The organism is Umezawaea beigongshangensis (assembly GCF_016464305.1).
Lineage (GTDB): Bacteria > Actinomycetota > Actinomycetes > Mycobacteriales > Pseudonocardiaceae > Umezawaea_A > Umezawaea_A beigongshangensis.
In genome coordinates, this window is record NZ_JAEIOJ010000013.1 from 86,452 (window position 1) to 137,237 (window position 50,786).

Annotated in this window: 44 protein-coding genes and 2 pseudogenes (1 of these 46 running past the window's edge); 21 read left to right on the plus strand and 25 right to left on the minus strand. The window is 73.2% G+C overall.

Annotated features, from left to right (window positions below; translation table 11 throughout):
* Nucleotides 1–184, minus strand: a pseudogene (locus IMZ35_RS32330) (mannitol dehydrogenase family protein); its annotated part reaches 515 nt to the left of the window's first position; the annotation flags it as partial.
* A 591-nt stretch (nt 185–775) separates the two neighbouring features.
* Between IMZ35_RS32330 and IMZ35_RS25765 the strand changes: the two are divergent.
* Entirely contained in the window at nt 776–1,066 is a 291-nt protein-coding gene (locus IMZ35_RS25765; RefSeq protein WP_229373227.1) for a hypothetical protein, read from the plus strand.
* 109 nt (nt 1,067–1,175) lie between these two features.
* Here IMZ35_RS25765 and IMZ35_RS25770 read toward each other — a convergent pair whose 3' ends face one another.
* Nucleotides 1,176–2,198, minus strand: coding sequence for an LLM class flavin-dependent oxidoreductase (locus IMZ35_RS25770; RefSeq protein ID WP_199443827.1), 1,023 nt, complete (start codon nt 2,196–2,198; stop codon nt 1,176–1,178).
* A gap of 451 nt (nt 2,199–2,649) precedes the next feature.
* On the opposite strand from IMZ35_RS25770, the gene IMZ35_RS25775 reads away from it, so the two are divergent.
* A complete protein-coding gene (locus tag IMZ35_RS25775) occupies nt 2,650–3,915 on the plus strand; it encodes a PP2C family protein-serine/threonine phosphatase (RefSeq protein ID WP_229373228.1) in 1,266 nt (421 codons plus the stop codon).
* A gap of 371 nt (nt 3,916–4,286) precedes the next feature.
* Nucleotides 4,287–5,939, plus strand: a complete 1,653-nt coding sequence (locus IMZ35_RS32155; protein WP_368857028.1) for an ice-binding family protein — start codon at nt 4,287–4,289, stop codon at nt 5,937–5,939.
* An 805-nt stretch (nt 5,940–6,744) separates the two neighbouring features.
* Here IMZ35_RS32155 and IMZ35_RS25785 read toward each other — a convergent pair.
* A complete protein-coding gene (locus IMZ35_RS25785; RefSeq protein WP_199443781.1) occupies nt 6,745–7,467 on the minus strand; it encodes an AfsR/SARP family transcriptional regulator in 723 nt (240 codons plus the stop codon).
* Nucleotides 7,468–7,999: 532 nt separating this feature from the next.
* Between IMZ35_RS25785 and IMZ35_RS31080 the strand changes: the two are divergent.
* Nucleotides 8,000–8,146, plus strand: a pseudogene (locus IMZ35_RS31080) (helix-turn-helix domain-containing protein); the annotation flags it as partial.
* 90 nt (nt 8,147–8,236) lie between these two features.
* Here IMZ35_RS31080 and IMZ35_RS25795 read toward each other — a convergent pair.
* Together IMZ35_RS25795 and IMZ35_RS25800 are read right to left on the minus strand one after the other, a co-directional pair.
* Nucleotides 8,237–9,217 carry an aldo/keto reductase gene (locus IMZ35_RS25795; protein ID WP_307868783.1) on the minus strand — a complete coding sequence of 327 codons (981 nt, stop codon included), beginning with the start codon at nt 9,215–9,217 and terminating at the stop codon, nt 8,237–8,239.
* Nucleotides 9,214–9,414, minus strand: a complete 201-nt coding sequence (locus tag IMZ35_RS25800; RefSeq protein WP_199443782.1) for a hypothetical protein — start codon at nt 9,412–9,414, stop codon at nt 9,214–9,216. The genes IMZ35_RS25795 and IMZ35_RS25800 overlap by 4 nt, the downstream gene beginning before the upstream one ends.
* 41 nt (nt 9,415–9,455) lie before the next feature.
* Between IMZ35_RS25800 and IMZ35_RS25805 the strand changes: the two genes are divergently transcribed.
* Nucleotides 9,456–9,806, plus strand: a complete 351-nt coding sequence (locus IMZ35_RS25805) for an ArsR/SmtB family transcription factor (RefSeq protein WP_199443783.1) — start codon at nt 9,456–9,458, stop codon at nt 9,804–9,806.
* Nucleotides 9,807–9,810: 4 nt separating this feature from the next.
* Here IMZ35_RS25805 and IMZ35_RS25810 read toward each other — a convergent pair whose 3' ends face one another.
* Nucleotides 9,811–10,161 (minus strand): UBP-type zinc finger domain-containing protein, encoded by a 351-nt coding sequence (locus tag IMZ35_RS25810; RefSeq protein WP_199443784.1) that lies wholly within the window; start codon nt 10,159–10,161, stop codon nt 9,811–9,813.
* A gap of 105 nt (nt 10,162–10,266) precedes the next feature.
* Here IMZ35_RS25810 and IMZ35_RS25815 point away from each other — a divergent pair, with 105 nt between their 5' ends.
* Nucleotides 10,267–10,560, plus strand: coding sequence for a P-loop NTPase family protein (locus IMZ35_RS25815; protein WP_199443785.1), 294 nt, complete (start codon nt 10,267–10,269; stop codon nt 10,558–10,560).
* 66 nt (nt 10,561–10,626) lie between these two features.
* Here the strand turns inward: IMZ35_RS25815 and IMZ35_RS31085 are convergent, their stop codons facing one another.
* Together IMZ35_RS31085 and IMZ35_RS25825 are read right to left on the minus strand one after the other, a co-directional pair.
* Nucleotides 10,627–10,860, minus strand: coding sequence for a zinc-ribbon domain-containing protein (locus tag IMZ35_RS31085; protein ID WP_199443786.1), 234 nt, complete (start codon nt 10,858–10,860; stop codon nt 10,627–10,629).
* A 263-nt stretch (nt 10,861–11,123) separates the two neighbouring features.
* Nucleotides 11,124–12,167 (minus strand): serine hydrolase domain-containing protein, encoded by a 1,044-nt coding sequence (locus IMZ35_RS25825; RefSeq protein WP_199443787.1) that lies wholly within the window; start codon nt 12,165–12,167, stop codon nt 11,124–11,126.
* A gap of 57 nt (nt 12,168–12,224) precedes the next feature.
* Between IMZ35_RS25825 and IMZ35_RS31090 the strand changes: the two genes are divergently transcribed.
* On the plus strand, nt 12,225–12,683 hold the full coding sequence (locus IMZ35_RS31090; protein WP_199443788.1) for a MarR family winged helix-turn-helix transcriptional regulator: 459 nt from the start codon (nt 12,225–12,227) through the stop codon (nt 12,681–12,683).
* Between the two features lie 125 nt (nt 12,684–12,808).
* On the opposite strand, the gene IMZ35_RS25835 is transcribed toward IMZ35_RS31090, so the two are convergent.
* The 4 genes from IMZ35_RS25835 to IMZ35_RS25850 form a co-directional block, all read right to left on the minus strand.
* Entirely contained in the window at nt 12,809–13,750 is a 942-nt protein-coding gene (locus IMZ35_RS25835) for a Leg1-related protein (RefSeq protein ID WP_199443789.1), read from the minus strand.
* 189 nt (nt 13,751–13,939) lie between these two features.
* On the minus strand, nt 13,940–14,683 hold the full coding sequence (locus IMZ35_RS25840) for a hypothetical protein (RefSeq protein WP_199443790.1): 744 nt from the start codon (nt 14,681–14,683) through the stop codon (nt 13,940–13,942).
* A gap of 13 nt (nt 14,684–14,696) precedes the next feature.
* Nucleotides 14,697–16,385, minus strand: a complete 1,689-nt coding sequence (locus IMZ35_RS25845; RefSeq protein WP_229373230.1) for a PLP-dependent aminotransferase family protein — start codon at nt 16,383–16,385, stop codon at nt 14,697–14,699.
* Between the two features lie 83 nt (nt 16,386–16,468).
* Entirely contained in the window at nt 16,469–17,881 is a 1,413-nt protein-coding gene (locus tag IMZ35_RS25850) for a M20/M25/M40 family metallo-hydrolase (protein WP_199443791.1), read from the minus strand.
* Between the two features lie 326 nt (nt 17,882–18,207).
* Here IMZ35_RS25850 and IMZ35_RS25855 point away from each other — a divergent pair, with 326 nt between their 5' ends.
* Nucleotides 18,208–18,774 (plus strand): PadR family transcriptional regulator, encoded by a 567-nt coding sequence (locus IMZ35_RS25855; RefSeq protein WP_199443792.1) that lies wholly within the window; start codon nt 18,208–18,210, stop codon nt 18,772–18,774.
* The gene (locus tag IMZ35_RS25860) at nt 18,771–19,187 is read left to right on the plus strand and encodes a hypothetical protein (protein ID WP_199443793.1); all 417 of its coding nucleotides are present in this window, start codon (nt 18,771–18,773) and stop codon (nt 19,185–19,187) included. The genes IMZ35_RS25855 and IMZ35_RS25860 overlap by 4 nt, the downstream gene beginning before the upstream one ends.
* 487 nt (nt 19,188–19,674) lie before the next feature.
* On the opposite strand, the gene IMZ35_RS25865 is transcribed toward IMZ35_RS25860, so the two are convergent.
* The 6 genes from IMZ35_RS25865 to IMZ35_RS25890 form a co-directional block, all read right to left on the minus strand.
* Complete coding sequence (locus tag IMZ35_RS25865) at nt 19,675–20,661, minus strand: alpha/beta hydrolase family protein (protein ID WP_199443794.1); 987 nt, start codon at nt 20,659–20,661, stop codon at nt 19,675–19,677.
* 82 nt (nt 20,662–20,743) lie between these two features.
* On the minus strand, nt 20,744–21,343 hold the full coding sequence (locus IMZ35_RS25870; RefSeq protein WP_199443795.1) for an NADPH-dependent F420 reductase: 600 nt from the start codon (nt 21,341–21,343) through the stop codon (nt 20,744–20,746).
* 260 nt (nt 21,344–21,603) lie between these two features.
* Entirely contained in the window at nt 21,604–22,728 is a 1,125-nt protein-coding gene (locus IMZ35_RS25875) for a sensor histidine kinase (RefSeq protein ID WP_199443796.1), read from the minus strand.
* A complete protein-coding gene (locus IMZ35_RS25880; RefSeq protein ID WP_199443797.1) occupies nt 22,721–23,395 on the minus strand; it encodes a response regulator transcription factor in 675 nt (224 codons plus the stop codon). Before IMZ35_RS25880 ends, IMZ35_RS25875 begins: the two co-directional genes overlap by 8 nt.
* 107 nt (nt 23,396–23,502) lie before the next feature.
* Nucleotides 23,503–24,759: a serine hydrolase domain-containing protein gene (locus IMZ35_RS25885; protein ID WP_199443798.1), complete on the minus strand. Its 1,257-nt coding sequence runs from the start codon at nt 24,757–24,759 to the stop codon at nt 23,503–23,505.
* A gap of 254 nt (nt 24,760–25,013) precedes the next feature.
* Nucleotides 25,014–25,919, minus strand: coding sequence for an AraC family transcriptional regulator (locus IMZ35_RS25890; protein ID WP_199443799.1), 906 nt, complete (start codon nt 25,917–25,919; stop codon nt 25,014–25,016).
* 141 nt (nt 25,920–26,060) lie between these two features.
* On the opposite strand from IMZ35_RS25890, the gene IMZ35_RS25895 reads away from it, so the two are divergent.
* Together IMZ35_RS25895 and IMZ35_RS25900 are read left to right on the plus strand one after the other, a co-directional pair.
* On the plus strand, nt 26,061–26,387 hold the full coding sequence (locus IMZ35_RS25895; RefSeq protein ID WP_199443800.1) for a putative quinol monooxygenase: 327 nt from the start codon (nt 26,061–26,063) through the stop codon (nt 26,385–26,387).
* A gap of 86 nt (nt 26,388–26,473) precedes the next feature.
* A complete protein-coding gene (locus IMZ35_RS25900) occupies nt 26,474–27,457 on the plus strand; it encodes an alpha/beta hydrolase (RefSeq protein WP_199443801.1) in 984 nt (327 codons plus the stop codon).
* Nucleotides 27,458–27,784: 327 nt separating this feature from the next.
* On the opposite strand, the gene IMZ35_RS25905 is transcribed toward IMZ35_RS25900, so the two are convergent.
* From IMZ35_RS25905 to IMZ35_RS31560, 3 genes are all read right to left on the minus strand, one after another.
* Nucleotides 27,785–28,264 (minus strand): DinB family protein, encoded by a 480-nt coding sequence (locus IMZ35_RS25905; RefSeq protein WP_199443802.1) that lies wholly within the window; start codon nt 28,262–28,264, stop codon nt 27,785–27,787.
* A 350-nt stretch (nt 28,265–28,614) separates the two neighbouring features.
* Entirely contained in the window at nt 28,615–29,277 is a 663-nt protein-coding gene (locus IMZ35_RS25910; RefSeq protein ID WP_199443803.1) for a response regulator, read from the minus strand.
* Nucleotides 29,274–30,551, minus strand: a complete 1,278-nt coding sequence (locus tag IMZ35_RS31560) for a sensor histidine kinase (RefSeq protein ID WP_199443804.1) — start codon at nt 30,549–30,551, stop codon at nt 29,274–29,276. The genes IMZ35_RS25910 and IMZ35_RS31560 overlap by 4 nt, the downstream gene beginning before the upstream one ends.
* 359 nt (nt 30,552–30,910) lie before the next feature.
* Between IMZ35_RS31560 and IMZ35_RS25920 the strand changes: the two genes are divergently transcribed.
* Nucleotides 30,911–32,365: an alpha/beta hydrolase family protein gene (locus tag IMZ35_RS25920; protein ID WP_307868788.1), complete on the plus strand. Its 1,455-nt coding sequence runs from the start codon at nt 30,911–30,913 to the stop codon at nt 32,363–32,365.
* Nucleotides 32,366–32,826: 461 nt separating this feature from the next.
* Here IMZ35_RS25920 and IMZ35_RS25925 read toward each other — a convergent pair whose 3' ends face one another.
* The 3 genes from IMZ35_RS25925 to IMZ35_RS25935 are packed head-to-tail and all read right to left on the minus strand — an operon-like array spanning nt 32,827 to nt 36,327.
* Nucleotides 32,827–33,456, minus strand: a complete 630-nt coding sequence (locus IMZ35_RS25925; RefSeq protein WP_199443806.1) for a class I SAM-dependent methyltransferase — start codon at nt 33,454–33,456, stop codon at nt 32,827–32,829.
* Between the two features lie 19 nt (nt 33,457–33,475).
* Nucleotides 33,476–34,840 carry a metallopeptidase TldD-related protein gene (locus IMZ35_RS31960; RefSeq protein ID WP_199443807.1) on the minus strand — a complete coding sequence of 455 codons (1,365 nt, stop codon included), beginning with the start codon at nt 34,838–34,840 and terminating at the stop codon, nt 33,476–33,478.
* On the minus strand, nt 34,837–36,327 hold the full coding sequence (locus IMZ35_RS25935; protein WP_199443808.1) for a TldD/PmbA family protein: 1,491 nt from the start codon (nt 36,325–36,327) through the stop codon (nt 34,837–34,839). Before IMZ35_RS25935 ends, IMZ35_RS31960 begins: the two co-directional genes overlap by 4 nt.
* 76 nt (nt 36,328–36,403) lie before the next feature.
* Here IMZ35_RS25935 and IMZ35_RS25940 point away from each other — a divergent pair, with 76 nt between their 5' ends.
* On the plus strand, nt 36,404–37,099 hold the full coding sequence (locus tag IMZ35_RS25940) for a DUF6239 family natural product biosynthesis protein (protein WP_199443809.1): 696 nt from the start codon (nt 36,404–36,406) through the stop codon (nt 37,097–37,099).
* On the opposite strand, the gene IMZ35_RS25945 is transcribed toward IMZ35_RS25940, so the two are convergent.
* The gene (locus IMZ35_RS25945; protein WP_199443810.1) at nt 37,072–38,286 is read right to left on the minus strand and encodes a class I SAM-dependent methyltransferase; all 1,215 of its coding nucleotides are present in this window, start codon (nt 38,284–38,286) and stop codon (nt 37,072–37,074) included. The two genes, IMZ35_RS25940 and IMZ35_RS25945, sit on opposite strands and share 28 nt — an antisense overlap.
* 197 nt (nt 38,287–38,483) lie before the next feature.
* Between IMZ35_RS25945 and add the strand changes: the two genes are divergently transcribed.
* From add to IMZ35_RS25985, 8 genes are all read left to right on the plus strand, one after another.
* On the plus strand, nt 38,484–39,491 hold the full coding sequence (gene add / locus IMZ35_RS25950; RefSeq protein WP_199443811.1) for an adenosine deaminase: 1,008 nt from the start codon (nt 38,484–38,486) through the stop codon (nt 39,489–39,491).
* A gap of 542 nt (nt 39,492–40,033) precedes the next feature.
* Nucleotides 40,034–40,915 (plus strand): DUF1702 family protein, encoded by an 882-nt coding sequence (locus IMZ35_RS25955; RefSeq protein ID WP_229373268.1) that lies wholly within the window; start codon nt 40,034–40,036, stop codon nt 40,913–40,915.
* A gap of 26 nt (nt 40,916–40,941) precedes the next feature.
* Nucleotides 40,942–42,843: an ASPIC/UnbV domain-containing protein gene (locus tag IMZ35_RS25960; protein ID WP_199443813.1), complete on the plus strand. Its 1,902-nt coding sequence runs from the start codon at nt 40,942–40,944 to the stop codon at nt 42,841–42,843.
* Entirely contained in the window at nt 42,840–43,805 is a 966-nt protein-coding gene (locus IMZ35_RS25965) for an enediyne biosynthesis protein UnbU (RefSeq protein ID WP_199443814.1), read from the plus strand. Before IMZ35_RS25960 ends, IMZ35_RS25965 begins: the two co-directional genes overlap by 4 nt.
* Entirely contained in the window at nt 43,802–49,339 is a 5,538-nt protein-coding gene (locus tag IMZ35_RS25970) for a type I polyketide synthase (protein WP_199443815.1), read from the plus strand. The genes IMZ35_RS25965 and IMZ35_RS25970 overlap by 4 nt, the downstream gene beginning before the upstream one ends.
* 1 nt (nt 49,340) lies before the next feature.
* Entirely contained in the window at nt 49,341–49,772 is a 432-nt protein-coding gene (locus IMZ35_RS25975; protein WP_199443816.1) for an acyl-CoA thioesterase, read from the plus strand.
* The gene (locus tag IMZ35_RS25980) at nt 49,769–50,317 is read left to right on the plus strand and encodes a hypothetical protein (protein WP_199443817.1); all 549 of its coding nucleotides are present in this window, start codon (nt 49,769–49,771) and stop codon (nt 50,315–50,317) included. Before IMZ35_RS25975 ends, IMZ35_RS25980 begins: the two co-directional genes overlap by 4 nt.
* 6 nt (nt 50,318–50,323) lie before the next feature.
* On the plus strand, nt 50,324–50,638 hold the full coding sequence (locus IMZ35_RS25985; RefSeq protein WP_199443818.1) for a winged helix-turn-helix transcriptional regulator: 315 nt from the start codon (nt 50,324–50,326) through the stop codon (nt 50,636–50,638).
* Nucleotides 50,639–50,786: the final 148 nt, after the last annotated feature.

The following is a 50,786-nucleotide window of genomic DNA, read 5'->3' on the forward strand; positions in this document are numbered from 1 at the left end:
CCAGCACCTCCTTCCTCCTCCGGCCACCGGACAGCACGCCGACGCCGCAGATCCCGAAGTCCGTCGCCAGTCCGCGGCGCATCAGCTCGTCGAGGTGCACCGCCTGGTGGGCGCGGTGGAAGCCGCCGACGCCGGCGAGCAGCAGCGGCACGAACAGGTCGTCGTCGACGTGGTCGGCGGTCATCACGGGCTGGAGGTCGGGAGGGCCGCGCCAGGCGGGTCGCGAGCGGTGTGCCGGCGGCGTCGAGCGGAACGACGAGCAGGGGCGCCCCGCTGTCGGGCACGACGTGCGTCCCCTCGGAGCCGTGGGCCGCGTTCCGCTCGTGCGGCACGTCGGGCACGTCGTGGTGGTGCGGTGCGGGTGCTCCGGGGAGAGGCCCTCGGTCGTCCCGCCCCCGCCCGGCGCGCGCAGTTCGTCCGCTCGCGGGTCTTGCCCGCGCCGTCGACCGGCCGCGGGCGCTCGCCCGCTCCCGGACCGGTCGTCGACCTCTCGCCCGTCCTCGTGTTCCGGCCGGAGGAGACGCTGGGACGGGTTCTCCGGACGGAGTGGAGGAGGTGACCGGCGCGCTGTGCGACCGGCCCGCGCAGTCCGGTACCCCTCGGGCCGGACTTCGTGCTCCACCCCGTCTACCCCCGTCGCGGCGCGACAAACGCCGCACGAGTGCCCGGTGGACGAACGTCCCGACGGGGACGAACGCCGCCGGTCGGCGCTCCGGCGGACCGGTCGGCGTGCCGGCGGTAGCCTCGGGGCAGTGCGACGAACGGAGTTGGGGCGATGAACGCGGATCGGGAACCGGTGATCGACGCCGAGATCGTGGAGGACGAGGCGGCTCGGCCCGTCGTACCGCCCGCCGACCGCACCCCGGACTACACCCCGGACGGCGTGCCCACGTTCGACCACGTCCGCGACCGCGTCGAGCAGCGGGTCGCCACCGGCGTCGGAGCCGGGGAACTGGCCGACGCCACCGCGGAGGCGAAGGCGGTCGAGGACCAGTTCGAGGCCCGTCAGCGGGCGGGGCTCGACAGGCTGGAGGAGATCCGCCGCTCGATGCGCGGCGACGCCTGAGGGCCGCTGCTCCGCCCGCCGTCCTCCGGCGGCTCGTCGTCGTGCCGGGCTGCGGTGGCGCGGGCGCGCCGGCCAGCACGGCTGGGGCGCCGTGCTGGCGGGTGCGGGGTCAGCGCCAGCCGAGGGCCGGGGCGACGTGGGTGAGGACGTTGTCGAGCACGTGCGCGTTGTAGTCGACGCCGAGCTGGTTGGGCACGGTCAGCAGCAGCGTGTCGGCCTCGGCGACGGCCTCGTCCCCGGCCAGCTGCTCGACCAGGACGTCGGGTTCGGCGGCGTAGGTGCGGCCGAAGATCGCCCTCGTGCTGGCGCCGATGTAGCCGACGTGGTCGGCGCTGCCGGTGTCGTCGCCGAAGTACGCGCGGTCCAGGTCCGAGGTGAGCGCGAAGATGCTGCGCGAGACCGAGACGCGCGGCTCGCGCTGCCAGCCGGCGTCCGCCCACGCCTTGCGGAACGCCCGGATCTGCTCGGCCTGCTGCACGTGGAACGGTGCCCCGCCCTCGTCGTTCTTCAGCGTCGAACTCATCAGGTGCATGCCCTGCTCCGCCGCCCAGACCGCGGTGGCGTTGGAGCTCGCGCCCCACCAGATCCGCTCCCGCAGCCCCGGCGAGTGCGGCTCGACGCGCAGCAGTCCCGGAGGGTTGGGGAACATCGGGCGCGGGTTGGGCCGGGCGAAGCCCTCGCCCCGCAGCACGGTCAGCAGCACCTCGGCGTTCTTGCGGGCCATGTCGGCCTCCGTGTCGCCCTCGCTCGGCTGGTAGCCGAAGTACCGCCACCCGTCGATCACCTGCTCGGGCGACCCCCTGGAGAGGCCGAGCTGGAGCCTGCCACCGGAGACGAGGTCCGCCGCACCGGCGTCCTCGGCCGTGTACAACGGGTTCTCGTACCGCATGTCGATCACGCCGGTGCCGATCTCGATGCGTTCGGTCCTGGCGCCGATCGCGGCCAGCAGCGGGAACGGCGAGGCCAGCTGCCGCGCGAAGTGGTGCACCCGGAAGTAGGCGCCGTCCGCGCCGAGTTCTTCCGCGGCCACCGCGAGGTCGACGGCTTGCAGGAGCGCGTCCGACGCGGTCCTCGTCTGCGAGTGCGGGCTGTCGGACCAGTGCCCGAAGGACAGGAAGCCGATTTTCTTCACCCCCGTGGAACGCGTCACCACGCTGATCGATTCCGCGGCCTCGTCCGTCGCGGCCCGAACCGCGGGCTGCACGGCCCCGTGCCGGGGAAGGAGGTCGACGACCGCTTCCCCGTGGTCCGACGCGGACGAGTTCCGGGTCGACCCGGACGCGGGCACCCGCACGCCGCCGGGTTCTGGACCGCGCTGACCGACACCGACGAGGTCACCGTCATCGGGACGAACTTCACCCGATCGTGGTGGCACTCCTGGTGGAGCGACCTCGCTCGACCTGCCGAGCGGGTGTTCCGGGCCAGCAACACCCGCCCAGTGCACCTGTTCCGCGTGCTCGCGGACGCGGCGGGAGGTGGACCACGTCGCGTCGAGCGCCTTCCTCACCGGCCGTGCCGGAGGGCCTGCGGGGTGTGGTTAAGCTGACCCCGAGTGGTCGGAGGACACCGTGGAGAGTGGTGCGTTGCGACCGGGTGACGTGTTGGCCGCGGCGGAGAGCGCACCGCCGGTCGAGTCCGTCGAGGTCGTCGCGCGCGACCTGGCGAAGCGGTTCGCGGCCTTCGACGTGTCGTTCCTGCTGGTCGACCTGGTCGAGGAACAGCTGGTGCGCCTGACCTCGACCGCGCAGAGCCGGGGCGGGGGCGGCGGGGAGCGCGTCGACCTGCGCGACAGCGCCTACGAGGAGGTGCTGCGCACCCAGCGGCCCTGGCAGGAGCAGGACGGCGACGGCGTGCGGGTGGTGCTGCCGGTGACCAACCGGGGCGACTGCGTCGGCGTGCTGGAGGTGACCGTGCCCTCGCTCGACGAGGAGGTGCTGGCGCAGCTGGGAGAGGCCGCGCACGCACTGGCCTACGTCATCGTCACCGACCGCCGCTTCACCGACCTCTACCACTCCGGCCGCCGCACCACGACGATGAGCCTGGCCGCGGAGATCCAGCACCAGCTGCTGCCCTCGGCGTCCTGCTGCGAGGCGGCCCAGTTCACCGTCGCCGGGGCACTGGTGCCCGCCCACGACATCGGCGGCGACACCTACGACTACTCCCTGGACCGCGACACCCTGCACCTGTCGATCACCGATGCCGTCGGTCACGACGTCGCCTCGGCCCTGACCGCCACTCTGCTGGTCGGTGCGCTGCGCGGGGCCCGCCGGGCCGGCGGCGATCTGGCGGAGCAGGCTCGGCGGGCCAACCAGGCGCTGCTGGAGCACGGCCGGCACTCGCTGGCCACCGGCCTGCTGCTGCGCGTGGACCTGCGCGAGGGAGGGGTCGAGCTGGTCAACGCCGGCCACCCCGCGCCGCTGCTGCTGCGCGACGGTCTGGTGGAGCCGGTCGAACCGGAGATCGACCTGCTCTTCGGCGTCATCCCGTACGAGTACCGGGTGCAACGGCTGGACCTGCGTCCCGGTGACCGGCTGGTGCTGCTCACCGACGGCATGTTCGAACGCGAGGCCGCCGGTGCCGACCTGTCCGCGCTGGTCCGCGACACCGCCCGGCTGCACGCCAGGGAGGTCGTGCGGACGGTGACCAGGGCGGTGCGGCAGGCGTGCACCGATCGCCTGCGGGACGACGCCACCGTGCTGTGCCTGGACTGGCACGGGATCGGCCACACCGAACGCCACGCCGACAACGGCGCCGACACGGACACCGCCTCACCTCTCCGGGGTGCGACGCCGGACGTCGCACCACCCGACCGGCGCGACGGTGACACCGCCGGTCCGCGGGGACGATAGTTCCCTCCACAGTGGACTCCGCTGTGGAGGGGGTAACTCTTCCGAGTGGACATTTTCATCACACGGTGCCGTTCTCCGCATCCGCGCGGCGAGTTGCATCCAGCGCCCCTAGCGTCTGAGCGGTGGCCGGGGCCGCAAAACCGGTCGGTGGTCGGTACACAGTGGACGTACCGCGACCATCTGATCCGTGCGCACAAACCTCGATCACGTGAACTGGCCGGATTCTGCCGGCCCGGTCGATCGGTCGACGGAAGGTTGCACGGATGAACGACACGGCTACGGCGACATCGACGGGGGAGCCCCGGCGCCTCCGCTGGGCGGCCCTCGTGGCAGTCGGTGCTCTGGCGGGCACCCTGGCCCTCCTCGGCACGATGTCGAGCCACCCGGAGGCTCACGCGGTCGAAGCACCGGTGGACCTGGGTGTCGCGGCGAGCTTCTCGGTGCTGGGCGGTCAGTCCGTCACCAACACCGGTGAGAGCACCCTGAGCGGAGACCTCGGGGTGAGTCCGGGAACGAGCATCACAGGTTTTCCGCCGGGCGTGGTCGGCGGCACCATCCACATCGACGACGCGGTGGCCGATCAAGCGCAGGCCGACCTGACGGTCGCCTACAACGACGCCGCGGGCCGTGCGCCCACCGGGAACGTTCCCGCGGACCTCGTCGGGCTGACCCTGGTCGGAGGCGTGTACCGGGCACCCGGTGCGCTCGGGCTGTCCGGGACGCTGACCCTCGACGCCGAGGGCGACCCGAACACCGTCTGGATCTTCCAGGTGGCCTCGGAGTTGATCACCGCCTCGAACAGCTCGATCAACCTGATCAACGGAGCCAGGGCGTGCAACGTCTTCTGGCAGGTCGGCAGCTCCGCCACGCTCGGCACGAACTCCGACTTCGTCGGCACGATCATGGCGCTGACGTCGATCACGGCGAACACGGGGGCGGACGTCCGGGGCCGCGCGCTCGCGCGCAACGGCTCGGTCACCCTGGACGACAACACGTTCGTCACCGAGCAGTGCGAGGCCGTTCCGACGACCACAACCACGACCACCACGACCACCACCACGGACGCCACGACGACGACGGTGCCGACGATCACCACGACGACGACCGTGCCGACGGTCACCACGACCGACGCCACGACCACGTCCGTGCCGACCGGCACGGACGTCACCACGACGACCGTGCCGACGATCACCACGACGACCGGTACGGCGACCGGCACGACCACCGGTACGGCGACCGGTACGAACACGACCTCGCCGAGCACCACCACGTCGCCGACGACCACGACCACGGGCGTCACGACGACGACCACCGGTGTCACCACGACGACGACCGGCTCGAAGACCACGACCGCGCCGACCACCACGTCCCGTACCACCGCGGTGCCGACGGCCACGTGCGCCACCACGACCACGTGCCCCACGGCGACGTGCCCCACGTCGACCACGTGCCCGAAGCCGACGACCACCACGACGACGACGGCGACGTGCGCTCCGACGGCCACGTGCCCGTCCACGACGTCCGTGCCGACGACGACGGCGACGTGCGCTCCGACGACCACGTGCCCGTCCACGACGTCCGTGCCGACGACGACGGCCACGTGCGCTCCGACGACCACGTGCCCGTCCACGACGACCGCCACGGCGACGACGGCCACGACGACGACGGCGACGTGCGCTCCGACGACCACGTGCCCGACGCCGACGACGGCCACCTGCGCCCTCACGTGCGCCACCAGCACGACGACCGGTCGGACGACGACCGCGCCGACGAGCACGCCGGGCACCGGGTCGTCCACCTCGGCCACGACCACCGCGGCGTGGGGTGGCGCGGGTCAACTCGAATCGCCCACTCGTCCCCGTGGCGCGGTGCGACCGGTGCACGTCCAGTCGCGGTCCGCGGAACTCCCCGACACCGGGGCCAGCACCCCGTTCGGTCTGCTGGTGAGCCTCGGTGCGCTGCTCCTGGCGCTGGGCGGTGCGCTCATCTGCGTCCGACGTCGGTGGACGCGGTCGAACGGGTAGCGCTGTGAGCCGGTGGTGTCCGGTCGGTGCCGAGCACGTGGGCGCTGGCCGGACACCACCGGCCGGGCGCGGGTCGCCGCGCCCGGCCACGCTCCCCGCGGAACGGGCGAACCGTTCGGCGGGGAGCGCCCGAGGAGTCGTCTCGCGCGGTCGGAGACGCTTCCTCGGTGCGGTGTGGACGTAGCGGGGGGCACATCGAGCGCCGACGTCCGAGTCGGCGCCGCCTCGGGCGCAGCACGAAGCCCGGCCGGTCCGGCCGGAGGCAGGAGCGCTGAGATGATCTCGAACCGGTCCAGTTCCGCCGCCGACGTCGAGAACGGGACCGCGTCATGACGGGCACCGCTCCGCCGGACCCACCGGACCCGCCGGACCCACCCCCGTCCGAAACCGAATCCGTTCCACCGGACGCGGAGGTGGTCCGCGGCAGGCTGTGGCGCAGGCGTGTCCGGATCAACGTGAGCCGTCGTCGACGACCGCGTTCCACCGATCGCTGATCACCTCCTCGGCACGTCCACGGCGCACCTGGTCGGGCGGACGACCGCACTGCGAACGTACCGGGGGGCGGTGGCGAGGTGGACGCCTCGCTGCCACGTTCGTCGAGCTGGCGGACACCCCGGTCAACCCCCTGTTCCGGAACCGCTCCGGGAGCGGGACGCGACCGCGGTGCTGGGGCCGCTGCGGTGGGGGCAGACATCGCCACCACCGGCCTGCGGCAACGACGTTCGATCCGCGACCAGGTGCTGACCGGGCGGTTGCCCGCCGCACGAGGTCGGCGGGCGCCCCGGGGGCACGCGGGCCGGCCCGATCACCGGAGCGGCGACCCCGCGCGACTCGTGACCAGGTCTCGCAGTTCCCTGGTCGGCGCGAGACCCAGGTCGGTGTGGAGGAGGCGGCTGAACCGGTCGAACGCGTGCACCGCCTCGGACTGGTTGCCCTCGGCCAGGTGCACCCGGATGAGAGCGCTGTGCGCGCTCTCCCGCAGCGGATCGGCCCGGACGACCACTCCCGCCGCGGCCGTGGCGTCACCGAAGCGCCTCGCCTCGACCAGGCCGTCCACCACCGCCTCCAGCGCGTGGAGCCGGAGCTGGCGCCAGTCCTCGGCTTCGAGGAGGACCCAGTCGTCGTACCAGAGCGGCAGCAACTCCGACGACAGGGTGGCGACCGCCCGCGCGCTCAGGTCCACCGCCGCGTGCGGACCGGTTTCGAGCAGGCGGTGGGCGAGCGCCCTGGCGTCGTGCAGGTCGACCGAGACTCCCGGCGCGAGTTCCAGGCTGGACGGGGTGATCAGCAGCGTTTCCCGGCAGGTGCTACTCATGCGGATCAACGTCGACCTGAGGGCCGCGTAGGCGTGCCCCTCGGTCGAGGAGCTCCACAGGGAACCCGCCACGAGCAGCCGCCCCGCCACCCGGTGGCGCATCGCCATGAACGCCAGCAGGCGTTCTGCACCTCTGGAGACGGTGATGGCGTCGGTTCCCCCGGTGAGCTGGAACCCGTCGAGGAGCGCGACGCGCAGACCGCTTCGGGGCACCAGGCGCACGTCCGGTGCCGCCAGCGGAGTCATGAGTTCCGGTGCCCGTGTCGTTCGGGCAGATCCGATGGGGTGATCACGGAGGGCCTCCCGACCTCGTGCCGCGCGAGCCGCGCGTCCGCTGCGGACGGGGACCGAACCGTCGGCCGAGAGTTCCTGTCCGCCGGACGACGGCACGGGCACGGTCTCCGCTCGCGCAGGCTTTCCACGGCCGAAGCCGCCATGCGCGGTCCTCGGTGTGCCGCCGTTCAAACCACCCGTTCGAGGGTCGGCTCCGCCGGTGCTACGACTCGCAGCTGGTGCGGAGGTCCGGAGGCAGGACACGGGGCCGCAGGAGTTGGTGTTGCCGCCGCCGTGGACGGTCTTGCCCGGGTCGGCGCTGGTGCAGTCGATCGTGTCGTTGCCGCCGGAACCGAACACGGTGGTGTCGTTCTGCGTCACGCCGGGGCTGGTGGTGCACGGGACGACCGCCGAGCTCACCGCCACCGGTGGCGCACCGGGGCCCGCCTCCCGGCGGACCGGCGTGGAGAGCGTGCTCACGCCGCAGGAGTCGCAGATCGCGTCGCTGGCGGCGGAGGGGCTGACCGACGAGGAGATCGCCGACCGGCTCCACCTGTCGCACCGCACGGTCGGCGGCCACCTCTACCGGGTGTTCCCGAAGCGGGGCACCACGGCTCGCGCCCAGTTGCGGGACGTGCTGACGGAGCCGCGTCTCGCGTGGCGGCTGCCGGTGTCCGCCCGCTCCTGGCCGGTCGGACACCGGCACCGGTCAGACGTGCATCCGGGCCAGGCCCGCCTCGGTGTCGCGCTCGCCGGTGATCCCGGTCTCGGTCACCGCGCGTTCGAGGACGGCGAGGTCGTCGCCGCTCAGCGCCAGGTCGGTGGCGGCGGCGTTCTCGTCCAGCCGCGAACGGCGTCGGGTACCGGGGATCGCGACGGCGCCCCGCGTCTGGACCCACGCGAGCGCGACCTGGGCGGGGGTGGCGTCCCGGTCCGCGGCCATCCGCCGGACCCGGTCGACGACCCGCAGGTTCGCCGCGATGGCGTCGGGCTGGAACCGGGGGAGCGAGCGCCGGGCGTCTCCCGGCTGGAGGTCGTCGACCCCGGTGATCTCTCCGGTGAGGAACCCGCGCCCGAGCGGCGAGAACGCGACCAGGCCGATGCCCAGCTCCCGGAGCACGTCGAGCACGCCGTTGCCGAGCAGGTCGCGGGAGAACAGGGAGAACTCCGACTGGACCGCGGCGAGCGGGTGCACCGCGTGCGCGCGGCGGACGGTGGCGGCCGAGACCTCGGAGAGCCCGATGTGGCGGACGAGCCCGTCGCGGACGAGTTCGGCCATGCCGCCCACGGTCTCCTCGATCGGCACGGCGGGGTCGACCCGGTGCAGGTAGAACAGGTCGATCACGTCCGTGCCGAGGTGGCGCAGCGAGCGCTCCGCCGCGCGGCGGGCGTACTCGGGGCGGCCGTTGAGGCCGTGCGGCCGGCCGTCGTCGTCGAACTCCGTGGCGAACTTCGTCGCCAGCACCACCTCGTCGCGCCGGTCGCCGATCGCGCGGGCGACGAGCTTCTCGTTCTCGAACGGCCCGTACGCCTCGGCCGTGTCGACGAACGTCACGCCGACGTCGAGGGCGTGCCGCAGGGTCGCGACTGCCTCGGCCTCGTCGGTGGTGCCGTAGAAGGCGCTCATCCCCATGGCGCCGAGTCCCTGGGCGGAGACGGTCAGACCGTCACCCAGTGTCGTCTGCTTCACCTCTTCTCCTGGTCGTGTCCGCAGTGCTCGCCGAGCACCCGGAGGGGACGGTGCGTCCGCACCGGCACGTCCCCCGGCTCGCGGGAGGTGCAGCCCTCCTCCCCGAAGCGGTGGCAGGGGTGGAAGAACTCGGTGTCCTCGACCTGGTCGGCGGTGAGGACGGAGACCCGGTCCCCCACTTCGACGGGAGCAGTCATAGTTTGATACATGTCAAACAAGATGCGCTACTGTTTGGCGCATGTCAAACAGTGAGTGGGGTGAGCCGTCACCGGCCTTCCCGGAGCCGGGACGGGAGGAGATCGACCTGGTCACCGCGCTGAAGGCGCTCGCCGATCCCGTCCGGCTGCGCATCATCCGCACCCTGGCCGACGACCGCTACCACCCCTGCTCGGTGCAGGAGTACGGCCTGGACGTCCACAAGTCCACGCTGTCGCACCACTTCAAGACGCTGCGGGAAGCGGGCATCACGTCGACGCGGGTGCGGGGCCGCGAGCACGCCGTGCGGTTGCGGCGCGACGATCTCGACGCCCGCTACCCCGCTCTGATCGACAGCGTGCTCGCGGCCGCCGCGGAACTGGGCCGCGTGTGACGGATCAGCGGTGCAGGTGCGCGACCCAGTCCTCCGGCACCCGCCCGGCGGGTCCCGGCGCGGCCTGCGTGAGCGGACGGTGCTCCGGTGCGGCGAGCGCGGGACCGTTCTCGTGCATGACCTCCTCGCCGTAGTCCCAGAACCACTCCTCGCCCGGCTCGAAGCTGCGCGCGAGCCGGTGCCCGGAGGTCGCGGCGTGCGTGCTGGCGTGCTGGCCGGGCGAGGAGTCGCAACAGCCGATGTGACCGCACTCGGCGCAGCGGCGCAGGTGGAACCACCAGCCCTGCGGGGTCGAAACTTCGCAGTCGGCACAGCCCGTGCCGCTGGGCGGCACCGCGGGGTCGATACCTTGCACGACTCTCCTCCGTTCTGCCGTCCCGCGCGGTGACGTCGGCACCGTCGCGGAACGGCGGTTCTGATCGGGCCCGGTCCACGACGGACCGGGTCGTCCTCACACGCTATGCCCGGTCCCGCCCTGGAGCTCGCGACCGGCGGACGGGTCGTGCTACTGGAGAAGGACGTCGCGATCCTGAGTCACGGCAAGCTGGCCGCGCTGCGCCGGGAGGACGTCGCGCTGCCCGCCCGGCTGGCCGAGCGCCCGGTGAGCGCGGAGGAGGTGGCGCTGTGCCGGCGGCGAAGCCGTCCCTCGGTGGTGTTCGCCCCGGCCGTGCGCGCGAGCGGCTGCACCTGGCGGTCTCCTCCGACGGGTACCTGCCCACCGGTGCCGGTGTGTTCCCGGCTTCCTGCGCGCTAGCAGCCCACGAACGTCAGCGGCCCGCGAACGTCAGCAGCACCGGGCGCTGCCTGCCGTGGCCCGGTGTCACACCTGGTGGCGCAGACGGGTCGCCTCGTCCCCGGACAGGCGGTTGGTGACGCCGCAGGCGGTGCACTGCGTGCTGTACCTGGTCCTGACCGGAAACAGCGGCACGAAGAAGAGCGTGAACCTGGTGACGGACCTGTGCAGGGGGTGCGCCGCCCGGTTGCCGCACCGGGGGCACAGCAGCGTCAGCACCGTGAGGACGAAGACCTTGGTCCGGAAGCCGAAGATGACCACGTTCGTCGCTCCACATCAACTGCCCGCGGATCGTGGGCTCGGTACGGAACCACACTTTAACAGCTGGTCTCACGATCATCCGATCAGCGGATGCGAGGTCAGCGGTCGTGCGCTGGAGGGAGGACGCCGACATCGCCCCGGTCCCGTCCGCTGCTGGGCCGGACCGCGGCTGGTCCGGCGCCGCGGGGCCTGGTCGGGTTCGCCGCCGGAACTTCGCGTCGCGGGTCTTCCGCGCGCCTGTTCGGCACCGCCGGGTTCGTCGCTCACCGGTAGAGCGCGTCGGTGATCGCCGTCCAGCGCGGGTCCGGCCCGGAGGGCGTCAGCACCATCCGGTTCGGCGTGAACGCCACCGCGACGTCCAGGTCGGGGTCGGCGAACGCGAGCGCGCCGCCCGCGCCGGTGTGCCCGAACGCCCGCGGGTTCGGGGCGAACGGCCGCAGTTCGTTCGGCAGCGAGTACCCGGCCGCGAACCTCGTGCCGCCGCCCAGCACCTCGTCGTGGCCCTCGCTGCGCGGCGCGGTCGCCTCGGCCAGCGCCGTCCTGCCCAGCAGACCGCCCAGCCTCCCGAGCAGCAGTGCGAGCGCCCGTGCCGTCGCGTGCCCGTTGGCGGCCGGGATCTGCGCCGCCCGCCACGCCGCGCCGTTGACCGCGTTCGGCACGACCAGGTCCGAGGGGTTGGTGAACGCCCGCACGGCGATCAGCGGCGGCACGACCGGCGGGGCGGCGGCCGGTTCCGGCGGCAGCACGAACGCCGGTTCACCCGGCCCCCGCCACCCCAGTTGCACGCCCAGGTCGGCGACGAGGTCGCGCGGTTCGCGACCGGTGGCCCGGCGCAGCACCTCGCCGACCAGCCAGCCGAACGTGACCGCGTGGTAGCCGTGCCGGGTGCCGGGCTCCCACCACGGCCGCTCGGCGGCCAGCGCGGCGGTCATCGCGCCCCAGTCGTGGAGGCTGCCCGGCGGCAGCGGCTCGCGGATCGCGGGCAGACCCGACCTGTGTGCCAGCAGGTCCGCGGTGGTGGTGTCGATGCCGAGTTCCGGCCAGTACCGGCGCACCGGCGCGTCGAGGTCGAGCAGCCCGTCTCGCACCGCCACGTGCGCCGCGGTGGCCAGGACGGCCTTGGAGACGGAGAAGACGTTGACCGCCGTGTCCCGTTCCCACGACACGCGACCGGCCTCGTCGCGGGTCCCGTGCCACACGTCGACCACCGGTTCGCCGCGGGCGACGACCGCCAGCGCCGCACCACCGCCGCCCACGTGCTCCCGGAACGCCTCCACCACGTGCCGGAACGCCGGATCGCAGATCATCGCCCACATCCTCAACCTAGGTTGCGCAACCAAGGTTGAACATGTCAGCCTGCGACCGTGCCGTCAACCCCCGACCTGACCCTGCTGTTCACCGCACTCGCCGCGTCCTGCGACGCCGCCGTCCGGGCCAGGATGGTCGAGGCGGGGCACGACCGGGTCCGCACCGTCCACGGCTACGTCTTCCAGCACCTGCTTCCCGGCCCGGTCCGCGTGTCCGACCTGGCCGACCTGCTCGGGATGACCGCCCAGGGCGCGTCGAAGGTGGTGGCCGAGATGGAACGGACCGGCTACGTCGCGCGCCGCCCCGACCCGCAGGACAGCCGCGCCCGCCTGGTCGAGATGACTCCGCGCGGTCACGAGGCGGTCGACGCGGGCCGGGCCGCGCGGGCCGCGGTGACCGCTGAGCTGTCGGCCGACCTGGGACCCGACGGCGACACCGTGATCGCTTCCCTGCGAGACCTGGCCGAGCGGACCGGCGCCCTGCGCGAGCTGATGGCACGCCGCTTGCGCCCCTGAGGGCGATCTGGGCCGGCCACCGACGTCGGCGCCGCTCGGTGCTCACGCGCCCACCCGCCTCGCGTCCCGGCAGAACGGAGACAGCGCGTCCGGTCGAGCTCGCACTCCGGCCGGGCGGCCGGGGGTCAGGGGCGCAGCAGGTGCCCGAGCAGCGTGCGGCGTTCGGCCGCGTTGTCCGGACGGGGGTTGAACACCGCGTCGAGCAGTGGCAGCACCTGGTCGCGGGCCTCGCGGGTGCGCATGATCCGCTTCCACAGCATCAGGTTGAGCTGGTAGCGCCACCCCGGGGTGGTCGCCAGTCCGATGACGTTGGTGACGTTGCCGCGGACCTTCGGCGGCAGCGCGCGCACGTCCTCGGGCGTGGTGAGCAGTGTTTCCGGCAGCACGTCGAGGCCGTGCGCGGTCATGAAGCCGAAGTCGGTCGGCCAGGCCGCTGCCCACAGGTAGTCGACCATCCGGCACCAGCCGCGCAGGAACGTGATCTCCAGGTCAGGCCAGGGTGCGGTGTCGGCGTCGGTGATCGCGCGGACCACCACGTCCAGGCAGGTCTTGTGCGCCTTCCACAGGGCCAGGCGGGCCTGTTCCGGGTCCGCGGCCCCGCTCCGGCTCACCAGGGTGAAGTAGGCGCGCCAGTCGTCCACCGCGTCGACGAGCTCCTCCGGTACGTCCCCGCCCGTCACGTACCGGAACCGGGACGGGGTCGGCGGATCGGCGACCGGCAGGACCGGCACCACCCCGGCGGCCCCGGCCGCCAGCCACGGGACGACGCTGAGCGTGTAGTTGCCGTAGCCCCACGGCGAGTCCGGGTCGATGCGCCCGTTGCGCCGGGTGTCGGCGCCGAGCCGGTCGGTGCGGAACTGCCACTGGTGCTGGAACATCAGACCCCACAGGGGGTTGTGCCGGTTGTCGGCGCCGAACCGGTCGGCGGGGTTGGTGCTGTCGATCATCAGTCGGTAGGCGGCCATCCGCTGCTCGAAGCGGAACGGGTCGAACGCCTCCTCGAGGTCATCGGCCGTCATCCAGACCGAGTACAGGTCCAGGGCCGTCAGTTCCTCGGGATGAGCCATGAAGGAAGTCCTCCGCGGTGAGTGGATCGATCGTACTCGGCGGGAGTGGAGAGTCTGCCCGGTCTGCGCCGGTCGGCCGGGTCGGTGCGGGAATCACCTCCTCGCCGCTGTCTCGGCTTCTGCCAGCGGCGAGGAGGTGATCGTGGTCCGGACGGGGCGGTCGAGCGCCCCTCCGGCGAGGTCCGGTGGTCAGACGGAGGCCAGGGCGATGTACTCCGACAGCGTCGCGGCGTGGCCGTGCGGCTCGTGGTTGAGCTCGCGGGTGTCGAACCAGCGGCTGGGGCCGATCTTCAGGGTGACCGCGCCGCCGGAGTCGACGATCCGGGCGGGCAGCTCCTCCCCGAGGTGGGACGCGAGGGGGTCCTGCACCGGCTCGTGGTCCTCGGTGACCGAGGTCAGGTCCACCAGGGTGCTGGCTGCGAGCTGCGCGCCGGTCAGACCGGTCGGCGTGGCCGCGAGCTGGACCAGCAGCTGGTAGTCGGGCTGGTGGGTCAGGTAGTGCGAGGCGTGCGCTTCGCCGCCCGAGCCGAAGACGAGGTAGCGGGGCTCGGGCGGGTAGGCCTCCTGGTCGTCGAACGGTCGGTTGTGGAGCACCTGTGCCGCCTTGGCGGTGAAGCCGGTGGACAGGACGACCTTCTGGCCGAAGTCGTTGTCCGGCAACTGCCACAGCTCGGCCGGGAAGCCGTCTGCGCCGAGCATGTCCTGCAGGTGCATCTTCGAACTCTCGGGGTTGACCACGATGACGGGCGACTTCGGGTCGGTCCGGCGAGCGGAGGCGTAGGCGTCCTGGGCGCTCTGGGGCAGGTCGACCCGGATGACGACGTGGAAGCGGTGCTGGGCCATGTTGAACATGGCCAGGTGGCTGCCGTACACGGTGCTGGTGCCGGTGAGGGCGAAGCCGTGCTGGTCCTTGGGGAAGGCGCCGGCGGTCATGCTGTTCCTCCGATCAGAAGGCCTGGTTCCAGGTGCGGACCAGGGCGAGGCGGGCGATGTCGGGGGTGTCGGCGGTGCCGTCGATGTAGGACGTGATCGCGGTGATGCTCTGGTTCTCGTCGCGTGGTGCGGGAACCTCGACGAGAGCCAGGTCGGCGGCGAGCTCGTCGATCAGCTCCTCGGTGACGTGCGGCATCACGTACAGGTGGGCGTAGTCGGTGTGACCACCGTCGGCGTCGCGCAGCGGCACGGTCGCCAGCGAGTACTTGTGCACGATCTCGTCGCTGGGCTGGCGGAAGCGCACGCTCAGCGAGTAGGGCGTGCGGGCGACCTGCCAGTCGCCGGGGACCACGGCGAGCGTGCGTGCGGCGTAGTCGGCGACCCGCTGCGCGCGGACGACCATGTCGAGCTGGGCCTGCTCGGAGTGACGGGCCAGGAAGTTCCACATGATCAGGGGGGAGAAGGCGTTGCGGGAGCCGCCGAAGGTGGTGTCGGGCGAGCCGATGACGGCGGGTTGCGTGGGGGGCTGCATCTGGAGGTTGGACTTGGTCATGAAGATGCCGCACGGCCAGGGCGCGCCGGGGTACTTGTGACCGCTGGTGACGATCGAGGACACCTCGGGGACGCGGAAGTCGAACGCGGGCAGCGTGGCACCCGGTTCGTCGACCAGGCCCTGCTCGATCGCCCGCTCCAGGAACGGCGCGTAGGTGGCGCCGAGGGCGCCGTCGACGTGGATCCAGTAGCCGGTGCGCTCGTCGACCAGTTCCGCGCCGGTCTCGGGATCGCGTCCGTAGCGGACCTTGCGCTTGTCCAGGCCGTACTTGGTGAACACCTCAGCGGTCAGCCGGGAGCAGATGGTCGCCACGTCGTCGTAGGCGCCCTTGAAGGTGCTGCCGTAGTTGAGGTTGAGCACGACGGGGTGGCCCATCTTGGCGAAGAAGTCCACCAGGGTGATCAGCTTGTCGACGTCGACGGAGCCGGGCCCGTCGGCGCCGTCCTGCGACGGGACCTCCATGTCCCACGGCTGTCCCGGGTTCAGGGGGTTGGCGTGGGGGTACATCTTGGTGCCGACCTCGTAGAAGGTCGGGATGTTGAGCACTCGCAGTGCCTTGGACACCGAGTAGTGGGTGTCCTGGGAGTAGAACGCGACGGGGGAGTAGGCGTTCTGGTTGTCCACCGGCGCGGTGTCCTGCACCCACATCAGGGTGCCGGTGCCGTTCTCGTCCGGCTCGACCATGAGCGTCTTGCCGGACAGGTAGTCCCGCGCGTTCCACAGCGCGTAGTTGTTGCCCTCGGAGGAACCCATGGTGAGGACGTAGCCCCAGTACGCCTCGGGGTCGGTGAGGCCACCGTGCTCGTCGTGCTCGCGGGGCTTGGCGTGCCAGAGGCGGGCGTAGTAGGCGAGCACGGAGCGTTCGGCGGCACGGGAGTCGAGGGTGTAGTGCGAGGGGCGGAACGGGTCGCCGACGTTGTTGATGTTGTAGTTCAGGAAGCTGGCCATGTCCTGCCGGAGATCGAGCTCCTGATTGGTCTGATAACCCAGGAACCTCGGCTGCACGTCGGCGTAGTACGCCTCCAGCTTCGCCAGCACCTCCTTGCGACTGGCGTCGTCCAACCCGCCGCTGGGAAGGGTGAAGTCCTCGTCCGTGGGCTGGTCGGCGGTGACGAGGGCGTCGCCGAGGGACTTGTCCGCGATGGTCATGGTCGCCTTTCGTGGTGGTGCCCGTCGTGCGGGCAGGAGGGAGCGCCCCGGCCGGTGGCCGGGGTGGGTGACTCGTGAGCGGATCAGCTGCGGGCGGGTGTCCTCAACGCGTGCAGCAGGAGCGCCTCGGCGGTGGTCAGCCGTTCCAGTTCGGCGCGGTCGACGCTCTCGTCGTGACCGTGGATGTTGGCGCGGGGCTCCTCGCAGCCCCACAGCACGATGTCGGCCTGCGGGTTGGCCCTGCGGAACGCGGCGACCAGCGGGATCGAGCCGCCCTGGCCCGCGCGCTGGACCTCGGTGGCGCCGTGGGACCGCAGCAGCGCGTGCTCGACGATCCCGGCGTGCTGGCCGGGGATCGCGGTGAACCCGGAACCCTCGCCGACGGGCTCGATCTGCGCCTCGACGTTCCAGGGTGTGGCGCGGCGGATGTGCTCGGACAGAGCCTGCAACGCCTTCTGCGGGTCCTGGTCGGGGGCGATCCGCACGCTGATGCGGGCGGTGACCTCCGATCGCAGGGCGTTGACCGGCTGGTCCATCCCGGGGACGCCGCTCAGGCCGACGACGTTGATCGACGGCTTTCCGTACAGGCGGCTGGCGAGGGTGCCGGTGCCGAGCAGCCTGGGACGTTCGGCACCGCTGCCGAGCACGCCGGCCGCGGCGCGGAACTCCTCCTCGTCGACGGTGGGCCAGGTCCCGTCGTACTCGGTGAGACCGGGGACGGTCACGCTGCCGTCGTCGGGGTCGAGCATCGTGGCCAGCACCTGGGTCAGGGCCATGAACGCGTCCGGCGTCGGACCGCCGTACATGCCGCTGTGGATCTCCTGCTTCAGGGTCCGCAGCGTCACGTCGACCACCGCGATGCCGCGCAGCGTCGAGGTCAGCGTCGGCACGCCCAGCCGCACGTTGCCGGTGTCGGCGACGACGACGAGGTCGGCGGTGAACCGCTCGTCGTCGGGGTGCGCGGCGAGGTGGGAGTCCAGCGCGCTCCTGCCGGTCTCCTCCTCGCCCTCGACGACGATCTTGAGGGTGAACGGAAGCCCCGCGGCACCGCCCAGGGACCGGACGGCACCCAGGTGCATCACGATGCCGGCCTTGTCGTCGGCGGTGCCGCGGCCGTACATGCGGACCCCGTCGGGTTCGGTGAGGGAGGCCGGGGCGAAGGGGTCCTCGATCTTCGTCCACCGCGCCGCGTCGGCGGGCTGGACGTCGTAGTGCGCGTACAGCAGGACGGTCGGGCCGTCACCGGTCCCGGCCTCGTGGGCGTGCACGAGAGGAGCGGACCTGTGCCCGTCGTGTTCGACCGTGATCACCTGCGCGCTGGGCACACCGGCTTCGTGGAGCAGGCGGACGACGTCGTCCGCGGTCGCCCGCAACGTCTCGGGGTTCTGCGCGCTCACCGATCTGAAGCGGACCAGGTGGTCGAGTGTCGCCCACAGGCTCGGCATCGACTCGCGAACCCGTTCGCACACCTCTTCTTCGGAGTGGACAGTGGTCATGGACGGTGTTCTCCCGTGTTCGGCGGAAGCAGGAGTTCACCGTTCATCGTGGCAGCGGGCCGGTGCGGGGGACAGGGCCGCGCGAGCGGAGTGAACCATCAGGTGATCTTTCCGGCGCGACGGCGTGCTCGCTCCAGCCGCACCTGACGGAGCGTCAGGTGCGCCGGGGGGCGAGCCACCGGAGCGGTGGTGCGCGTCCCTCGAACCGGAGGACACCTCCGGACGGTGCGCGAGGGCCGGGTGGAGCGCGGTCGCCGTGCCGATCGCGGTGGCCTTGCTCGCGCAGTGATGTCTCTGGTAGATATATCTCTCAGAGAGGGGTGACGGTGGCCAGAGCGAGTCAGACCGAGGTCGCGGTGCTGGGCGGGTTGAGCGTCCAGCCGATGACGGGTTACGCGCTGCGGGAAGCGATCCGCGACGTGCTGGGGCACTTCTGGAGCGAGAGCTACGGCCAGATCTACCCCACCCTGGCCGAGCTCGAACGGCAGGGGTTCGTGCGCCGGGAGGGCGCGACCAGGACCGGCGCGTCCACGTTCGCGATCACTCCACCGGGGACCCGGCGTCTCCAGGAACTGCTGGCGCAGCCGGTCCAGGTCACGCCCCCGCGCAACGGGCTGATGCTGCGGCTGTACTTCGGCCGGCACCTCGGCCCCGCCGCGTGCCGGACGCTGGTCCAGCAGGCGTTGACCGAAGCGCAGGACGCGCTGGAGCGGTACGCGGAGATCCGCGCGGAGATCGAGGGGCAGGACTCGGCGGACCGCGAGTACTGGCTGCTCACCGTCTCGGCGGGAGAGCACTCCGCCCGCGCCGCGCAGGCGTGGGCGCACGACGCACTGTCCACTCTCGCCGCGCTCGACGACGCGGCGGGAACACGAGCGGGGAGAACCTCATGACGACGACCGCCACGAACCGGCTGAGACGTGCCGCTGCCGCCACCGCGACGGGTTTCGTCGCGGTGGCGGTGTTCCAGGCACTGCTGGCCGCCGGAGTCCCGCTGGGCCGGGCCGCCTGGGGCGGCGCGGCGGCCGAACTGCCTACCGCTCTGCGGGTGTCCAGCGGTGTCGCCGCGGTGTTCTGGCTGGTGGCCGCGACGGTGGTGCTGCGGCGGGGTGGCTACCCCGTGCGGTGGGTGCCGGAGCGGGTCGCCGGGATCGGCACGTGGGCGTTGGTCGGACTGCTCGTGGCGGGGCTGGTGATGAACCTGGCCTCACCGAGCCCGTGGGAACGCTTCGGCTGGGCGCCGGTGATCGCGGTGCTGGGCGCGCTGTGCCTGACCGTGGCACGCGGGCACCGTCCGGCCTCGTAGCCGCGGACCGGGGAAGCCTCCGGTGCTGGCGTGCACGGGCTCGCACCGCCGGGCGGGGAGTCGGCCGGTGTGCACCGCGTCGAGTACCGGCCGCTCGCCGTGGTGCGTCGAAGCCGGAGCGGTGTGGTGCCGGGGTGGTCGGCACCCCTCCGCTCGACGCGGAGCAGTTCGGCGCGTGCTTCGCCCTGACTGCGGCGGCCAGCCGCGTGCGGCACGACCGACCTCGTCTCCGTCAGCGGTCTCGCGCCGGTCGCCCGCGTGCTGCCCGGTCACGTCGACACCGCCCGGTGCTGCGCGGAGAAGTCGCCGTCCGCGTGCGGCTCCGGCGACGAGCGCGATCGGGCCCGTGAGTTCTCCACGAGCCGGGGTCAGGAGTCGTCCGTCCTCGTCGGACTGTCCGTCGACGCCACCCGGCCGCTGCCGCCGCCGTCGCACCGGTCCGCGGTGCGACGGCGGCGACGGTCGGGGGCGCGCGCCCCACGGTGCGCTACGCGGGCTGGACCACGTCGTCCCCGGTGTCGACACGGCCCTGCGGATCGGTCTGCGCGGCCAGGGCCGCGCTGGCCTCTGTCCAGGTGGGATCGCCGGGGTTCACGGCGCTGCGCAGGTAGGCCCAGACGAGCGCTCGGACAGCGGCGACGCGCCCGGGGTTCTCGTCGGTGGTCTCGGCGGCGTCGTAGCCCGAGACGCCGCCGAGCAGGTGCCCGGCTCCGAACAGGGTGAGCAACGTCTTGTTCCGCCCGGGGCTGCGGTGGTACGCGTCCGCCCGCCAGTCCGCCCGGTCGGTGAACACCGGGTTGTGGTCGTCGTCGCCGACGACGACGAGGACCTGCCCGGTCATCTTCGAGAAGCTGGTGCCCGCCAGGTCGGGGAAGCGCTCGGCGGCCGCGTCGGCGAGGCCGTCACCGGCGCCCGGCCCGGCCAGGACGACACCGGCGGTGATCCGCTCGTCGCGCAGGTCGAGGACGCTTCCGTCGTGGGGGTCGATCATCGTCGCGCCGCAGAGCATTCCCGCGGTGTGGCCTCCCAGCGAGTGCCCGACCACCGCGATCTTCGTGCGGTCCACCCGACCGGCCAGCCCCGGCACGGCCCGTTCGACGTCGCCGAGGTGGTCCAGGACGACGCGCACGTCCTCGACCCGCGAACGCCAGAACAGGGGGGCGCCGGTGGTTCCGCTGTCGCGCAGGCCCAGGCCGGTGGAGTCCAGGTGGGTCGGTTGCAGGACGACGAACCCGTGAGCGGCCCAGAAGTCCACGAGGGGCCCGTAGCCCCTGAGCGAGGACAGGAAGTTCGACGCGCCGTGCCCGTGGGAGAACACGACGACGGGCAGGTCCTCACCGGTGGCCGGTGCGGAGACCTTGACCTCCAGGGGGACGGGACGGCCGGGGACCGTCAGCGTCACGGGGCTGAGGGTGACGACGGGCCGGGCGGCGTCGACGGGCAGTCCGGCGGCCTCGGTGAGGGGTGCGCTCACGCTGGGTCTCCTGAGTGGTCGTGCGCCGGTGCCGCGGCACCGGCGGAAGAGGGAATCCGCCGAGCGGCGTGCGGTTGCGCTCTCACCGGGAGACGGAGAGGGCGAACGTCACGGTTCCCAGTGCCCTGGCGGTCGCGAAGAACAGCGGGGCGACGTGCTCGGTGGCCAGGGCGGTGTCGATGCCGCCCAGGTCGAGGACACTGCTCTCGGGCCACCCCAGATCGGCGAGCAGACCGGTGACGACGGTCTTGGCCGCGTCGTCGTCGCCGCTGACGAAAGCGGTCGCCCGAGGCAGCGACGCCAGCGGGTCGACCATGATGGTGAAGTTCATCGTGTTGAGGGTCTTCACGACACGCGCCCGCGGGAAACGCGCCTGCACCTGCCGGGCCACGCTGTCGCCGGGGTGGGCCATCGTCAGCTGCGGGGTGACGGCGGCGGAGGGGTCGAGCACGATCTTCTCGCCCAGGACGTCCTCCCCGATCTCCTCCAGGGTGCTGAGCACGACCGTGCCGGGAACGGCGGTGACGACCACGTCGGCGGAGGCGACGGCCTCGCGCTGGCCGACCGTCCCGGCCTCTCCTCCGGGCGTCCGCGATCCGTGGACCACGTGGTGGCCGCTGGCCGCCAGGCGTGTGCCGAGTGCCGAGCCGACCTTGCCTGTGCCGAGAACTGCGATGTTCATGGGTTCTTCCTGTGACGGGACGGACGAATCGGGTGGGAGGGTGCGGTGTCGTCACCGGGACGCGACGCTCGCGCCCCCCGGAGATCCCTCCGGCTCACGTCTTCGATGGTGCGGCCCGGTCCTGCGGCGCGTCCAACACCGCGTGAGTTCCGACCGGTACCCCACGGGTATCGGTGTCCGCGGTCCTCGGAGCCGCGAGACCGGTGGCACCCGCGGGCGGTGGGGAGAAGACGATCGGGTCGTCGGCCGGGAGCGGTTCCTCACCGTGCGCGCCCGGCGGCGGGCGCGCGGTGTCCGCCCGGAAGCCGGATCGTGACGACCAGGCCACCGGTGGGGCGGGGCGCGAGGTCGAGGGTCCCGTCGTGCGCCCGGACGATGCTGTGCACGATGGCCAGCCCGAGACCGACACCGGCGTGCTCGTCGGTGCGTGCGCGGTCCGTTCCGCGTTGGAAGGGTTCGGTGAGGACCGGCACCAGTTCCGGCGGGAGCGGACGGCCCGTGTTCTCGACCCGCAGCACGCTCGCGTCGTGCTGCGACTCGGTGTGGACCGTCACGGTGCCGCCGGTGGGGAGGTTGTGCACGACGGCGTTCTGCACGAGGTTCGTCACCATCCGCAGCACGAGCGCCGCGGAGCCGACGGCTCGCGTCGTCCCGCCGGTGACGACGAGCGAGATCCCGCGCTGTTCGGCGAGGGGGAGCAGCGTCTCCGCGGCTTCTTCGGCCGCGAGGGAGAGGTCGACGGACTCGCGGGTGAAGGTCCTGCGGTCGGCGCGGCTGAGCAGCAGGAGGGCCTCGGTGAGGTCGATCGCCCTCGCGTTGACGGTGTGCAGGCGTTCGACGAGCTCGTCCCCGTTCTGCGCGGGGTCGTCGCGGGCGACGTCGAGGAGCGCCTGCGAGATCGCCAGCGGGGTGCGCAGCTCGTGCGAGGCGTTCGCGGCGAACCTCTGCTGCTCGGCGACGTGGGACTCCAGTCGTTCGAGCATGGTGTCGAACACGTCGGCGAGTTCGCGGAACTCGTCCTCGGGACCCTCCATGCGGATCCGGTGGGACAGCGATCCGTTCGTGACCGTCCGTGCCGCGTCCGCGATGCGCGTGAGCGGTGCGAGCATCCGCCCGGCGAGGACCCACCCTCCGACGAGGCCGAACACGAGCAGGAACATCATCGCCTGGGCCGCGGCGGGGATGAAGGTGCGCACGAGGAGGTAGCGGTTGGGCGAGACCCCCAGAAGACCCTGCGGGCTGTCGGGCACGTAGCGCAGCAGGAACACCCACACCACGGCCAGCAGGACGGCACCGGCGACGAGGAGGAATCCGGCGTAGCTGACGGTGAGCTTCAGGCGGGCGCTGAGCTTCAGGCTGGCGCTGAGCCCCTGGCGTCTAGTCATGCGCGCTTCCGGTGTCGATCCGGTAGCCGACACCGGGCACCGTGGCGATGAGCCACGGATCGCCGAGTCGCTTGCGCAGTGCCGAGACGGTGATGCGGACGGCGTTGGTGAAGGGGTCGGCGTTCTCGTCCCAGGCCCGCTCCAGCAGCTCCTCGGCGCTCACGACACCGCCCCCGGCGGCGACGAGCACTTCGAGGACGGCGAACTGCTTGCGGGTGAGCGCGACGTAGCGCCCGTCGCGGAAGACCTCTCGGCGGAAGGGGTCCAGCCGCAGACCCGCGATCTCGCTGACCGGAGGCCGGGCGCACGCGCGCCGTCGGTCGAGCGCCCGCAGCCGCAGGACGAGTTCCCGCAGCTCGAACGGTTTGGTCAGGTAGTCGTCGGCGCCGAGTTCGAACCCGGAGGCCTTGTCGTCGATCCGGTCGGCGGCGGTGAGCATCAGGATCGGGACGCCGCTGCCGGAGGCCACGATGCGCCGGGCGACCTCGTCGCCGGAGGGACCGGGGACGTCGCGGTCGAGGACCGCGAGGTCGTAGGAGTTGGTGCTGAGCAGTTCCAGGGCGGTGTCGCCGTCGCGGGCGACGTCGGCGGCGATCGCTGCCAGGCGGAGCCCGTCGCGGACGGCTTCGGCGAGGTAGGGCTCGTCCTCCAGGATCAGCACGCGCATGCCCGGAGCCTAGGCAGCACGGCATATCGCCCACGTACGCGAACCGGACGCGTCCCCCGGCGCGGCGACCGGGGTGCTCGATCCACCCCGGCCGCGCTCGTCCGGCGTCAGCCGCCGTCCGGCAGGTCGGGCAGCACGCCGGTGATCGCCTTGGTCTCCTGCCGGCAGACCTCCAGGAACGGCACGTCGTCGACGTTGCAGAGGGTGACGCCGACCCAGCCGGTGTCCGGGTAGACGCTCCAGTTGGCGGCACTGCCACCGGCGACACCGCCGCGCCCGAACACCCACTGGCCACCGATGATCGAGGTCGGCATCGTGTACGTGTGGTACGACGTGGGGTCGTGAGCGGGGAGCTTCGGCCCGGCGAACAGGTCGGCGTACGGGCGGGCCAGCACCGTGCCGTCGTACAGCGCGTTCGCGAACCGGACCAGGTCCGGCGCGGTGGCGAAGGCGTCGCCCGAGGCGTTGCCGATGAAGGCGCGGGCCGGGTTCCTGTCCGGGATGTACGGGTTCGACGTGCCCTCGTCGAGGTTGCGGACGGCGTCCACCCGGCTGCCGTCGGTCTGGACCATGTACGAGTGCGCGATGTGCTCGTCGGTGAGCCACTGCTGCCGGGTGTAGAACGCCGAGCCGGTCATGCCGCAGCGCGCGAAGACGTGCTCGTGCACGTGGTCCCAGAACGTCGTGCCGGTCACGGCCTCCACGATCTGCGCGGCGATGGCCAGGCCGACACCGCCGCCGGGACCGTGGCCGCCGCTGCTGCTGTCGCCCGAGCCCGGAACCGCCACCAGCTCCGCCTGCCGGGCCCAGAGCCTCTGGTGCTCGTGCACCTCCTGCCTGCTGTGGAAGACGCGCCGCCAGTCCGGCATCGGGGCGTTCAGCCCGGAGGTGTTGGTGAGCAGCTGGTGCACGGTCACCTGCTCGGCGATCTCCTCGGCGAAGCCCGTCAGGTGCGTGCCGACCGTGTCCAACAGCGCCATCCGGCCCTGCTGCACCAGTTGCAGGACGGCCACCGCCAGGAACGGCTGACTGGCCGAGGACAGGTTGACCGCGACGCCCTCGTGGTTGCGGATCCCCCTCTCCTCGTCGGCCATGCCGTAGCTGCGGGACAGCACGGTCCGGCCCCGGTGCGACAGGAGCACCACGCCGGAGAACTTGCCCTGCGCGGCCAGCTCCGCGATGTAGCGGTCGTAGGCCCCGCCGGGCCGGGTGTCCGGCGGCAGGTGGGTGTCGGCCGAGGCCGGGGCGGCGTGGCCGCGCCCGGCGCCCACCAGCGGCGTGCCGGCCACCACACCGGCGGCGGCCGCCCCGCCCCACCCGAGCAGTCGCCGCCGGTCGACACCACGTGCGGAATCGGAGTCCATGATCGCGATTTCCTCCTGATCGACGAACCGACCGTGTGCGGATGCGCTGCGGTCCGTGCGTCCACTCAAGACGCCGGACCGTTGCGACAGCGTCTGCGGTTGTCGATACGCCCGCGATACGCCCGGCCGTCGACCGGGACCGGACTCGTCGCCGGTCCGGACAGCTGCCCGGTGCCGGTGGTCCCACCCGGTCGCTCCGGCCCGCCGGGACGACAGAACGACGCCGGCTCGCTCGTGCGCGGTGCTCCACGGGCTCAGGGCAGGACGCTCGACGGAGTGCGCCCGGCCTCCCGCAGGCGGGCCGCGTCCCGGCTCGGGGGCGTGCCGAACTGGCGGCGGTACTCCCGGCTGAACTGCGACGGGTTGTCGTAGCCGACGCGCTGGGCGACTCCGGTGACGTCGCCGGGGTGGGTGGTGAGCAGCAGCCGGGCCTCCTGCAAGCGGATCTGCTTCTGGAACTGGATGGGGCTCATCGCGGTCACCGCCTGGAAGTTCCGGTAGAAGGCCGACGCGCTCATGCCGGACGTGCGCGCCAGGTCCTCGACCCGGAAGGGCTGCGCGTAGTGCTCGCGGATCCAGCGCACGGCCCGTGAGATGTGGCTGAGGCCGCTGTCGGCGAGGCCGAGCTGGCGGACGGCCGCCCCCTGCTCACCGGTGATCAGGCGCCACAGGATCTCGCGTTTCACCAGCGGCGCCAGCACGGCGCGGTCGCGGGGCTCGTCGAGCAGGCGCAGCAGCCGGATCACCGCGTCGAGCAGCGCGGCGGAGGCGTCGCTGACGGCGATCCCCGACGGGATGCGTTCGCCGGCGCGGGGAGCGTCCCCCGGACCGGCCAGCAGCAGCAGTTCTGCGACGGCGGAGGGTTCGAGCACGAGACCGAAGCCGAGGGCCGGGTGTTCGGGGTCCGCCCGGATGAACTGCCCGGTGACGGGCAGGTCGACGGAGGCGACCAGGCACTGTCCCGGCCCGTACTCGTAGATCCGGTCGCCCAGGGCCAGGCGCTTGGCGCCCTGGGCGATGACCGCGAGGACCGTGCCGGACGTGGAGGGCGTCGGCGGGTCCGACCGGTCGACCTTCGAGATGAGCACGCCGTCGACGGCGGTGGTCCAGTCGGGGCGGACGTGCCGGGCCAGCAGGGTGCGGAACTCGTCGAGGGACATGCGCCCAGTGCAGCACTCCTCCGCACCGGAGTTCTCGCGATCGGGAGGATCGTGCAGGAGAAAGCGAGAATCGTTCTACGTTTTCCCAGGTCAGCACGCTTGACTGGAACAGCCCCGCTCCACCACCGAGAAGAGGAACCCGTGATCGCCACCTACGGCTTCAACGCCACCCTGACCGCGGTTCCCGGCCTGGGCGACCAGCTGGTCGACCTCCTGCTGACGGGGCTGGACGAGGGAAACCCCGGAGCGAGCGAGCACTGCGTCGTCTACCTGGTCTCCCGCTCCGCGTCCGACCCCGACGTCGTCCACGTCACCGAGGGCTGGACCAGCGAGGAGGACCACCACCGCGTCTTCACCGGCGAGGCCGCGCAGGCCGTCGTGGCCCGGATCGGCGGACTGCTGGCCGGGGAGCCCGAGTACACCGACCACGTTCCCGTCCGCGGCAGGGCGGCCTTCGAAAACCGGTGACCTCTCGGCCCGCCGCCTCCACGCCCGGTGATGCGGCTCCCCCCACCCGCCCGACCGTCGGGCACCGTTCCACGAAAGGCGACGACATGACCACGGCACGCCCCTCCCTGGATCCCGAGCTGCGCGAACTGCTGAGCGGCATGCCCCTCGTGTCCCGCCTCGACCCGGAGGTCCTCGCGCAACTGCGCGAGTTCCCCGCGACACCCGTCGAGTCCCTCCTGGAGCACCGGCAGGTCGACCGGCGCGAGATCACCGTGCCGGCCGAGGACGGTGCCCCGATCCGCCTGTCGGTCTTCAGCCCCGCGGGAACCGACCGCGCCGCCTCCTCCGCACCCTGCGTCTACTGGATCCACGGTGGCGGGATGGTGATGGGCGACCGCTTCTCGCAGATCGACATCCCGCTGGAGTGGCTCGACGAGTTCGGCGCGGTCGTCGTCTCCGTGGAGTACCGGCTCGCACCGGAGGCCACCGGCACCACCCTCCTCGACGACTGCCACCAGGGTCTGCTCTGGACCGTCGAACACGCCGACGAACTGGGCATCGACCCCGCCCGGATCGTCGTCGCCGGCGCCAGCGCGGGCGGCGGCCTCGCCGCGGGCCTCACCCTGCTGGCCCGCGACCTCGGCACCCCGGCGATCGCCGGGCAGGTCCTGATCTGCCCCATGCTCGACCACCGCAACACCAGCACCTCCAGCCGCCAGTACTCCGGCGTGCCCGGCGTCTGGACCAGCGAGATGAACGCGTTCGGCTGGCAGGCCGTCCTCGGTGACCGCGGCGACGACGAGGTGCCCGTCCACGTCTCACCCGCGCTGGCCGAGGACCTCTCGGGCCTGCCGGCCACCTACGTCGACACCGGCTCCGCCGAGGTGTTCCGCGACGAGGACACCGACTACGCCACCCGCATCTGGGCGGCCGGCGGTCACGCCGAACTCCACGTCTGGGCAGGCGGCTTCCACGGTTTCGACGCCCTGTACCCGCAGGCGCGCATCTCGGTCACCGCCCGCCGGACCCGCACCGACTGGCTCGGCCGGCTCCTGGCCACGAACTCCGCCGCCCCGCACGGCGTCTGACCCCGTCTGCGCGGGCGTCCGGCCCGGTGCGGGCACCTCCGCAGCGCGCTGGGCCGCAGCGCGCTGGGCCGCAGCGCGCTGGGCCGCAGTGGCACTGCGCCCGGTGCGCATCCGCGTCCCGGCCGCCGTGGCCGGTGCTCGCCGCACGGCAGCTGATCTGGTGGACCTGCTGCCCGACCTGCCGCGGGCCACGCGCAGCGGCAGATCGGCGGGCTCGCCGCGGCGAGCCCGCCGGCGGCGGTGGAGGTGCGCGCGGTCGGCAGGCGCACGTCAGCGGAGGACGAACCCCTCATGGCGCCGGAGCCCGTCCCGACCTGCGTTCGGGACTCAGTCGGCGAGCGCCTGTTCGCGCAAGATGTCGGCGTGGCCGCAGTGGTGGGCCAGTTCCCGCAGGACGTGCAGGTACACCCAGCGGAGCGTGCGTGGTCCGGACCGGTGGCCGGTCACGACGGCGTCCAGCGGCAGGCCCGCGATCATGGTCCGGGCCGTGGCGCAGGCTTCCCGGTGGGCCGCCGTGACCGAGGCGATGGTGTCGTCGTCGGAGAGCCGGAAGGATTCCTCCGGACTCCGCACCAGGCCGAGCTGCTGGCGGGACGTGCCACCGACGCACTCCTCGAACCACACCCGCTGCATCCAGGTGACGTGCTTGAGCAGCCCGAGCAGCGTCGTCGCCGACGGGACGAGCCGACGGCGGGCCTGTTCCTCGGTGAGCGAGTCGAGAGTCGCCTCGACGGCGCTGCGACACTCCTCGACGAACGCGTCGAGCTGTGCGCGCTCGTCGTCCAGCGGCACGTCGAACGAACCCATCGAAGTCCTCCGCAACGTCGGGGGCGAGGAGCCGCGGCAGCTCGTGCGAGCGGCGGCCAGCGGTGACGCCGACCGACCCCCGGCTCCTGCTGCACGACCCGGCACGAGTCAACCAGTGCGCGGCCCGAGGTGGGCGGCGGGTGCGGGTGAGCGGTGGACACGACGACCGCGGTCCGCCGATGCGCGAAGTGCCGCGAAGCGCGGCCGCGCGTGCCGCCGCGGCACGACCGCGCCCCGGTGCCCGAGCCCGCAACGGCGTGGTCGAGAGCGACGGGGTTGCCCGGCACCCGCATCAGCGGCGCTGGTGGTGCCGGAGTCGAGGGCGTAGCCGTCGGCTCCGGGCGGCGGCGTCACGCGGGGTGGATGAGGCGGCTCTCGTAGGTGAAGATCACGGCCTGTGTCCGATCGCGGAGTTCGAGCTTGTGCAGGATTCGCCCCAGGTGGGACTTCACGGTTGCCTCCGCGAGGTGCAGGGCGGCCGCGATCTCGGTGTTGGACAGGCCGCGGCCCACCTGGAGGAGCACCTCGTGCTCCCGAGCGCTGAGCCGACCCAGCCGCTCGTCGCGCTCGGCGGTGCGGCCGTCGGGGATGTGCGGGCGGAGCTTCTCCAGCAGGCGGCGGGTGATCCTCGGGGAGACCACCGCGTCGCCCGCGGCCACGTCGCGTATCGCGGTGAGCAGCTCCTCGGGCCTGGTGTTCTTCAGCAGGAAGCCCGAGGCTCCGGCTCTGAGCCCGGCGAAGGCGTACTCGTCCAGGTCGAAGGTGGTGAGGATCAGCACTCTGGTCGACGGGGACGTCCTGACGACCTGCCGGGTCGCCTCGATCCCGTCGGTCCCCGGCATCCGGACGTCCATGAGGACGACATCGGGGCGCAGCTCCCCGGCGAGGCGCACGGCCTGGCCGCCGTCTGCGGCTTCGCCGACCGGTGCCATGTCGGGCTGGGCGTCCAGGACCGTGCTGAAGGCCATGCGGAGCAGCGCTTCGTCGTCGGCGATCAGGATGCGGATCGTCATGCGGACGCCGCTCCGCCGCTGCCGAGGAAGAGGCGGGTGTGGACTCCCCAGCCGCCGCCCGGAAGCGGACCGGCCTGCAACTTCCCCCCGTAGGCGGCCGAGCGCTCGCGCATGCCGGGGATGCCGTGGCCGGACGGTGTGGCACCGGGACGTGGTGGACGGGGACCGCTGTCGGTGACGTCGACCGTGACGGTCCCGGTCGAGCAGCGCACCCGGACCTTCGCGTGTGTGCCGGTGGGCGTGTGCTTGAGGGTGTTGGTCAAGGCTTCCTGCACCAGGCGGTAGACGGTCAGTTGTGCGGTGGCGGGTACGTGGGCGTGTCCGCCGCGGACCTCCAGGCGGGTCGGCAGACCGGCGGCGCACATCTGGTCGACGAGGGTCTCCAGCTGTGCGATGCCGGGCGGCGGGTGGAGCTCCGCGTCCGGTTCGTCGCTTCGCAGGACGCCCAGGGAACGCCGCATGTCGGTCAGGGCCTGCCGGCCTGTCTCGGAGATCTGGAGCATCGCGGCGGTGGCCCTGTCGGGCGACCGGTGCTGCGCGTAGACGGCGGCGTCGGTGAGCGCGACCATGACGGACAGGTTGTGGGTGACGATGTCGTGCACTTCCCGGGTGATGCGCGTCCTCTCCTCGGCGACGGCCGCTCGCGCCTGCTGCTCCTGCTCCTGCACCAGGCGCACGGCCCGTTCCTCCAGGGCCGCGAGGTAGGCGCGCGTGGTCCGCACGTTCACACCGAGGACGGCGGCGGCGACGGTCATCGCGGTGACCGCGACGAAGGGGGTCAGGAACGCGCCTTCCGTCGCCCAGCGCAGGCAGGCCAGCAGGACCCCCACCTCCACGACGGCACCGGCGACGAGCGCAGCGCGCCGGCCCGAGTTCGCCGCCACCGTGTGGAGAGCCACCAGCAAGGCGACGTCCGCCGGCAGTTGCACGTCCACCAGCCACTGGACGAGGGCTGCGGCCGCCACCGCGCCGAACACCGCGAGAGGTGCCCGGCGCCGCCACACCAGGGGCAGCGAGAGGGCGGCGGTGAGGACCACGGCCACCGCCAGCTCGTGCGGTGCCCGTGTGGTCAGGACGTGGAGAAGCAGAAGCGCCGGCAGCAGCGAGTCCCACACCGCGGACGGCAGCCGGGAACCCCGGTGTCCGGCGGTTCCCACCGGTCGCGCCGCTCGTGCGGAGGCCAGGTCGGCGTACCTCGCCAGCCGTACGGCCGTCCTCGCCCGCCGCACCCGGTCCCGGTGTGCGTCGCCGGGTTCCGCAGCCGCCTCGGTCATCACACGTCCCTGTCGATTCAGCGTCGGAGCGGCCCCGGCCGGGGGCCGCCACCGCGTACAGCCGGAGCCGAGCACGGGGAACGCCCGCGCCTCGCGCTGCCCGGCACGCACCGCGGCCCTGTCACGGTAGGCCGCGAGCCGGGGGAACACATGAGCCCACCGTCTGACGGCACCGCGCCGAGTTGCGACCGCAGGAGGAGTCCCACCACCTCCCGTGGTCGCAGAGCGACCGCTGATCCGGCGTTCTCGATCGCCACTCCGATCGCACGGGGACCTGCCTCCGGTCACGACCCCGGTCGCAACCGGATGGCGACCCGGGACCGATGCGGCGGCACCCGCCCGGCGCCGACCATGGCCGGGTGACCGAGACCATCACGGGACTGCACACGTCCCCGCTGGAAGTGATCGTCCTGCTGAGCGCGGTCGCGTTGGTGGTGGCGCGCTGGCTTCCCCCCGCCGCCCGCCCGCGCGTCACGATCGCGGCGGGGACGGTCTTCGTGCTGTCCGCGATCGTGCTGGGCGTGACGGGAATCCGGTGGCAGATGCTGCCGGTACTGGCAGGCGCTGCCCTCGCGTTGCCGTTCGCCTCCTCCTCCCTGCTGCCACGCCGTACCGGCCGCCCGCCGCGGCGGGTCCGCTGGTGGCTGGCGTTGCCGGGATCGACGGCCTGCATCGGCTTGATCACCGCGGGCCCGGTGGCCGCCTGGGCCTTTCCCGTACCCGTGTTCCCCGAACCCTCCGGTCCCTTCGGGGTCGGCACCCGAGTGGTGCAGTGGACCGACCAGAACCGCCCCGAGACCTTCACCGCCGATCCGCACGACCTGCGCACGGTCGTGGTCCAGCTCTGGTACCCCGCGCAGAACGGCCCCGCGGACGCGCAGAAGGCCCAGTACCTCGGGCGCACCGAGGACGAGGCGCGCACCGTCTCCGACGCCCTGGCCCGCGGAGTCGGTCTGCCGGCCTTCCTGGTCGACGGTGTCGCGCGTGCCCGGACCCGTTCGGCCTTCGACGCCCCGGTGGCCGGCGAGGGGGGACGGTTCCCCGTCGTGCTGTTCTCGCCGGGGTCGAGCGGAGTGCGCACCCAGAACACCGCGTGGGCGGAGGAACTGGCCAGCCACGGCTACGTGGTCGCCGCCCTCGACCACCCGTACGACTCCGCCGCCGTCGTCCTCGCCGACGGCCGAACGATCAACAGCGAGACCACCTCCACCGGCGACCGGGACGAGGACGACGAGCTGGCAGCCGGCTGGACGGCGGTTCGAGCCGCCGACCTCGGCTTCGTCCTGACCCGGTTGGACGCTCTGGACCGAGGTGGGGCCGCCGACCAGTTGACCGGACGCCTGGACACCGGCCGGGTCGCGGTGACCGGCCACTCCATGGGTGGTGCTGCCGCCCTGCAGGCGGCCAGGCGGGATCACCGCTTCGACGCCGTCATCGATCTGGACGGCTACCCCCACGGCGCCACCTCACCCTCGCTCGACCAGCCGACGCTCGCGCTCACCCAGGCCATCACCCCGGCGACCGACCCGCGCTACATACCCCGCCTCACCGAGGTGCTCGACCTGAGCACTGCGACGGGCTACCGGCTCGCCGTTCCCGGAGCCGCACACCTCACCTTCACGGACGGCCCCCTGTACCTGCCGCCCGTGCCCTCGGCAGTCGGCTCTCTGGGCCGCACCGGAGGGCCGCGCGTCGTCGCCGCAGCCGCTCTCGCCTTCCTGGACGTCGTCCTGCGAGAGAAGTCCGGTGACCCGGCCGATGTTCTGTCGGCCCACGGCGATCTCAGCGTCCACCACCCGGACGGCCCGCGCTGATCGGCCGTGCCGCGGCGGCCGGTGCTCTGCGCTCGGCGCGGGGGACAGCAGCCGCGACGCGGGGACGGGGTGGAACCAGCCGCGCTGGTCGACGCGATCGACGACCGCGTTCGTCCGCGGGTGCGGCCTCCGCCGAGGACGGCGTCCGCCCCGACACCCCGCCGCCGCACCGCATCGAGGTCAGCAGGTGACGAGGAGATCCGGGCACGCGTCACCGGTTCTCACCGGGGTCGCTCGGGTGCGGCGGCCGCTGTTCCGGGTCACGCCCCCGCGGCCGGCCCCGGCGCCCCGCGCGACGACCTGCCGAGCGGCACGTGGTGCTGGTCCCGGGGGACCGTGCGCGCAGCAGCCGACCGTTCCGCGGGCGCGACCGGCGCACCGGGCCGGGCCGGCGAGGACGTCAGGCGGAGCAGGTAGGACACTTCGTCGTCAGGTGACACGGACGGACCTCCCGGTCGTGGTCAGGGCGTGCGCACGCAGCGGAACAGGGCCCAGCGCGGTGCGGCGAGCGGTGCGCGGGGGTGGTCGTCGAACCCGACCTCGCCCGGTTTGCCCTCGGAGAACTCGTCCAGGCGGAAGCCGCAGTGGCGCAGAGCCCGCAGGTAGGTCTCCAGGCTTCGGTGGTGGGCCGGGCGGTCGGCCCAGGTGGGCAGGTCCGGCCGCTCGCCGTCGGCGAAGTAGCCCGCCGGACCCGCGGTGGCGGTGGGGTGGTCGACGCGGAACACGAAGCGCCCGCCGGGCTCGACGTGGTGGTGCAGCGTTTCCAGCAGCCGGGCGAGGTTGCGCACGTGCTGGGGTGCGGTGGTGGACACGACCAGGTCGAAGCGGCCGAGGTCGGCGCCCCACCAGCGGTCCAGGTCGGTGGTGCGCACGTCGACCGGGTGGGGGTGCGCGGCGGTGCGGGCCCCGGCGGCGAGCGACTCGTCGGCGGCCAGGCCCACGCAGGTCCTCGGACCGCCCCCGGCGACCCGGCGGACCACGAGCGGGTCGCCGCAGCCCAGGTCGAGCACAGCTCGGTCGCGCACGTCGCCGAGCAGCGCCAACACGTGATCGGCGGCGTCGCGCGCAGCGGTGTCGTGGGTGGTGGTCACGATCGGCCTCCTCGGTTCGTCATGCGGCGCGGCCCACCGCGGCGAAGTCGGCGATGCGCAGCGGGGGCATCGCGGTGCGGGTGCGCTCGTCGTCCCACTCCCTGGCCAGGGTGACCGAGGTGGGCCCCACCTCCAGCACGCGGTCCAGCAGGTGCAGCGGGCTCTCGTTGAAGCGGAAGTCGTCCACCGCGGCCACCACCTCGCCGTCGCGCACCAGGTGCACGCCGTCGCGGGTCAGGCCGGTCAGCAGCAGCGTCCGCGGGTCGACGTCGCGCAGGTACCACAGCGAGGTCAGCAGCAGGCCGTGCCGTGTGGTCGCGATCATCTCCGACAGCGACGGCTCGTCCCCCCGGCCCTGCAGCACGAGGTTGCCGACGCGCGGGGTCACCGGCGCGCCCGCGTTCTCGGCCGACGCCCTGGTGTGCACGAGCGCGGTGAGCACGCCGTCGGTGATCCACGACGTCGGTCCCAGGGACAGGCCGTTGTCCGACACGGAGGTGTCCGCACCCGACGTGCGGGCCACGACGAACGGGTCGCACGCCACGCCCGGCGCGGTCGGATCGCTGCGCAGCGTCAGCGCTCGGCTGCTGAGCCGGTCGCCGAGCCGCCCGGCGAACGCGCTGCGTCCGTCCTCGGCGTCCCGCGCACCCGCCGACCAGTAGAGCTGCCGCATCAGGTCGGCGGTGCACGAGGGCGGGAGCAGCACCTCGTAGCGGCCGGGGGTCAGGTCGAGGCGGCGCGCGCTCCAGTCCAGCCGCCGTTCCAGCGACGCCAGCACCGCGGGCAGGTCGAGTTCCGCCGGGGAGTCCACCTCCGCGCCCGCCCAGCTCGACGCGGGCGGGTCGGCGGCGCGGGCGGTCAGGTCCAGCAGGGTCCGGGGCTGCACGTGCCGCAGCCGCAGACCGGTCGTCGTGCCGAGCAGGGTCGTGCGCACCTCGTGCTCGGCGTAGCCGTGCAGCACGCGGCCCCTCCGGGCGAAGTCGCGAGCGGCCTCGGCGACCTCCGCGGCGGTCTCGGCCAGCGCGTGGGGCGGTGCGTCCGCGGCCGGCTCGCGCCAGTCCGGCGCCTCCGGCCGGTCGGCGGGCACGAGGGGCCCCGCGCCGCCCTCGGCCTCGGGGCGGCGTGCCGCCGCTGACGCCGACGCCACGAGGTCGCGCACACCCGAGGCGTCCAGCGCGCCGCCGCCCGAGACCACTCCAGCGGTGCCGGCGGGGGTCAGCACGACCACGTGGACCCGCCGCTCCACCACGTGCCCGGCGCGCGTCGCGGTGTCGCCGGCCCAGCGCAGGTGCGCGTGCACCACCTCGTCCACGACCACCGCGGTCCCGTCGCCGGGCCGCGCCGCGGCGAGCGCCCGCTCCACGACCTCGTGTGCCGGGATCACGCGGCACCGCCGACGTTGAGCACGGGCACGCCCCGGAACAGCGCCGGGGGAACCGCGTGGCTGGCGGCGGCGGCCTGCGCCGGCCGTCCCTTGCCGCAGAAGTCCGCGCCGAACGAGGTGACCGTGCTGGCGTCGCCGAGCCCGGCGAGCGCGTTCCAGAAGTCCGTGGTGGACGACTGGTAGGCCACGCCGGACAGCGGCTCCGCGAGCCGGCCCGAGCGGATGCGGTGGCAGCGCTGGGCGGTGAACTGGAAGTTCTCCCGACGCGAGTCGATGGACCAGCTCGCCGACCCCACCAGGTACACGCCGTCCTCGACGCCGCCGATCAGGTCCTCGACGCGGCAGGGTGTGGCCGACGGTTGCAGGGACACGTTCGGCATCCGCGGCAGCGGCGGGTGCGACGACGACTCGGCGAACGCGCAGCCGTTGGAGCGGCTCGCACCCACCGCCCACGCGGTGGACCGGTCGAACTGGAACCCCGTCAGCACGCCGTTCTCCACCAGCGGCCACGACTGAGCGGCCACGCCCTCGTCGTCGAAGCCGGTGGTGGCCATGCCGTGCGGTGCGGTGCGATCGGCGGTGACGGTCATCAGCTCGGAGCCGTAGCGCAGGTGGCCGAGCTGGTCGGGCGTGGCGAACGTCGTGCCCGCGTAGGAGATCTCGTGTCCGAGCGCGCGGTCCAGCTCGGTGGCGTGGCCGACGGTCTCGTGCACGGTGAGCCAGAGGTTCGACGCGTCCACCACGAGGTCGTGGGAACCGGGCTCGACCGGGCGCGCGCGGAGCTTCTCGGCCAGGTGCTCCGGCATCGCGGCGATCTCGTCCGCCCAGTCCCAGCCCGTACCGCCGAGGTACTCCCACCCGCGCGCGACGGGTGGGCCGAGCGAGCGCAGCGTCTCCACCACGCCCGTGCGCGGGTGGACGCCGGTCACCAGCACCTGGGGGTGGACGCGGACGCGCTGCTGCGTGGTGGTGGTGCCCGCGAGGTCGGCGTAGAAGCGGTTCTCCTGCACCGCGGTGCACTTGGCGAGCACGGACGACACGTGCGGCGAGGCGAGCAGGTTCCGGCTCCACCCGCCGAGCACTGCGGCGCGCTCCGGTTCGGGCACGTCGAACGGGTTGATCTCGTAGGCCGACCTCCACGTCGCGTCGGTGTGCACGGGCTCGTCGGCGAACGGAACGCCGTCACCGGACAGCGGCTCGCAGGCGCGGGCCACGGCCCAGGCCCGGTTCGCCGCGTCGGCTGCGGCCTCGGCGGTCAGCTCGGACGTGGCGGCGAACCCCCGGCCCCTCGCGGTGGTCAGGCGGACCGACAGCGCCGTGCGCTCGGTCTCGGCGGCGGCCGCGGTGCTGCCGTCGCGCAGCAGCAGCTGGCCGCGGCGGGTGCGCACCACCTGCACGGCGGCGTGCCGGGCGCCGAACCGGCGAGCCCGGTCGAGCGCGGCGTCGGCGAGCCGGCGCAGGGGAAGGGCGAGGAACGCTTGGTCCACCGGGTTGCTCCTTCACACGGCCGTTCCGACCTAGACTGCTATCTTAAACTAAAGCAGACGTGGGCAAGGGGGAGCGATGCGCGCCGGTCGGCAGTGGGCGGTCCTGTTCCCGGTCGTCGTGGTCCTGCTGCTGGTCCTCGGCGATCAGGCCGCGGCGCAGCCGCACCACGACGTCGGACAGGGCGGTCCGTCCTCCCTCGGCGGTGTGTGGCTGCGACTGCTCACGGTGACGGCGTTGGTGGTGGTCGTCTGCGTGGCGCTGCTGCGCCCCTTCCCCGCGGGGCCGGGGCCGCGGGCGCGGGCGGTCGCCGTGTCCGCGGGCGCGGTGGCGGTGATCGGTGAGCTGGCCCTCGTCCCGAACCGCGTGGACCGGCTCGACCCGCGCGACGCGCTGCTGCCCGTGGTGATGGCGACCAGCGCGCTGGCCGTGCTGCCGCTGCTGTCCTGGTCGCGCGGCCGGGTGACCCGTCTGCTGCCCGCCGTCGCGGGCCTCGGGGCCGTGGTCGCCGGCACCGACCCGGCGGCGGTCGGTGCGCTGCTGGCGGGGGAGTGGACGGCCGACGGCCTGCGCTCCAGCGCCCTGGCGTGGGTGGCCGCGCTGGCCTGGTTCGCCCTCAGCGCACCCGTGGGCCGGGTCGCGGCGCGGTCGGTGGCTGGGATCGGGTTCGCCGTGGCGGTGGGGGTGCTCGCCGCGGTGCCGGGGTTCGTCGCGGCGGGCGAGCACGACACCGTCGCCGGGCCCGTTCAGACCACGTGGACCTCGGGCACGTAGAACACCCACCGCCCGCCGGACTCGCTGTACGCCCTCTCCTTGGCCATGATCTCCTCCGCGTGGTTCCAGGCGAACATCAGCGCGTAGTCGGCCTTGCCCGGACCGAACGCCTCGGGCGGCTCGACCGGGATGTGCGTGCCGGGGGTCAGCCTGCCCTGCTTGGTGGGCGTCGCGTCGATCACCGCCGAGACCAGGTCCGGGCCCAGACCGCAGTAGTTGGCGACGGTCGCGCTCTTGGCCGTCGCGCCGTAGGCCACCACTCGCGCACCCCCGTCGCGCAGGCGGCGCAGCAGCACCACCAGGTCGCGGCGCCTGTCCCGGGTGCGCGCGGCGAACTCCGCGAGCCGAGCGCTGTCGTGCAGCTCCTGGTCGTCCTCCTCGGCCAGCAGTTCCGCGACGGCGGGCGACACGGGTCGCGTGCCGCGGTGGGCCGCGGTGAACCTGATCTGCCCGCCGTGGACCGGGAGCCGCTCGACGTCCACCAGCTCCAGGCCGGCCCGCCGGACCATCGCCACCACCGATCTCACGCTGAAGAACAGCACGTGCTCGTCGATGATCTGGTCGAAGGCGGTGTTGGCGAGCACCGACCCCAGGTAGGGGTCCTCGAACACGAACTCGCCGCCGGGCGCCAGCAGCGCGGCGACGCCTCGCAAGATCGAGTTCACGTTCGGGTCGTGGCTGATGGTGTTGGCGGAGAAGACGACGTCCGCTGGCCCGTGCTCGGCGCGCACGTCGCGGGCGATCCGCTCGGTGAAGAAGTCCACCCGCACGCGCACGCCGCGCGCCGCCGCGTCCGCCGCGGCGTCACCGGACGGGTCCACGCCCAGGTGACGCACGCCGCGGGCGGCGACGGCACCGAGGAGGACGCCGTCGTTGCTGCCGATCTCCACCACGAACGGGTCGCGCCGGCGGGCGAGCAGGCGTTCGGCGGTGCGGGCGAAGTGCTCGCGCATGACGGCCGAACTGGAGGAGCGGTAGGGGTAGGTCTGGTGGAACATCCGCTCGGCCGGTGGCACCTCGATCAACTGGGTCATGCAGCACGCCGCACAGCGCCCCAGCGCCAGACGGAAGAAGTACTCCCGGGACGGGTCCTCGCCGGGCGCGACGAAGGCGTCCGAGAGGGGCTGGCGTCCCAGGTCGAGGAACTCCTCGACGGGACCGGTGCACACGAGACAAGCAGGTGCCATTTAAAATAATATAGTGTATGCCCGATGGGGCGGCAATGGCGTGGTGATGACTTGCTGCTCTTGACAAGATCGCAGTCTTTACTGCTACAAAAGGTAGCAACTGAGGCGGTCGGTCATCTGTGCAGCCGAGCTGGGGGGTGAGTGTCGTCGGACGAACACGCCACCGGGGCTGGTCACGTGAGCTGGAGTCGTTCATCGTGAACACGCCCAAGGCGGACCTGCACGTGCACCTGGAGGGCTCGCTGCGCCCGGCCACGGTGCTCGACCTCGACCGGCGCAACGGGGGGGAGTTCGCGGGTCTGGACGAGCGCTGGCTCGCCGAGCGGTTCCGGTTCCGGGACTTCCGGCACTTCGCCGACCTCTACTCCACCTGCACGGACGTGTTCCGCGGGCCGGGCGACTTCGCTCGTGCCGTCGTCGAGCTGGCCGAGGACCTGGCCGGGCAGGGGGTCGTGTACGCGGAGGTGACCTGCTCGGCGATCACCCACCACCGCGACCGCGGCATCCCCTTCGACGAGCTGGTCGACGGGCTGTGGGACGGTGCGGTGACGGCCCGGCGCGACAGCGGTGTGGTGGTCAGGTTCGTGCTCGACCACGTGCGGGACCTGCCCGTCGAGGACTGCCTGCGCACGGCGGAGTGGTGCGTGCTGGGCCGCGACCGCGGTGTCGTGGCCCTCGGGCTCGGTGGCTACGAGCCCGGTCGCCCCGCATCGCTGTTCGCGGAGGCGGTGCGCTGGGCCGGCGAGCGCGGGGTTCCGTTCGTGCCGCACGCCGGCGAAGCGGCCGGCGCGGACGCGGTCCGAGACGCCCTGGCGTTCGACCCGCCGCGACTGGGCCACGGCTTCCGCGCGGCCGAGGACCCGGCCGTGGTCGAGGATCTGCTCGCCCGTGGCACCGTGCTGGAGGTGTGCCCGACCAGCAACCTGCGCACCGGCGTGGTGGCGGACCTGGCCGAGCACCCGGCTCGTGCGCTGCACGCGCTGGGCGTGCCGGTGGTGCTCGGCTCGGACGACCCGTTGCTGTTCGGGTCCACGCTGGTGGGCGAGTTCGAACAGGCGGTGACCGGCCTCGGCCTGGAGCCGGACGACCTGATCGCCGTGGCCCGCGCCTCCCTGGTGTCGGCGCTGGCCGAACCCGAGGTGCGCGACGAGTTGATCGCCGCGCACGACCGCCGTTCGGCGTGGACCGCGCCGAACGACCCCTGAGAAGCCCGCAGCACCGCTCGCGCACCGCAGAGCCGCGACCACACCTGCTCAGCGCCCGATCCGAGTGGCCGCCCGCCACGTCGGCCTGCGGCAGAGCGACGTCGACCACCGCGCGCCGACGGGTCCCGCCCGATCGGCCGAACGCCATGCCAAAAATAGCCGAAAAGTATTTTCAGCTATCCCCCAAATGGTCAAGCGGCTGTCTGTTGAGTGGTCGATCGATGCGTCGTGCAGGAGATTTCGAACCACAGTCACAATCTGCTGCGGAAGATCTCCTGAAAATGTTGACGGGGTCTTCCGGGGACGCTCTGTGACTACCTGCGACGTTCGTGTGAAGTTGGCCTGCTGCCTTGATGCTCTGAAGAGTGCCTGGTAGACACGGTTGACGAAGGACTGCTCAGGTTCGCCTGCGCGTCCCGAGGGGGCGCCAGCGGTCCGGGTCGGCCATCGCAACGGATGGGGTGACGGTGCGAATATTCATCGGAAGTTCAAGCGCGGAACGACGCTCGAAATTCCTTCCGAAAATCTCTTTGCCGATGTCGATGGCGGATTTCGAGACCCGTGGATTCCGGATCGACAGACCGGCTGCGCGGACGGTGCTGGAGGAACACGCACGGATGTTCCTCACCGGTTTCAACACCGGTGCGGCGCACTGGCGGGCACCGCACGACGAACTGCACGCCCGCGTGCCCGAGGCCGAGCGCGGCTTCGCCTACGAGGGCGCCGGGATGTTCGCGGGACTGCTCGACCTCGCCACCGCGGGCCGCGCCGGTGCACTGCGCCGGCTGCTCGAAGGCCCCGGCGACGGCTACGTGCACCTGGTGCACGTCGGGGCGGGCTGGCTGGCGACGCCGCTGCGCGTGACCGCTCTGCCACGGCTGCCAGCCACCCCGCTGCTGCGGTGGCTGGCCGTGGACGGCTCGGGCTTCGGCGAGGTGTACTTCGGCGGTCTGCGCGCCCTGCACCGGCGGGCCGCGCGCAGACCGGGGCCGCTCTGGGAGGCGCAGCTCGCCGGTTGTGGACGGGCGCTGTGGTTCGCGGAGTCCGCCGACCCGGCGGGCGTGGCCGGTGTGATCGACCGCGCCGCCGCGCCGGCCCGGCCGCACCTGTGGGCCGGGGTCGGCCTGGCCGTCACGTACGCGGGCGCCGCCGACGAGCAGGCGTTCGACGAGCTGGAGCGCGCGGCGAAGCCCCACTACGCCCACTTCGCCCAGGGTGTGGTGTTCGGCGCCTCGGCCCGGCACCGCTCCGGGATCGTGCCGCCCCACACGGCGCGCTCGGCGGCGCGCTTCCTCGGCGTCGACGCGGACGAGGCCGCCGGGTGGAGCGAGACGGCCGCGCACGACCTGTCCGATTCCGACGACATCCGGTCGTACCTGCGGTGGAAGGCGACGCTGCGCGCACTCGTCACCGCACGCTGTTGACCGCAACTGGGGAGAGTGCGAACGACATGCCCATCAACGCACGACAACTTCTGGTGTTCGGCGTCATCGGCGCCCTCTGCGCCGCGCTCGGGGTCATGGTGGCCCGACCCGGCCTGGGCCGCGCCGAGGTGGACGCGCTCGCGGCGCGCTACGGCTTCGCCACCGAGACCCTCAACCCCGTTCCGTCCGGCGCCCGCACCGAGCGGACCGTCGCGCCCGGCCTGCACGGCATCCGCGGCTGGATCTCCTCCGTCGGAGCCGCCGCCGGGCTGTCCGACCTGCGCGGTCAGGGCCACGCGGGCGACCTCTGCCTGGTCGATCCGCGCGACGACTCGGTGACGCTGCGCCCGGCGCGCGCGTCCGCCGCGGACGGGTACGCCCCGGTTCGGCTCACGCCCGACGGCCTGCCCCACGACCACACCATGGCACCGATGGGCTGCGTTCCGGTCGACGTCGACGTGGACGGCGACATCGACCACATCGTGCACTACTGGGGCCGCTCGCCCGTCGTCCACCTCAACACGGGAGGTGTCGGCGCACCGACCGCCGACGGCCACCGCGCGGTCGAGCTGATCAACCCGATGGCCGTGTGGCACTCCGGCACCTTCAACGTCGGCGACGTCGACGGTGACGGCCACCTGGACCTGCTGATCGGCAACTACTTCCCGGACGGCGCGCGCGTGCTCGACCCCGAAGCGCACGACGAGACCCGGATGCAGATGCAGAACTCGATGGGCCTGGCCCGCAACGCCGGTCTCAACCGCCTGCTGCTCGGCAAGCCCACCGGCCGGCCGGACGAGCTGCCCACCTACACCGACGCCAGCACCGCGTTCTCCCGCGACGCCGCCGCCTCCTGGACGCTGGCCACCGGCTTGCAGGACATGACCGGCGACGGCCTGCCGGAGATCTACCAGGCCAACGACTTCGGTCCCGACCAGTTCATGGTCAACCGGTCCACGCCGGGGAACGCGAAGTTCGAGGAGGTCCGCGGCGATCGCGACTGGACCACTCCCAAGTCGACCGTCCTGGGCCGCGACTCGTTCAAGGGCATGGGAGTGACCTTCACCTACGACGGGGACGCCCCGCTGCCCACGATGGTGGTCAGCAACATCACCACCCCGTTCGCCCTGCACGAGAGCAACTTCGCCTTCACTCCGACCGGCTCGCCCGCCGACCTCGCCGGGGGAGAACTCCCGTTCGACGAGCGCAGCGAGGAACTCGGCCTGGCTCGCGCCGGGTGGTGCTGGGACGTGCGCAGCGGCGACTTCGACAACGACGGCGTGGACGAGATCATGCAGGCCAACGGGTTCCTCAAGGGCGACACCGACCGGTGGCCGCTGCTCCAGGAACTCGCCATGGGCAACGACGACCTGGTGCGCCACCCCGCGTTCTGGCCGAACTTCCGGTCCGGCGACGACCTCTCCGGTCACGAGCCGAACCGGTTCTGGGTGCGGGGACCCGACGGCCGCTACACCGATCTGGCCGCGGCCACCGGCATCGCGGCCGGCGACAACACGCGCGCCATCGCCCACGGCGACGTGGACGGTGACAACAAGCTCGACGCGGTCGTGGCGAACCAGTGGGAGGACTCGGTCCTGCTGCGCAACACCGCGGCGGCCGGCCCGGCAGCGGACCTGCGCCTGGTGCGTCCCGCCCCCGCGGGCGCGGACGACGCCGTGACCGACGTGATCGGCGCCCAGGTGCGGCTGCACCACCCCGACCACCCGCAGCGCACCCAGCTCTACCCCGCCAACGGCCACGCCGGGGTCTCCGCGGCGAGGGTGCACCTGGCCCTGCCGGGTGGCGGCGCGACGCCCGCCACGATCACCTGGCGCGACACCGCGGGCCTGCACGAGGCGACCGCGGACGTTCGGCCTGGCCACGGGACCATCCTGCTCAACAGCGACGGAACGGTGGAAGTGCGATGACCACGACGGCCACGTCCGACCTCGACCAGCACACCGGGACCACCGCGCCACCCGCCGCAGCGCCCGTGGCCGGTCCGGCGCCCGAGGTGAAGCGCGTGCGCGCGCTGGCCCGCTTCGCCACCACCATCACGATCTTCAACGTCCTCGGCCACACCGTGCTGGGCTTCGAACAGGCGCCGATCACGCCGATCGCCGCCGCGCTGACCAGCTACGCCACGGCGCTGCTGTTCGAGTGGCTGGACTCCTGGTCCCAGAACCGCAAGCCGGCCTACGCGGGCGGGTTCCGCTCGCTGGTGGTGTTCCTGCTGCCCGCGCACATCACCGGCCTGGCCTGCGGCATGCTGCTGTGGGGCAACACCTCCCTGTGGCCCTACCTGTTCGCGATCACCGTCGGCAACGGCAGCAAGTACCTGGTGCGGCTGCGCGTCAACGGCAAGCTGCGGCACGTGCTCAACCCGTCGAACACCGGCATCGCCGTGGTCCTGGTGCTCTTCCCGTGGGTGGGCATCGCGCCGCCCTACCACTTCACCAACCTCACCGTGACGGCGCTGGACTGGCTGCTCCCGCTCGGCATCCTGATGTTCGGCACCGTGCTCAACGCCAAGCTGACCGGCAAGATGCCGCTGATCGCGGGTTGGCTGGGCGCGTTCGTCCTGCAAGCCGTGCTGCGCTGGCTGCTGCTCGACCACTCGCTGCTCGGCGCGCTCGTGCCGATGACCGGCCTCGCGTTCATCCTGTTCACCAACTACATGATCACCGATCCCGGCAGCACCCCGGTCAAGGCTCGCAACCAGGTGGTCTTCGGCGTGACAGCCGCCGCCGTCTACGCCGCGCTGGTGCTGTCCGGGGTGTCCTTCGGCCTCTTCTTCGCCCTGGTGATCACCTGCGTCCTGCGGGCGTTCGTGCTGCTGGTCGCGGCACGGCGCGCGACGCCCCGGCCGACGGGGAGCAGCGCCTCATGAGCGGTTCCGGTGGCGTCGCGGTGGTCGGCCTGGCCTGCCGCTACCCCGACGCGGATTCGCCCACCAGGTTGTGGGAGACCGTGCTGGGCGGCCGGCGGGGGTTCCGCAGGCTGCCCGAGCAGCGGCTGTCGAGCGCCTACGTCGGACCGGCCGACGACCCCGACCGCACCTACTCGACCCACGCGGGCCTGCTGCGCGGCTGGTCGTTCGACCGGGAGCGCTTCGGCGTGCCAGGACCGCTGCACCGCGCCGTCGACCACGCGCACTGGCTCGCGCTGGAGACCGCCGCCGACGCCCTCGCCGACGCGGGTTTCCCGGCCGGCCGCGGACTCGACCGCGACCGGGTGGGTGTGCTGCTGGGCAACACCATGACCGGCGAGTTCTCCCGCGCGGCGCAGTTGCGGCTGCGCTGGCCGTTCCTGCGCCGCGCCGCCACGGCGGCGCTCGCCGGCGCCGGCGTCGACGCCGAGCAGAGCCGGCACGCGCTCGCGCTGCTCGGCGAGCTGGTGCGCGCGCCGTTCCCGGTGCCCGGCGACGAGTCGCTGGCGGGCGCCCTGTCCAACACCATCGCGGGCCGCGTGTGCAACCACTTCGACTTCCACGGCACCGGTTTCACCGTGGACGGCGCGTGCGCGTCGAGCTTGTTGTCGGTGATGACGGCCGGTCGCGCGCTGCTCGACGGTGACCTGAGCTTCGCCCTCGCGGGCGGTGTCGACCTCAGCCTCGACCCGTTCGAGCTGGTCGGCTTCGCCCGCACCGGCGCGCTCGCGGTCGACGAGATGCGCGTCTACGACCGCCGCCCCACCGGTTTCCTGCCGGGGGAGGGCTGCGGCGTGGTGGCCCTGATGCGCGCCGAGGACGCCGAGCGCGAGGGCGTGCGCACCTACGCCGTGCTGGAGGGGTGGGGAACCTCCTCCGACGGCTCGGGCGGCCTCACCCGGCCCAAGGCGCACGGCCAGACGCTCGCCATGGCCCGCGCCTACCGGATGGTCGGGATCGAGCCGCACGCCGTCGAGCTGGTCGAGGGCCACGGCACCGGCACGCGCATCGGCGACGAGGTGGAGCTGACCGCGCTGTGCGAGGTCCGGGGGGAGGGCTCGCCCCGCGCCGCCCTCGGGTCGGTCAAGGCCAACATCGGGCACACCAAGGCCGCGGCGGGTGTGGCGGGTCTGATCAAGGCCGTGCTGGCGGTGCACCACCGCACGCTGCCTCCGACGACCGGCGTGGACGACCCGCACGAGCTGCTGCGCGCGCCCGGCACGCCGCTGCGCCTGCTGGGGGAGGCGGAACCGTGGTCGGCGGCCACCCCCAGGGCGTCGGTGTCGTCCATGGGGTTCGGCGGCATCAACGCCCACGTGGTGCTGCGGGGCGCGGCGGGAGGGCAGACCACCGCGGTGTCCGTGCCCGCGGCGGCGCTGAGCCGGCCCGCGCCCCGGCACGACGTCGTGCTGCTCGACGCCGCCGACCGCGCCGCGCTCGGCGAGCGCCTGGACGCGCTGACCGCCCTCGCGCCCGCCCTGAGCGACGCTGAGCTGCACGACCTCGCCGCCACCGCCCACGCCGAGCGGCGCGAGCCGGGAGCGGTGCGCTGCGCGCTCGTCGCCGACACCCCTGACCGGTTGCGGGACGCCGCGGTCACCGCCCGTGCCGCGCTGTCCACGTGGGACGGTGACCTGCTGGTGGACGAAGCGGCCGGCGCTGTGCTCGCCGCCGGGCCGCCGCGCCGCGTCGGCCTGCTGCTGCCCGGCCAGGCCGCGCCCGTGCGCGCGCGACTCGACACCTGGGCCGAGGGCCTGGGAGTGCCCGAGGCGGGTGTCACCGTCACCGACGGCGCGACGGACACCGCCGTCGCGCAGCCCGCGGTCGTCCGCCAGTCGCTGGCAGCCCTCGGGTGGCTCACCGCGTCCGGCTGCCGCCCGGTCGGCGCGGTCGGCCACAGCCTGGGCGAGCTGACCGCCCTGGTGTGGGCAGGTGCGCTGGACCCGGCGACCGCGCAGGACGTCGCCGTGGTCCGCGGCCGGGTGATGGCGGAGCACGGCGCGCCCGGTACGGCCATGGCGGGCGTCGCGGGCGACGAGGACACCGCTCGCGCCCTGGGCGAGGACCTCGACGTCGAGATCACCGGGTTCAACGGCCCGGTCCAGACCACCGTGGGCGGACCGGCCGACCAGGTCGCGACCCTGGTGGCCCGCGCCCGCGCCCGCGGTGTGCGGGCCACTCCGCTGCCGGTGTCCCACGCCTTCCACAGCTCCGCCATGCGCGCGGCGGGCGCACCGCTGCGCGAGGCGCTGGCGTCCGTGCCGTTCCAGCCGCCGTCCCGACCGGTGTTCTCCACCGTCACCGGCCGCCCGCTGACGTCGGGCACGGACCTGGTGGACCTGCTCACCGAGCAGCTCACCCGGCCCGTCCGGTTCACCGAGGCGCTGGCCCGGCTCGTCGAGCGCTGCGACCTGCTCGTGGAGGCGGGCCCCGGCACCACGCTCACCGACCTGGCCCGCGCGGCCGGCGCGACCGCCCTGTCCCTGGACAGCGGGAACCCGACGCGGCACGCTCTGACCACCGCCGTGCTCGCCGCGTGCTCGGCGGGCGACCTCGGCGCGTGGTTCGCGGGCCGCGTCCACCGGCCCCTCGGTCTGGACACCAGGATCGAGCTGCTGGCCAACCCGTGTGAGACGGACCTGCCCGGCCTGGCTCCGGCGCTCCCCGCCGACGTCGCGGACGTGCTGGCGCCCCCCGACGGGACGGCGCTGCCCGGACCGCGGGTGGCGGCGCACGACGCCGACCCGCTGACCGTCGTGCGCGATCAGCTCAGCCGCGTGCTGGAGCTGCCGCAGGCCGTCATCAGACCCGACAGCACGCTGCTCGGGGACCTGCACCTCAACTCGCTGCAGGTGGTGCAGGTGGTCGGGACGATCGCGGGTGCGCTGGGGCGCAGGCCGCCGGAGAGCGCGCTGTCCGGCGTGGACGTCACCGTCGCCGAGGTCGCCGCGATGCTGGGCTCCCTGCCCGCCGTCGACGCGGAGGGCGACGGCCCACCCGCGGGCCTGGACCGCTGGGTGCGCTCCTTCGAGCACGTCCGGGTGCCGTTCGAGCCGACCGACGCACCCGCCGGCGGCACGTGGGCGGTCGACGCGCCACCCGATCACTGGTTGCACGCCGTGCGCGGGCTCCCCGGCGTGCCCGGCGAGCGGAACCTCGCCGTCTGGCTGGAGGACGAGCGGCCCGAGGAGGTGGCGCGCGTGCTCGCCTCGATCGCCGGACACCGGCCCCGCCGCCTGCTCGTCGCCCACCGGGGGCATCCGGCCGCCGCCGCCGTGGGCCGCAGCGCCGCCGTCGAGCTCGACGGGCACTCGGTCACCGTCGTCCAGGTGGCCGGTGACACCCTGGACCCGAGGCTGGTCGCCTCGGCCGGCTACCGCGAGCTGCGCGCGCGGCCCGACGGCGGCGCTGAGCGCGTGACCACGCGCTTGCGCCGGCCGCACCCCGGCGGCGAGCTGCCGCTGGGCCCCGGTGACGTCTGTCTGGTCACCGGTGGCGTCGGCGGCATCACCGCCGAGTGCGGTGTCGCGTTGGCCCGGCGCACCGGGTGCGCCCTGGTGGTGCTGGGCCGCTCCGCGCCCGACTCGCCGCGGGTGGCCGACGCGCTGCGCGCCCTGGGCGAGCACGTCACCGTCCGGTACGTGCGGGCCGACGTCACCGATGCCGCGCAGGTCGCGTCCGCCCTGGCCGCCGCCGCCGAGGTCGGGCCGGTGCGCGGTCTGCTGCACGGCGCCGGCGTCAACCGGCCCCGCCTGCTGGGCGCGGTGTCCGCCGACACGCTCCGCGACACCCTCGCCCCCAAGGTGACGGGTCTGCGGCTGCTGCTCGACGCCGCGCCGGAGCTGCGGCTCGTGGTCGGCTTCGGCTCGATCATCGGTCGCCGCGGACTGCCCGGCCAGGCCGAGTACTGCGTGGCCAACGACTGGCTGCGCGACGAGCTGGAGCGCGCCGCCGAGCGCTTCCCGCAGCGCCGGCACCACCTGGTGGAGTGGTCGCTGTGGGACGGGCTGGGCATGGGGGAGCGCATGGGGGTGGTGGAGGGCCTGGCGGCCGCAGGCATCGCGCCGATCGCCGCGGCGGACGGTCCGCTCGCCCTGCTCGCCGCCCTGACCGATCGCGACGCCCCGGTGACGCTGCTGATCACCGGTCGCTTCCCGGAGGGCCCCACGCTGACCGTCGAGGGCGAGGCTCCCGAGCCGCTGCGCTTCGCCGAGGACCCGCGCGTGCGCTACGCCGGGGTGGAGGCCGTGCTGGAGTCCGAGTTGTCCCTGGGCAACGACCCGTACCTCGACGAGCACCGCGTCCGGGGCGTGCCCGTGCTGCCCGCCGTGGCCGGACTGGAGGCCATGGCCCAGGCGGTGTCCCTGGTGGTCGGTGCGCACCGGGCGTGGGAGTTCCGCGACCTCGACCTGCGCAGCCCGGTCACGGTGCCGGAGCGCGGCACGCGGTCGATCCGGGTGCTGGCACTCGACGACGGCGCGGGCTCCACCAGGGTCGCCGTGCGCGACGACAGCGACGCCTACGCGGCCGACCGCTTCACCGCCGTGGTCCGCGAGGCGCCGGAAGCCGGCGCGGGCGGCGAGCCGGACGGCACCGCGCCCGTCGCCGCCGGCCCCCACCCGTTCTACGGGCCGCTGCTGTTCCACCGGGGCCGGTTCCGCCGGCTGCTGGGCTACGAGTGGTTGTCCGCGTTCGAGGTCCGGGCCGGGGTGCGCGCCGAACCCGGCACGCAGTGGTTCTCCGACTTCCACCACCAACGACTCCTGCTGGGCGACCTCGGCGCGCACGACGCGGTCCTCCACGTGCTGCTGGCGTGCGTCCCGCACCGCCGCGCACTGCCCGTCGGCGTGGACCGGTTCACCGCGTGGCGCGCGCCGGAGGGCGTGCTCCGCGTGCACGCGGTGGAGCGCGAGCACACCGTCGACGACTTCGTGTTCGACGTGGACGTGCTCGACGCAGCCGGTGCGCGAGTCGCCCGGTGGGACGGGCTGCGACTGCGCGCCATCGGACCCAACCGCTGGGAGGAGGCGCTGCCGGTCTCCCTGCTCGGCCCGGTGCTGAGTCGCCGCCTGGTCGAGCTGGACGTCGCACCGCGGGTGGAGCTCGTCGTCACGGGCGTCGACCACCCGCGGGACGGCTGGGTCGTGGCGGAGGCCCACGACCACGTCCTGCTGGCCCGCGCGGACCACGCCGTCGGCGTCGCGTGGGGCACGAGCACCGCGCTGGAGCCCGGTGAGGAGTTCGACGGCGGCACCGCGGTCTCCGTGGCGGGCAAGCTGGACGAGCCGGTCGAGGTGGCCGCCGGGCGCATCGCGGCCGGCCGTGCCGCGCTCGGCCGCGCCGGGCTCGACCGGCGGGCCGCCCTGGAGATCGCCGAGGTGACCGACGACGGCCTGGTCGTGCTGCGAGCCCCGAACGCCGTCGTCGTGGTCGCCCGGTACGCCGTGGCCGGGATCGGCGACCCCGTCATCGCGATCGCTGTGGAGGTGCTCTGACGTGCGCGAGTACGTGTTCCGGCATCGTGTCACGTTCGACGAGACCAACGTCGTCGGCAACGTGTACTTCGCCCACTACCTGCACTGGCAGGGGCACTGCCGCGAGGCGTTCCTCGCCGACCACGCCCCCGGCGTGCTCGCCGAGGTGCGGTGCGGCGAGCTGGCGCTGGCGACCGTGTCCTGCGCGATGGAGTACTTCTCGGAGTGCTTCGCCCTGGACGAGGTGGAGATCGCGATGACCCTGCGCCGCAAGCGCGGCAGCCGGGTCGAGATGGACTACGAGTTCCGCCGCGACGGGAGCATGGTCGCCCGCGGCGGGCAGGTGGTGTCGTGCCTGCGCCGCACCAGGGGCGGTGTGCTGCCCGTGCAGGTCCCCGACGAGCTGTCCCGTGCCCTGGTCCTGTTCGAGAAGGAGAAGGAGACCGTGTCATGATCCACGTCCCGGGAGCGCCGGTGCTGCGGAGCCTCAACTCGGACCGGCACCGCACGGCGCTGCTGCTGTTCGCGGTGGTGGTCGCCGCCCACTGGGCCGAGCACGTGGCCCAGGCCGTCCAGGTGTACGTGCTGGGCATGCCGGTCGCGGAGGCCCGCGGTGTGCTGGGCGTGCCGTTCCCGTGGCTGGTGCACTCCGAGTGGATGCACTACGGGTACGCGCTGGTGATGATGATCGGGCTGTTCCTGCTGCGGCCCGCTTTCGTCGGCCGGGCGCGCACCTGGTGGACCGCCGCGCTGGTGATCCAGGTGTGGCACCACTTCGAGCACCTGCTCCTGCTGGTCCAAGCCCTCTCGGGTGCGAACCTGGCGAACCGCGCCGTGCCCACCAGCCTGCTCCAGTTCGTGCTGCCGCGCGTGGAGCTGCACCTGTTCTACAACGCGATCGTGTTCGTCCCGATGGTGGTCGCGATGGTGAAGCACGCCAGTCCGACGCTCGACGAGCGGGCGGCGGCCCCGTGCCGCTGCGCGGTGGTGAGGAGCTGATCCGACGTGCTGTCCGACGACGCGGAGCACCGCCAGTTCTGCCCTCTCGCCGCGGGGCTGGAGGTGGTGGGGGACATGTGGACGATGCTCGTGGTGCGGGAGCTGCTCGTCGCGCCCGCCGACGAGCGCGAGTTGCTGGAGGGCGTGCCGGGCCTGACGCCCGACCTGCTCACCCCCCGGCTGGAGGCGCTGTGCGCGAGCGGCGTCGCGGAGTGGCGGGGGGAGTACCGGCTGACTCATCTGGGACGCAGGCTCCAGGTGCCCCTGCTGGCCCTGGCGCGCTGGGGGCGCGAGCTCACCGATGACGAGCGAGCGAGATAGATATAAATTCATATAGTTATTTGGTACGCTCGAAGTCCGGCGTTACCGGTCTCGGGCTGGGAGGGACGCAGTGTTCGAGAGGTTCACCGACCGCGCGAGGCGGGTGGTTGTCCTGGCCCAGGAAGAGGCCCGGATGCTCAACCACAAC

Coding starts and splice junctions, on each gene's coding strand:
- IMZ35_RS25880 (WP_199443797.1), bottom strand. CDS start 23,395: ATGCGCGTGCTGATCCTGGAGGACGAGCCCTACCTCGCCGAAGCCGTC.
- IMZ35_RS25825 (WP_199443787.1), bottom strand. CDS start 12,167: ATGATCTGCGATCCGGCGTTCCGGCACGTGGTGGAGGCGTTCCGGGAG.
- IMZ35_RS25890 (WP_199443799.1), bottom strand. CDS start 25,919: ATGTCCCTCGACGAGTTCCGCACCCTGCTGGCCCGGCACGTCCGCCCC.
- IMZ35_RS25960 (WP_199443813.1), top strand. CDS start 40,942: ATGCCCATCAACGCACGACAACTTCTGGTGTTCGGCGTCATCGGCGCC.
- IMZ35_RS25800 (WP_199443782.1), bottom strand. CDS start 9,414: ATGACTGCTCCCGTCGAAGTGGGGGACCGGGTCTCCGTCCTCACCGCC.
- IMZ35_RS25875 (WP_199443796.1), bottom strand. CDS start 22,728: ATGACTAGACGCCAGGGGCTCAGCGCCAGCCTGAAGCTCAGCGCCCGC.
- IMZ35_RS25805 (WP_199443783.1), top strand. CDS start 9,456: ATGTCAAACAGTGAGTGGGGTGAGCCGTCACCGGCCTTCCCGGAGCCG.
- IMZ35_RS25910 (WP_199443803.1), bottom strand. CDS start 29,277: ATGACGATCCGCATCCTGATCGCCGACGACGAAGCGCTGCTCCGCATG.
- IMZ35_RS25870 (WP_199443795.1), bottom strand. CDS start 21,343: ATGAACATCGCAGTTCTCGGCACAGGCAAGGTCGGCTCGGCACTCGGC.
- IMZ35_RS25955 (WP_229373268.1), top strand. CDS start 40,034: ATGGCGGATTTCGAGACCCGTGGATTCCGGATCGACAGACCGGCTGCG.
- IMZ35_RS25850 (WP_199443791.1), bottom strand. CDS start 17,881: ATGACCACTGTCCACTCCGAAGAAGAGGTGTGCGAACGGGTTCGCGAG.
- IMZ35_RS25885 (WP_199443798.1), bottom strand. CDS start 24,759: ATGGACTCCGATTCCGCACGTGGTGTCGACCGGCGGCGACTGCTCGGG.
- IMZ35_RS32155 (WP_368857028.1), top strand. CDS start 4,287: ATGTCGAGCCACCCGGAGGCTCACGCGGTCGAAGCACCGGTGGACCTG.
- IMZ35_RS25970 (WP_199443815.1), top strand. CDS start 43,802: ATGAGCGGTTCCGGTGGCGTCGCGGTGGTCGGCCTGGCCTGCCGCTAC.
- IMZ35_RS25860 (WP_199443793.1), top strand. CDS start 18,771: ATGACGACGACCGCCACGAACCGGCTGAGACGTGCCGCTGCCGCCACC.
- IMZ35_RS25965 (WP_199443814.1), top strand. CDS start 42,840: ATGACCACGACGGCCACGTCCGACCTCGACCAGCACACCGGGACCACC.
- IMZ35_RS25940 (WP_199443809.1), top strand. CDS start 36,404: ATGCGCGCCGGTCGGCAGTGGGCGGTCCTGTTCCCGGTCGTCGTGGTC.
- IMZ35_RS25815 (WP_199443785.1), top strand. CDS start 10,267: ATGCCCGGTCCCGCCCTGGAGCTCGCGACCGGCGGACGGGTCGTGCTA.
- IMZ35_RS31560 (WP_199443804.1), bottom strand. CDS start 30,551: ATGACCGAGGCGGCTGCGGAACCCGGCGACGCACACCGGGACCGGGTG.
- IMZ35_RS25980 (WP_199443817.1), top strand. CDS start 49,769: ATGATCCACGTCCCGGGAGCGCCGGTGCTGCGGAGCCTCAACTCGGAC.
- IMZ35_RS25765 (WP_229373227.1), top strand. CDS start 776: ATGAACGCGGATCGGGAACCGGTGATCGACGCCGAGATCGTGGAGGAC.
- IMZ35_RS25835 (WP_199443789.1), bottom strand. CDS start 13,750: ATGGCTCATCCCGAGGAACTGACGGCCCTGGACCTGTACTCGGTCTGG.
- IMZ35_RS25845 (WP_229373230.1), bottom strand. CDS start 16,385: ATGACCATCGCGGACAAGTCCCTCGGCGACGCCCTCGTCACCGCCGAC.
- IMZ35_RS25905 (WP_199443802.1), bottom strand. CDS start 28,264: ATGGGTTCGTTCGACGTGCCGCTGGACGACGAGCGCGCACAGCTCGAC.
- IMZ35_RS25945 (WP_199443810.1), bottom strand. CDS start 38,286: ATGGCACCTGCTTGTCTCGTGTGCACCGGTCCCGTCGAGGAGTTCCTC.
- IMZ35_RS25900 (WP_199443801.1), top strand. CDS start 26,474: ATGACCACGGCACGCCCCTCCCTGGATCCCGAGCTGCGCGAACTGCTG.
- IMZ35_RS25840 (WP_199443790.1), bottom strand. CDS start 14,683: ATGACCGCCGGCGCCTTCCCCAAGGACCAGCACGGCTTCGCCCTCACC.